The organism is Actinomadura sp. K4S16 (assembly GCF_008327685.1).
In the GTDB taxonomy this organism is placed as follows: Bacteria; Actinomycetota; Actinomycetes; order Streptosporangiales; family Streptosporangiaceae; genus Spirillospora.
Genome location: NZ_BDDE01000019.1, coordinates 225,485 through 282,384 on the forward strand (window position 1 = coordinate 225,485; position 56,900 = coordinate 282,384).

A 56,900-nucleotide genomic window follows, 5' to 3' on the forward strand; every position below is an offset into this window, starting at 1 on the left:
CGGCCGGGATCGAGCTGCGGCTGGACGACGTCACCGAGGTGCGTTTCGACTCCGGGGACCGCACGTCGGCCGCCATCAGCGTTGGGCCCGGCGGGGTAACGATCGGCATCGGCACTGACGGGGTCGTCACCGCGAAGAACGCCACCGTGTACTGCGACGACCGGTACTGGCACCTGTCCGCTGCCGGGCTGGCCGTCGACCGTACGACTCCGCCTCGGGACGAGCGACCTGCGGGCCCCGAGGGCGTACAGCGTCCTGAACGCCTGGAGGATGCCGTGCTGGTGGCGGCGACGGTGCTGCGTGCGGCGATGGGGGAGATCCGCTCGGTTCGCTATACCCACATGGTCGGCAAAGTGCCGATCGTGATGTTCTGCCAGGCGTTCGCTGGCGCGGGCAGCGACATCCTCGCTGCCGGAGGCCACTGGAGCGCCGGTCACCGTGAGGCGGCATTCCGTAGGTTGGTGGAGGAATGGGCCGACCGAGCCGATCCCGTCCTACGTGCCCGATTCAGACACTGGCTGAGCCGTGTCGGTGACCACCCGCAAATCTGCAAGAGCACCCGGTCCTGGCTCGCGACACTGACGCCCGAGACGATTTCGCCCTCACCAAGTAAGGAGCCCGCCAGCCACAGGTTGTCCTCGCAGGCTGAACTGCGGTTGGCCTCCTACACCGCCGCCCACACTCGGCACGGCCAGCAGCGAGAGGCATCCAGCGTTCTCAACCTGGCCCTACCGCCCCACGCTGAAGCCACCCCGGATGAACCCTGGAAGTTGCGCACGTTGAAGATCGCCAACACCACCCGGTTCCGCCTCCACACCACCGCCTTCGCCGGCCCCCACCGCACGCAATCGATCATCGACCAGGACGTGGTGCGCTCCTTCGCCCTGCCCGACGAGGCTCTCACCGTGCGGCGCGCGGACGGCTGACCGCAGCGCCGCCTCCATCGGCGGAGACCATGGCGCCCGCCACGCGCTGCCTATCGGGTGCCTGGCTCGTGTGGTCCGTGGTGACCGCGGTGCAGCATTCCGCGCAGGTGGTCCACGGCTTCTCTCAGCCGTGCGATCTCGTCAAGTGCCGTCGCCAGGTCGAACTCGCCGATGCCGGTTTCGAGCAGGGCACGCCGGCGGCGGAGAAGCGCCGTCTCCTCAACACGGATCGCGGCCGCGCTCGCGTATTCCTGGGCGTCGACGGCCTCTTCCTTGAGGCGGCGCTTCTGCGCGATCTGTCGGCCGATGTCGTCAAGCTCTGGTGGCAACCTCGGGCCCGGGCCGACCTGAGGCTCTGCTTCGTGGCCGAACTCGGCGCAGCCGTAGCACACGAAGGAGCGGGCTTCCTCGCGCGTGGCGATGACTTCCTGCAGTGTGGCGCCGTGTTGTTTCAGGATCGCTGCCGCAAGCCCGTCCTGATACAGCAGTCCAAGCAGCAGGTGATCGGTGCCGAGCCGATTCGAGCCGGTTCCTGAGGTCTCTCGCAGGGCGAGTTGCAAGGCGGTGTGGGTTTCCTCGGTGAACGCCAGGTGCCCAGGGACGGCTTGCTCCCCCAGGCCCAACCGTTCCTCCACCTGGCGCTCGACGGCTTCCAGGGAAACGTCGAGCATGTTGAGGATCACCGCGGCCATCCCTCGCCCGTGATCGGAAACCAGGCCGAGCAGGAGATGGGCGGGCGCAACCTCGGCGTGATCCAGTGCGCGGGCACGCACACTGGCGGCGTTGACCGCCGCACGAGCAACAGCCGTGTACGGCCCGAGATCGATCTCAGCTGGCTGCGATTCCATCAACCGACCCCTCTTATGCCGTATCCGGGCACGTGCTCCCGATCAAAATCTCATGATTTGGCGGCTTCTCGGGATCGATGCCAATGCCTTCCCAGGTCGGGATCTAGTGACCTCACCGACCAGCTTGGTGCCCGGCCGCGAAGTCGCGGTTGACCCGGTCCCTGACCGTCTACTCGAAGTAGGCGCCACCATCCGTCACCGTCAGGGGGCGCCGAAGACCTCGTCCCGCGCGGCGCGGCGGCTGCAACCCTGTTGTCTGCCCGGTGCGGGCCACCGTGCCGTGGCCGCCGTGTTCTGGTCCCCCTCCCAGGCCGCAGCAAGCCCCGTCCGGTCGGTAGCTTTCAGTCAGGAGTGGGAACGCTTGGCCATCGGCCACAGACGATCGGATGGTGCGGATGGGGGAGAGCCCGCGACCGACAAGGCAGAGGGGAAGCTCGGCCTCAGCACTGCCCGGAGCGCAGGGAGTCGGACGGGAGGACGGTCAGCGGGCCGGGTCCTGCTTGATCTGCTTGATCAGGCCGGCGAACTGGGCGGCGGAGAGGGTGAGGTGGCCTCCGTCCGGGTCCTTGGAGTCCCGCACGCCGATTCCGATCCCTGGGGCAAGTCGTCCCAGCTCAACGCACTGATTGTCGTTCGCGCCACCGGTGTACGAACTCTTGCGCCACTTCACGATCATTCGTAGCTCTCCAAGTACCGCTTGATGATCTCTCGGGAGGCTTCCTCTGAAGCAGCCTTCACGCCGATGCGATCGAACATAACGGACAGCTCCCGAACTTCGCGAGGCGATTCGATCAACCGTCCGCCGTTCTGAGCGGCAGAGTACGCGACGTCTCGATCCTCAAGGCCGATGATCTGCATGGACCCATCGACGCCCATGTACTCGCCCGAGGAGAAGGGGATGACACGCAAGCTCACGTGCGGCAACTCGGCCATCTCCAGCAGGTGTTCCAGCTGCCTCTTCATGACCTCTGCCCCGCCGACCGGCCGCGCCAGGACGCCCTCGTCGATCACTGTCCAGGTGAGTAGCGAGTCACCCTTCTCCCAGTACGCCCTCTTCTTCGCGGTGCGGACCGCCATGATCGCGTCCAGGTCCTTGAACTTGCTCGCCCTGACGTAAGCCCAGGTGTAGTCGTCTGTCTGTAGCGCGAGCGGGATGACCTGACCGTGGTAGGTCTTGATCGAGACGGCATCCTCCTCGTACTTGTCGATCTGATGGGCCCAGTCCGGATCATGCGCCATTCGGGCAAACCAAAGAAGAACCTGAAAAAGCGCCCCGGTTCCGTAGGCGTTGTCGAGCAGCCGCATCTGGTCATCTTGCGGGCGTCGTCGCCCCGCTTCCATATTGGAAACAGTCGAGCGAGCAACTCCGATGATCTCGCCGCACTGGGTCAGTGACAGCCCCATCTTCTCCCTGAAGAAGCGCATGCAGAAGGCCAGGAAGTGCCACATAGAGATCTTGGGGTCGAGAGGATCGCGGACGATCGGCATCGTTCCTCCTGTTTCCAGTTCTCCCGATAACAAGGAAACCGTAGAACGTGCGAGTGATCCTTGCCGCATGAATTCGGAATCTCGGGCAAGGGTGGGGCGATGGTGATGACGGCGAGTGGCGATCTGCTTATGCCCCTTATGGGCACACCGTCCGCAGTGGGCCTGGCCCGTACTCTTGTGGACGCGCGAATCCGCAACTGGCGCTATTTTCACATTCTCGACAGTGCGCTTCTGGTCGTCTCGGAGCTCGTCACGAATGCGGCCCGGCAGACGCCGCATGAGGAGATCCGCCTGCAGCTCAGCCGGGACGGGCACGGCATCGTCATCGCCGTCTGGGACAGCGACTACGCCCTGCCCCAGACCAAGCCGATGAAGGAGCTCACCCTCGACGACCTGGACCTGTCGGAGGAGGCGTTCGACGACAACGGCGGCTGGGGGCTGCACATCGTCCAAGCGCTGTCGACCAAGTGCGGCGTCACCGGCGACCCGGCCGGCGGCAAGTGGGTCTGGTCACGCATCCAACCGTGACCACCCCACCGAATACCTACTGTTCGCGGCGTGTCCGTCGTCATGGGGGGTCCTGGCGTGGACACGCCGCGACACCTGACAGGGGTTGGGGGCCCCGTCTAAAGCGGTCCATGCGGCGGCCCGATCCGAGCGCGTGACGACTGGCAAGCCTAGAAAGCTCTTCCGCGAGCTGGCGGGATCGTCCCGGACGCCTGTCGCCTGCATAGAACGCGCCACCCTGGGGGCGTCGTTCTGCGAGCGAGCATCAGCCTCTACGTGATTCGGCGCATCCTCGGCCACGTTCAACCTAGAACAACACACCGGCCGCTACGTTCCGCCGACCGCCCCTCGGGGGCCGACGCCATGAGCCGTATTGGGGAGGGGTCTGGGCTCTGCAGAGTGCCGACCGCATAGGCGATGGCTTAGAAACGAACAGGGCGTACGCCGATGGTCGGTGTACGCCCTTTGGGGTAGCGGGTGCGCCGTCAGGGACTTGAACCCCGAACCCGCGGATTAAGAGTCCGCTGCTCTGCCAATTGAGCTAACGGCGCCTGTCGTACGGGCCTCGGCGGTGGGCCGGGGTCCCTCGCGACAGGAAGAACAGTATCAGGCCCTGCGGACCAGTGCGAATCGGTTTACTCGCGGCCCGGGAGGACGCTCATCATGCCGCGCCACAGGGCGATCGCGGTGGCCCGGGAGCTGACGCCGAGCTTGGCGTAGATGCGGTTGACGTGGTTCTTGACCGTCTTCTCGCTGAGGAAGAGCTGGCGGGCGATCTCGCCGTTGGAGCGGCCGGTGGCGATCAGGTCCATGACCTCGGCCTCGCGGGCGGACAGGCCGAGGGTGGTGCGGGACGCGTGGCGGACGCCGCGGACGAGGTCGTGCGCCGTGAAGGAGCCGGGGACGAGGTGGCCGCTGGCGCCGGCGCGGAGGGCGGCCTCCACGGCGGGTTGATCATCTGAGGCCAGCACGAAGACCCGGGACGAGGTGCAGAGAGGCGTCGTGTGATCAACGGCGGCCGCGTCCAGGAGTATGACGTCGGGACGCAGGCGCTCAGCCAGGGGGACCGCCGCGGCCGGGTCGGGGGTGTCGGCGACGACCTGGAACTCGTCGCTGGCGTCCAGTACGGAGATCACATCAGCTCTGCCCCGGGCATCACCGTCCACCACAAGTACGCGCAGCGGGGCCGTCTCGTCCACACTCATCCGTCGCCCTTGGCGTGTGGTTGACATTTCTAGAGTCGGAGCATAACCGGATGATCTTCGAGAGTCGATGAATCGCGCGTTCAGCCTCTCGATTCACCCTCGCGTCTCTGGCTTGACACAGCCGCTGGCCGCCACTTTGCCTTGCTATGTCCAACTTTTACCCCTAAAATCAACCCAAAATTTAGGGGGTTAAGGATGGGGTGGACACTCCAGCTCGGGGACGTGGTCGTTCGTCGCGAGCTACATGAGCAGTACGGGGGACGGAAGTACGGTGGTATCGGCTCGTCGCGGGTGACGCCGAACGTGCTGCTCTTCACCAACCCCGAGAAGGGGCACAGGCACGGCTACTACGACGGCTGGGGAGATGACGGGTGCTTTCACTACTGCGGTGAGGGCCAGGTTGGTGATCAGAGGATGGTTCAGGGCAACCTGGCAATCTTGAACCATCGTGCCGATGGCCGGGCTTTGCGGCTGTTCCGTGCTGTGCCGGGGCAACGGATGCAGTACATGGGTGAGTTCGAGCTAGACGAGCAACAGCCGTACTACCTGACCGACGCCCCCGAGACCGGAAACGGGCCAATTCGCAGCGTCATCATGTTCCGGCTCCGGCCACGCGGCGAGGTGCGGTCTGAGGGGGCGCATATCCCCAAGACTCCCGGTGAGGAGTTCAGCGTCGCGGAGCTGCCGCCTGAGGAGCAGCGCACTGAGCGCACCCTTGTGGATCCCGCTCGCGAGCCCTACGAGGCCGAGCGTCGAGAGAGCATTCTTCTGCGGACCTATATCGACCACATCGTCTCGCTAGGGCACCGGGTCATACGTCATCAGATCAACCCGGTTGGTGAAGCGAAGCCGCTCTACACCGACCTGTACGACCAGACCACGGACGAACTCATTGAAGCCAAAGGCACGGTGACGCGAGAAGCCGTCCGCATGGCTATCGGCCAGATCTTGGACTACAGCCGCTACCTCAAGCCCAAACGCGTCGCCGTTCTGGTGCCGACTGAGCCCCGCCCTGACCTTGTCGATCTATGCCGAACCCTTGCTATCGACATCATCTGGCCCACCCAAGAAGTCTGGATGCGCATCTCTGAGCGGCACGCCAGCAACGCGACGACGAACCAGTCGTGGGCTGGCCCGCTCTCCCCGCACTAGATCGGTGATTGGGATAGCCCAGCCCTCCCGGTTGGATTCGTCTGAAAGGGGAGGGACAGCCGGGCCAGGGCGGTCGACGGTGGCCGGCCCGTCTCAGATCCGGAGATCATCCCGTCTGATCATGGCACTGTACGCAGCCGGGACCTCTCCACTTCGCCGGGCTGGGCGCGGGGTCGCCCCTCGACCAACCGACCCGATCGACCAGCGCACACCACTCCCCGCGTGAAGTATCCGAACCGAACCGTGGTGGTGTCGTACCGGCTAGGTCAGGACTCAAGGTGCGTTCTGTTGCCGGTTCGCAATGTCGTTGCGCAAGGATCGGCCTGTTCTCTGAGACGGGTGTAGGGAGGCAGAGGGGGTGCGACATGCCTGGCACTCAGGTGCGCGAGAGCCAGATCCGAGCAAGCCTGCTGTCAGCGCTTCGCGATCGTCATGGTGGCGACCCGAACACGCTGATCCGCGAGGAACTCGGGCTGTGCGCTGGGACTCGTCGCGTCGATTTGGCCGTGATCAACGGAGAGTTGGTCGGCTTCGAGATCAAGAGCGATCAAGATACGTTGTACCGGCTTGCCGGCCAGGCAGACGCTTACGGCCTGGTGCTGGACCGTGTCACGCTGGTAACGACCGCGCGCTACATAGATAAAGCCGCAGCCCTGGTGCCAACCTGGTGGGGGCTGATCCGTGCGGATCCTGCTGAGGAATCGGTGAAGACGCCGATCGGTGATGATGACGCCTCTGCACGCGAGGCTGTGCTCACACGGGTTCGTCCGGCCGCTCTGAACACCGAGCAAGACCCGTTCGCAGTAGTTCAATTGCTGTGGCGGGAAGAGGCCCTAGCGATTCTTCGCGAACGTGGATTGCACCGCGGTTTGGAGCGCAAACGCCGCTGGATCATCTGGCAGCATCTGGCTGAGGCTCTGCCGCTGCCCGAGCTAAGAGCGCTCACCCGCGATCAACTCAGGGCTCGCCGCACCTGGCCAGGCGGTCACTGACCAGGGCTAGGTGCCGGGACGTCCCGAAAGCTCGCCACTTGGTCGCGTTGCCGGGAGACGAACACTCCTCTGATCGAGTTGCGATCTGTCGATCTCCCCAGCACAGGCGGCTCCGGTCGGTGGGGAAGTGCTCGGATGCCACAACATCGCGACAGATGATGCAGAAGCGCTCGTTCCCGAGGTCCTGTGGTGTGCGCTGGCGCCAGATCTGCCACTCGGTGTCGGTGGTATACCGCAGGTTGGGCAGCGGTGCGCGGCTACCGATGCCAGGGGCTGGGTGGGCGATGGCGTAGTCGCCGAAGTCAGGCAACCGCGCGGGTTGCCGCTCCTGGAGTTGGCGCCACAGATGCGCGTCCCGCCGCGGCAACGGCGACACAGCGTCGCCGGGAAGGTGGCTTATCGAAGCGGGGAATGCGCCACCGGCTACCGTCACTGATTGCCAGGGGTGCTGGTCGGTCAACTTCAGCAACTCCTCGGCCGTGGCAAGGCCGCGCTGGAGGTCCCGATCGTCCTCGATGGTCCAGAGATCGATGACAACGCCGATCTGCTCTGGACCCAGTTCGAGTTGGGGCAGCACCCGCGACAGTAATTCCGCCGCCTGCCGCACATCTACATCGCGGTCAGGGGAACCCAGCCGCAGACACGCGCCTTCGCCGAACTCGGCGATGACGCCGCGCACCCAGGCAAGACGTTCCGGTGGGTCGGTCAGACGAAATACTGGTCGGATGGGTGCTGGCTCCAGTTGCTCGGTCAGCGTAGCGGTGAAGCATTCCCATGCGTCGGGGGCGAAGGGAAGAGTGTCGATATAGCTAGCGTCGATTGAGCAGATGCTGCCAGCTGGCAGATCGTCACGGATCGCCAGGGCGAGCTTTCTCAATTGTCTAGTCAGCTTGCGGGTTTCGCCGCTTCCGTTAGCCGGGTCAGCCGGCCCGTGGCCGGTTTCGTTGTTCTTGGCATCGTCGAGTTCCTCGGCCTCTCCTAAGTCGCCGGACTGCTGGCGACTGCTGGGCGGCATCAGTTCGAGCAGTGGCCTGAGCGGTGTGGGCGGAGCCTCCAGATGCTGGAGTGCCTCAAGTTCGCCAGCCTTGGCCTTCAGGATCGGGACATAGGCTGGCAAAATCCTCACCTCACCTACCGCGTGAGCCGGTTGCTTAGTGACGGCGATCTGGACAAACGCGTCAATCTGCTACCTGCCCTGTCGACTGCTTTGCGTAATCAGTCTGCGGCGGGCCGTACCTGGCCACCTGTTCGCCCTTGCCTATCGGGCTCGTATGTGTTTGGGGCAGCGCTGCTTCAGCGTCACTCATCAGAGCCAGTGAAGACTCTCCGTTGCAGTGTGCGAGCACTGGTGGGTGGCGACAACCACAAGATCACTCCCCGATTGGTCTCAGAATCGGTGAGAGCGGGGGGGGGGGCTGGCGCATGATGCGAGAAGCCCTGGTCGTCCTTGCGGGGACCAGGGCTTCTCGTTGGGGTGAGTGAGGGGACTTGAACCCCCGACATCTTGGACCACAACCAAGTGCTCTGCCAGCTGAGCTACACCCACCGTGGCCGGGATCGCTCCCGGCTTCCAGTAGTGTAGCGGCTTCTTCGGGGTGGGTCAGCCGGAGGCCACCTGAGCGGCGATGGAGCGCGCCGTGTCGGAGTCGGGGCCGGGCTGCTGGACGAAGACGGCGGCGCGGTAGTAGCGGAGTTCCTGGATGCTCTCGGTGATGTCGGCGAGGGCGCGGTGGCCGCCCTTCTTCTCGGGGCTGGCGAAGTAGACGCGGGGGTACCAGCGCCGGGCCAGCTCCTTGATCGAGGAGACGTCGACCATGCGGTAGTGCAGGTGGGCGTCGAGGGACGGCATGTCGCGGGCCAGGAACGAGCGGTCGGTCGCGATGGAGTTGCCGCACAGGGGCGCCTTCTTGGCGTCCTTCACGTGGCTCTTGATGTACTTGAGGACGACGTCCTCGGCCTCGGCGAGGGTGACGCCGGTGGGGAGCGCTTTCAGCAGGCCGGACGTGGTGTGCATGTCGCGGACGACCTTGGTCATCTGGGTGACCGACTCCGGCGGCGGTTTGATCACCACGTCGACGCCCTCGTCCAGGATGTTGAGCTCGCTGTCGGTGACCAGCGCGGCTATCTCGATGAGCGCGTCGTTGCGCAGGTCGAGTCCCGTCATCTCGCAGTCGATCCAGACCAGCCGCTCGTTCATGCACTTACCCTACGGCCATGAACGACTGCGCGGGGCATCGCGGGCGATCGATTTAGGAGGTCACGCGCCGGGCGATATGTCCGGGGATGGGGATGCCGGGACGTAGTAGGGGATCGGGGGCAGGCGAGCCGAGCGTCTGGCGGACGGGCACCACGCCGGCCCAGACGTCCAGGGCGTAGTCCTCCTCCTCGTCCTCGGGCGGGCCCTGCCGCACCTTCACGGAGGCCTCGTCCAGGGAGAGTGCCAGGACGGAGGTGGCGGCCAGCTCCTTGCGGTTGGGGTGGCGGGCCGCGTCCCACTGGCCGGGGGTCAGTTGTTCGGTGATGGCGCGCAGGCCGGTCAGCTTCTCCTCCGGGTCGTCGACGAGGCGGGGCGTCCCGTATACGACGGCGCTCCGGTAGTTGATCGAGTGGTTGAACAGGGAGCGGGCGAGGACCAGCCCGTCCACGTGGGTGACCGTCACGCAGATGTCCTGGGACGGCCCGGCCCTGAGGCTGCTCGCTCCGGTGGAGCCGTGGACGTAGAGGGTGTCGTCCAGGCGGCCGTAGCCGGTGGGGAGGACGCGGGGCGAGCCGTCCACGATGAGGCCGAGGTGGCAGATCATGCCGTCGTCGAGGATCTCGTACAGGACGGAGCGGTCGGTGCTGGAACGTTCCCCCAGGCGGCCTGGACGGGTGCGGGCGGTCGCGGAGAGCGGGTTCATGTCCGTTTACGCTAGAAGGCAAGTGGCCTGGCCGGTATGGCCACTTGGCGCGGATAGCAGGTGACCACTTTGTCGATCGATCTGCCGCTGGTCGTGGAGCGGGACGCACCGGAGCCGATGAGCGCGCAGCTCGTCGGGCAGTTGCGCGCCGCCATGGGGGAGGGACGGCTTGCCGCGGGCGAGCGGCTTCCGTCCAGTAGGGCTCTGGCGGGGCTGCTGGGGGTCAGCCGGACGGTCGTGACCGAGGCCTACGAGCAGCTCTACGCGGAAGGCTGGCTGGAAGGGCGGCATGGGTCCGGCACGTATGTGACTGAGGGTGTCGCCGCCGCGCCTATGCCGAAGCCCCAGGTGGTGGAGAGGGAGCCAGTACGGAGGGCTGCGGCCCCACATGAGATCGACCTGCGGCCCGGTCTCGCCTGGATCGGGGCTCTGGACACGCCGGCGTGGCGCAGGGCATGGCGGCTGGCTGCGGGGATGCCGCCGCAGCAGCGTCAGGATCCGCATGGGCTGCCTGGTCTAAGGGAGGCGCTCGCGGATTACATAAGGCGTAGCCGCGGTGTGGCGTGTCCTGTGGACGGGCTTCTGGTGACGCGGGGAGCGACGAACGGGCTCGATCTGCTTGCCGCGACCGTCCTCCGCCCCGGGGATCGGGTCGGTGTGGAGGAGCCCGGCTATGGCAGGGCACGCGCGGTGCTGAATGGACGTGGGGCCGAAATCGTTCCCTGTCCTGTGGACGAGCACGGCCTCATCACCGACGACTTGCCCGATGACCTGCGCATCGTCTATACGACGCCTTCGCACCAGTTCCCCATGGGCGGCGTGCTGCCCGTCCCGCGCAGGCAGGCTCTGCTGGCTTGGGCGCGGCGCAATGGGGCGCTCATCGCCGAAGACGACTACGACGGGGAGTTCCGCTACGACGTCGCGCCTCTGCCCGCCCTCTATGGCCTGGACCCGGAGGTCGTCGTCTACCTGGGCACGACCGCCAAGATCCTCACCGCGGACATGGGCGTCGGCTGGCTGGTGGGGCGTCCCGACCTGGTGGCGGAGGTGGCGCTCCGGAGGGAGGAGCTGAACGACCGCACCGCCGTGGTCCCGCAGGACGCGTTGAGGCTCCTCCTGGAACGGGGTGACCTGGATCGGTACGTCCGCCGCATGCGCGCGGAGTACGCCCGGCGCCGCGACGTGGTCGTGCAGGCGCTGGGCGGTCTGCCCCTGCGCGGCGACACGGCCGGCCTGCACCTGGTGGTGGACGTCCCGGAGCCGGCGGCCTCGCGCGCCGCGGACGAGGCGGCCCGGCGCGGCGTCCTGGTGGAGACGCTGACCCGCCACCACGCGGGCCCGGTGCGCGCCTCCGGCCTGGTGATCGGCTACGGCTCCGCCGCGACCCTCGCCGAGCTGCGCAAGGGCTGCGAGATCGTCCGGACGCTGGTCGGGTAGCGGGTCAGTTCGACAGGGCGCTCGGCCCGACGGGCACGGGCTCCGACGCGGGGTGCAGCGGTCCGGGACGCGAGGCCGGCGCGTCGTTCTGCGGAGTGCGGACGGGATCGGACGACCGGACGGGCTCAGGCGTGCGGGGCCGCGGCGCCACGAGCCGGGGGCCGGTGGGGGTTCCGGGGAGGCGGGGCTTCGGGATGGGGGCGACCGGGGTGTCGGGTCCGGTGATGCGCCGGACGTCGATGGCGCCGGGGTCGGGCCGGTCCAGGAGCGGCACCTGGGACGCGCCGTAGTGCCCGCCGCGCGCCCATTCCTTGCGGTTGCGCTGCGCGTGGTACGACTGCGGGGACGGGAGCGGGGGTCCGGCGGGCCAGCGCCGTGCGACTCCCCATGCCTCCAGCCACTGGACGATGGCGTCGATGCCGGCGAGCGGAGATCCGGTGAACGGCGACCGCGACTGGGCCACCACCATGATCTGCGCGCAGACGCGGCCCTCCCGCCCGAGCGCGCCGCCGAGCAGCCGGGCGGCGCGGGTGATGGGCAGGAGTTGGACGATCTCGCCGGTGCCGGGGTGCCACACCAGGTGGGCGGGCCGGTCCTCCTTCAGCAGGTCGGCGGCCACCGAGCGCGCGGAGACGGTGTGCGGGTCGTGCTCCTCGGCGCACCAGACGGCGCGCGGGGCACCTCCTCGCAACGCTCCGCCGTCGTTTCGCGCCGGCATGCGGCCGGCTCCTGGCAGCCATGCGTCTGCCACGGTGCGTCCCCCCAATCGGGCGGTCAGACCCCCGAGTGGTCAGTTACTTCTCTTGGTCAAGCGAGGACTCGTCCGTCCAGCCCGCCGCCTCAATGGGCGGGATGACGGCTGCCGACCCCTCGCGCCGGGTTTGATCCGGTCCGATTGGGTAGTGCAGACGGGCACCCCGCGTGTCCGAGCATTCCACCTTGTGTCACCTTTTTCCTCCCGGGTGTTCGGTCGAATCACTCACCTTGCGGGAAGAGGGGCGGAAGATGCCCGCGTCCGCGCAGGTCATCGCCGTCCCTGGAGATCGGATGACAAGCGGCTGGAAGTCGGCCGGAAGTGGCCGGGGCGTCACGGACCGCACGGCGGTACCCGGGTGGGGTTCACACCCCCGACCGAGCCGCGTTCTAATAATGGGTCATGACCGTTGACGCAGAACTGCCCGCCGGAGTGCCCGGTATCGACGTCCCCCGGCTGGCGGCCTGGCTGGCCCGCGAGCTGCCCGGATCGGGACGGATCACCGCGATCGACCTGATCGCGGGCGGGCGGTCGAACCTCACGTACGGCATCACCCTGGACGGGGGCCGCCGCATCGTGCTGCGCAGGCCGCCGCTCGGCCACGTGCTGCCGACGGCGCACGACATGGGCCGCGAGTACCGCGTCCTGTCGGCCCTCGGCCAGGGGACCGCGGTGCCGGTGCCGACGACGCTGGCGTTCTGCGACGACGAGGAGGTCATCGGCGCCCGCTTCTACCTCATGGACTTCGTCGAGGGCCGGGTCCTGCGCACGCGGGAGGACGCCGCCGACATCACGCCCGAGCAGGCGCGCGGCCTCAGCGACGCGCTTGCCGAGGCGCTCGCCGCGATCCACACGGTCGACGTGGAGAAGGTGGGGCTGGGCGACTTCGGACGTCCGAGCGGCTACATGGCCCGCCAGCTCAAGCGCTGGGGCAAGCAGTGGGACAGCTCGCAGGAGGCCGTCCGCGCCACCGGCGCCGCCCGCGAGCTGCCCGAGTACGACCGGCTGGTCGCCCGGCTGGCCGAGCGGCTGCCGGCGGACGCCCCGGCGCGTCTCGTCCACGGCGACTTCCGGCTCGACAACGCGCTCGCCCGGCTGGAGCCGCGCCCGGAGATCGCGGCCGTCGTCGACTGGGAGATGTCGACGCTCGGCGACCCGCTGTCCGACCTCGGGCTGACGCTCGTCTACTGGGCGGAGGCCGCCGACGCCGAGCAGCTCCCGGTCGGCGCGACGATCACGTCCGCCCCCGGCTTCCTCACCCGCCGCGAGTTCGCCGGACGATACGCCGAGCTGACCGGGTTCGACCTGGCCGACCTCGACTTCTACGTCGCGTTCGCGTGCTTCAAGCTGGCGGTGATCCTGGAGGGCATCCACGCCCGCTATCTGCAGAAGGCGACGGTCGGTGAGGGCTTCGATCAGATCGGCGGCGGCGTGCCCGTCCTACTGGATCGGGCACACCGCACGCTCGACGCCGGCTCGGTCTGGTAAGCCCCCCGCTCAGCAGCGGTAGGTGACGGTCGCCGAGGCGCCGGACGAGAAGTACACCGTGCCGGTCTGCTGGCCCAAGCAGAAGCCGGACGAGCGCGATACCCGCACGCCGCCGCTCTGGCCCGCGTCGAGGTGCCCGGAGCCGCCCGCCCGGACGGGCCCGGCCGTGCCGCTCACCTGCCAGTTCACCGGGCCTCCCACCGCCCTGACCGTGACGGTGCAGGAGCTGCCCCGGCCCATGTCGCACCCGCTCACCGACAGCGTGCCCGGCTTCGGCGGCTTCGGCGCGCTGGACGTGGGCGGCGCCGGCGGCTTGCTCGTCGGCGCCTCCGACGCGGTCTTGGACGCCGAAGGCGACGGCGACTTCGACGGCGACTTCGACTCGGTCGGGGAGGCGGTCGGCGACGTGGGGGACGTCGGGTCGGTCGGAATCGGCTCCGGCGCGGTCGAACCGCCGGGCGGGGTGCTGCCGCCGGGCGAGACGGGACCGGTCGCGGCCGCGTTCGTCCCGTCGTCCCCGCCGCCGAGCCACGCCATCGCGCCGCCGAACAGCACCAGGACGCCGACGCCCACCGCGGCGGCGGCGAGCAGCGGCGCGCGCCTCCGCGCGGGCGCGCGGTCCCGCGCGCGCGGCGCGGTCGGCTGGTAGGGGAGCGGCCAGCCGTACTCGTCGAACGGCTCGGTCCAGGCGGCGATGGCGCGGCGGTTCCCGGCCCGGTCCTCGGCGGTCGCGGCGGTCAGCACGTCCAGCCGCAGGTCGGCGGGGATCGCCGCGATCGGCAGCACCGACAGCAGCCGGTCCGGCGGCAGCGGCGGTGTCTCCCGCGCCCCGCACACCGGGCAGTTCTCCACATGCCGGACGAGCGCCGTGGACGTCTGCGGGGACAGCGGCCACGACTCGGTCAGCGCCGCGACGCTCGGGCAGTCCTTCCAGTGGTTCTGCGCGATGAGGGCCGCGTGCAGCGCGGCGGCGAGGTCCTCGCGGGCCTTCTCCGCCAGCGCGAGCGTCTCCTCCAGCGGCATGCCGAAGATGCCGGCCAGGTCCACCTCGTCCAGCTCGTGGCGGACCGACAGGTCGATCGCCTCGCGCTGGCGCCCGTTCAGCGCGGCGAGGGCGCTGTGCGCGAGCAGCCGGCGCTCCTCGCGGCGGGCGAGCTGCTCGGGGGTCAGCTCGTCCTCGGCCTCCGGCGCCTCCTGCCCGGTCTGCCGGTTCGGGCTGTCGCGGCGCCGCATGCACTCCTTGCGGGCGATCGCGTAGAGCCAGCCGCGCAGCCGGTCCGGCTCGGTGAGCCGGTCCACGTGCTCGCGGGCGGAGATGACGGTGTTGCGCAGGGCCCCGGCCGCCTCGGTGCGGTCGCGCAGCAGGCCGTGGCAGTAGTCGAAGAGGAACGGCGCGTAGGTGTCGTAGACCTCGGTCAGCGCGATGACGTCCCCGGCTCGCAGCGAGTCCGCCAGCCTGAGGTCGTCATTCTGCGCGGCCCCTGGCTCACCGGCCACGGGAACCCTCCCAGTCGAATTCGGTGTACTGATCTGCCCCGACGAGCCCCGACCCCCTGGTCGGCCGACTCGGTTGCCTGATCTTGCCACCAAGTTGCTGGAATTTCTCCCTTATGAGTGGATTTTAGTGACGGATCCGGTACGCGCCGTATCCGTATCGCCTTGTGAGACGGCCCCTGCGGAGGAAAACGTGATCTAGGTCACTTTTCCGATCAGCGCCCGCCCTGGCCGCCTCCGCCCCCGTTTCCGCCGTCCGGCGGGCACGACAGCGTGACGGTGCGCGCGTCGCCGTTGGAGAAGCTGACCGTTCCGGAACCCCCGGGCGGGTCGCAGACCCCGCTGACGCGCGCGTAGCCGACCTGCCCGCTGCGCAGCGTGCCGCCGCCGCTGGCGCTGAGACCGCCGGACGCGCCCGTGACCGACCAGGTGGCCGTTCCGCCGACGGCCCGCACGGGGATGTTGCAGCTCCCCGGACCAGCGCCCTGGATCGTGCAGGAGCCGATCGAGAGCCGTCCGGCCTTCGGCTGGGTGCGGGTCGCGGTCGGACGGGCCGAGCGCGACGGCTCGCGCGTCTTCGTCGGGGTCGGCGTCGGCGAGGTGGTCGTCGGCGTCGGGGTCGCGGTCCGCGTGGGCGTGGGCGTGTCGGACGGCTCCTCGGACTCGGTCGGCGAGGACGGCTCGACGACGGACGCCGACGCCCCGCCCGAGGGCCCCTCCGCCGCCGTCCGCTCGCCGGACGAGCCGGACATCAGGTAGTACGCCGCGGCGACGACCGCGATGACGGCGGCGGCAGCGGCCAGCCCGGCCCACACCCCGCGCGAGCCGGAGCCGTCTCGGGGCGCCACGCGCACGGGTTCCTGCTCGACCATGCCGGGCCAGCCCCAGGCGTCGAACGGCTCGGCCGCGTGCGCGATGGCGTCGAAGTCGGGCGCCAGCGACGGGTCGGTGGCGGTCGCCATCACGTGCCCGCGCAGGTCGGTCGGCATCATCGCGACCGGCAGCACCTGCAGGAGCCGCGCCGCGGAGACGGTGCGGTCGCGCAGGGGACCGCAGATCCCGCAGCCCTCGATGTGGTGGACGAGCCTGCGGACGACCGGCGGCGGCAGCGGCCATCCGGCGTCGTCGGCGATCGCGGCGACCTCGGGGCAGGCGTCGCGTCCCGCACGGGCGATGTAGGCGGCGGCGAGCGCGTCGTCCAGGCGGGCGCGGGCCTCGGCGGTCAGCTCCGCGGCCTGCGCCGCGTCCATGCCGAGGACGCCGCCGATCTCGCCGGCGTCCAGGCCGTGCCGCAGCATCAGGTCGAGCGACTCGCGTTCGCGTCCGCGCAGGCCGGACAGCGCGCCGTGGACGAGCCGCCGCGCCTCCTGCCGCCGGGCGTGCTCCGCGTCGTCGAGGAAGCCGTCCTCGACCTCGGGCGCCTCGTGCCGCTGCGCGGGACGGTTCGGGTCGCGCAGCCGCCGCATGCACTCGTTGCGGACGAGCGCGTACAGCCAGCCGCGGAAGCGGTCGGGCTCGCGCAGGCCGGACACGTGCGCGTAGGCGGCGACGAGCGCGTCGTGGAGCGCGCCGGCCGCCTGTTCCTGGTCGCGCAGCAGCGCGTGGCAGTAGTCGTACAGGCGGGCCGCGTAGCGGTCCATGACCTGGATGAGGGCGCTCGGGTCGCCCGCCGCGAGCGTCCGTGCCAGACGCTCGTCGTCGGCGCGGTCGAGACTGGGCCAACCGGACACGAAGTCCTCCCGCGGGCTGTGCTCGGAATCCTCGTCCGGGCGTCCGGGACGCCGGGGACGGGCTGGAATATCTCAGAGGGAGCGGTTCGCTCTCCCGGCCCCGGTCGGTCGTCCGACCGGCGGCCGCCTCCCCGTCACGGGCCAGGGAGGGAAGAAGGTCGGAGGCCCGACGGCCCCGCTCCCCGTCGGGCCTCCACATAGATTGACGATCGACCCCCGCGCCCGGTTGACACCGAACGCAGGGAAATATCCAGAACTACCTGGCGCATCCGGAAGATCACCGAACGGTGATCACTGGATCCGGCGGGAGAGCATCCTCAGGAAGATCCGGGAGATCTCGCTGGGCGTCATGGCGACCTGCACGTTGCCGTTCGTCGCCGCGGCGATCTGCTCCAGCTCGTTCTTGTCCACGCCCTTGCCGAACCCGATCATGTTCACCTGGATCGGCTTGTTCGGGTCCTGCATGCCCTTCAGCTGCTTCAGCGTGTCCTGCAGCGACGGGCCGTCCGGGTCGTCGTTCTTCCCGTCGGTGAGCAGCAGGATCGAGTTGCCGAACTCGGGCTTGTAGGAGTCGTTCATCATCTTGTACGCGGCCAGCATGGTCCGGTACAGGCCGGTGTCGCCGTCCGACTTGGGCCTCATCTGGTTGAGCGTCGACAGGACGAGGCCGCGCCGCGTGGTGGACCCGATCCGGTCGCCGAGCGCGCCGATCGGCACCGTCTCCTTGTACGGCGTCTTGCCGTTCATGTTCGTCGAGAACAGCCACTGGCCGAGTTCGGTGTCGTTGGACATCATGCTCAGCCCGCCCTGCGAGACCTGCGCGATGGCCTGGAGCCGGTTGACGTTCGGCCCGACCTTCTCGGCCATCGACCCGGACACGTCGATCAGCGTCAGGAGGCGCAGGCCGAGCGACAGCTTCGCCCACGCCTGCATGACCTTCGCGACGTCCTCGCTCTTCGGCGAGGGCAGCTGCCGCGGCCGGGCCGGGCTGACGCCGGCGGCCTGCCCGAACCCGGACGGCGCCTTGCCGTCGGCCGTCCGGAACCCGGCGTCGAGGACGTCCTTGCGGGTCGCCTCGGTCCGCATCGCCTGCTCGAGCAGGCGGGCGCCCTTGCCGCGCGCGTCGTCCTTGGTGGTGACGGCGAACGGGTAGTCCATCGAGAGCGTGCCCTCGATCGGGTACAGCGCCACCGCGGGCTCGGCCGGCTTGGTCCGGTTGTAGGCGTAGAGGGCCTGCTCCGACGACAGCGAGATCGGCTGCTTGCCGGTGCGGTCCTTGCGGAAGTGGTCGAACTCCGCCTTCGTGTCGGGGACGGTGCTCTCCCGGACGGTCCGGACGATGCCGGTGAAGATCGAGTCCCGGTTCGGGTCGTTGGCCAGCAGCGTGCTGGTGACCATCAGGGAGCCCATGCCCGCGGCGTTCCGCATCGGGTCGGGCACGACGAGCCGCACCGTTCCGGCCGGGATCATCTGGTTCTTGGTCACCGCGCCGCCCGCGACGCCGCCGGCGGCCTTCAGCAGGTTGTCCCACGACGGGCTGGCGGTGATGCCCTGCTTCTTCAGCTGCGCCGCGAGCGTCTGCGGCAGCCCCACCACGATCGGGCTCGAGGCCAGCGAGGTCTTGGTGGACACGACGCCGCTCTTGTCGCCGTTCTCGCCGCCGGACTGCGCCAGTGAGATCCACAGGGAGGAGTCGGGGATCCACACGTCCGGCCGGTCGTCCGCCACGGCCTGCCCGGACAGCAGCGTCGTCACCGACGACGGCTCGGTCCGCTTCACGGTGGCCTTGACGCACTTGCCGTCGACCTTGTGCTTGCCGTCGTTGAACCGTCCGGCGGCCTTCTCCACGACCGGCGCGATGTCGGGCGCGGCCGCCACGGCCAGGTTCAGCGCGCCGTCCCCGGAGCAGCCGCCGCCGCTCTCGGCGAACGCGTAGACGCCCACGCCGAGCAGCAGCGCCAGGCCCACGGCGCCGGCCATCGGGCCGATCAGCGCGGTCGCGCTGCGCTTGCGCTTGCGGCGCCCGTACTCGTAGCCCCCGGACCCGCCGCCATAGCCGCCGGAACCCCCGGAACCGCCGCCGTAACCGCCGGAGCCACCAGAACCGCTGCCGTAACCGCCGGAGTCGCCGCGCCCGCCGGACCCGCCGAAGTACCCGGACTCGCCGCCGTCCGACCTGCTGATGGCGTCGTACTCGCTGTAGCCCGTCCCGGCCAGCGGCGACGCGGCGGGCCGGCCCTGCGGGGACCCGGTCCTCGGCTCCTCGCCGTACCGGCCGCCCCCGTAACCGCCCGACCCGGACGCGGCGCCGTAGGGACCGGAGCCGTAGACCGGCTGCTCGGACGACTGCCGGGGCGTGAACCACTCGGGCGTCTCGCCGGACGCGCCCGGCGCCATGCCGGGCGGCGCGCCCTGCGGGCCGGCCTGGGGCTGGGCGAGCGGCTGGCCCTGGCTGTCCCGTGCGCCGAACCAGTCGGACGACCCGTCGTTGGCCGGGCCGAAAACGGGCCTGGACGGGTCGTACCCGCCCTCACCCGGCCCCTCCGGGAAGTCATTGCGATGACGTCCGCTCACGGCTGCCCTCGATTCACCTGAAACCCGCCGATGTTCCCCGGCACTGTAGTAGTACGCCCCAGAGGTTACAAAGGACTCAAAACTGATAATGACGCAGGTCATGAGCGTATGGCCTGACGAGCCTGGCAGTGTACGCCACCGTCACGCCCAGCGATCGAGGCGGTACAAGGGGAGGTGGATTATCCCGCACAGTGGGACATATGGACCCGCCGGCGGCCGGATCCGGCCGCGACGCGACCGGGCCACTCCGCGACACGGCCGGGCCGTTATGCAACCCGGCCACACTCCCGGCACGCCCCGGCACTCCGCGCCCGGCGGCAGACTTGAGGGATGGCCAGCCTCATCCCCGTCTCCGACCCCGCCGACCCGCGCCTCGCGGACTACGTCCGGCTCCGCGACGTCAATCTCCGCAAGAGCCTTGAGGCCGAGCACGGCCTGTTCGTCGCCGAAGGGGAGAAGGTGATCCGCCGCGCGGTCGCCGCCGGCCACCCCGTCCGCTCCCTGCTGATGGCCCGCCGCTGGACCGAGCCGCTGGCCGACCTCCTGGACGGCCTCGACGCCCCCGCCTACCTGGTCGACGACGCCACCATGGAGGCCATCACCGGCTTCCAGGTGCACCGCGGCGCGCTGGCGTCCATGGAACGCCTACCTCTGCCGTCCATCGAGACCGTCCTCTCGGGAGCGCGCCGCATCCTCGTCCTCGAAGACCTGGTCGACCACGCGAACGTGGGCTCCATATACAGGTGCGCCGCGGCGCTGGGCATCGACGCGATCATCTTGTCGCCGAGGTGCGCCGACCCTCTGTACCGCCGCGCGGTCAAGGTCTCCATGGGCGCCGTCTTCGCGATCCCCTACGCCCGCATGGCCAACTGGCACGACGGCCTCGGCGAACTGCGCGCCGCCGGATTCACTCTCCTGGCCCTGACCCCCGCCCAGTCGGCCACGCCGCTGGACAAGGCTCCTCTCGGCGATCGCGTCGCCCTGATGCTCGGCTCGGAAGGCGACGGCCTCTCGTCCCATTGGCTGGACGAGGCCGACGAACCGGTCTGCATCCCCATGAGCCCGGACGCCATGTCCGCCGGAGTCGACTCCCTCAACGTCACCGCGGCCGCCGCCATCGCCTGCCACACCCTCATGCGTTGACGGCCCCGGCGGGAGGCCAATCCGTTCGGCACCTCATCTTCAGGATCAAGCGACTCGCGTCTTCGATTCCGCATGCCGCGGGTCGAGGAAAGGGAATGGCCGGCCGGACGAGACCGAGAAGCCGCCGCCAAGACCTCCGAAGCCTTTATGCGCCGTCCGTTCGCCGGGGCCGCGACTACGCGAGCGCGGTCTCGTCGCCGCGCTCGGTCAGGAGGGTTGTCAGTTGCTCGCGCTCCATGGACGCCCAGTCCTCCGGGTCGTCCTCCCAGTCGATGAGCTCGTCGGTGTCCAGCGCGGCGAGGAAGTCCTCGTGGAGGCCGGCCGGGTTCTGCCGGACCGGGTCCGAGAACTGCCACACTTCGACGGCCGCCCTCAGGTCGCCGCGGTCGGCCAGCAGTTCGGCCAGTCGCCTGGTCGTCGGGGAGGCGTCGCCGTAGGCGCGGGCCCACACCCGCAGCGCGTCCTCCAGGTCGCCGTGCTTCGCGAGGAGTTCGCCCAGCCGTCCGGCCGCGTCGCGGTCTCCGGCCTCGGCCTGGGCGCGCAGGTTCGCGATCTCGTCCGACTCCGGCACGCCGCCGTCTGTCCGAATTTCCATTACCGGTCACCTCTTCCGGGGGCAGTAAGGGCGCTGGCAAGGAACAGCCGCTTCGGGAAAATAACCATCTCTGAGAGCCTCAAACCGCTTCCTCTCGGCGAGTCGGCCGGGACGGGCGGCGGAATCCGCGGGTACGCGCGCCGCGTACCCGCCGTTTCGCCGGGCCTTCCGGACGCCCGCCGATAATCGTCAAGACGCTCCGTGCGGCCCCGGGTTTTCGCTCGCCTTGGAACGGGCCCGCCGATCCCGCGCCGTTCGGCGGCGGGCAGGAGGAACGGCGTCCTCCATCAGCGGATTGGGGCGGGCGAAGAGGGCTGCATTGCTGGAACGCCGCCGGAGGGTCCAAATATTTCCGGACCGGTTCTGCGGCCTCTTGTGAGATTCTCTTCCCGGGCTCCGCCGTTTTCGGGGACATGCCCGACGCCGCGCCGAGCTGGGGGGCGACCGCGACAGGCATACCTCCAAGGAACGCGGGCCACCCGTCGCGCGCGTGACCGGCGCATGGCCCGCGGCGATCAGCCGGATGAAGGACTGAGACGTGCCCGGCTCAGCGGCCGAACATGCCGCCCCGCGGCCGCCGGTGCGTTCCCCTGGGCCGCCTCGGCGCCCCGGCCGGGACCCGGCGGCGGCCCAGGCGCAGCTGCGTCAGCAGGAGCGAGAACGCCACCAGCAGCGCCGCCAGCCACGCGATCTGGGTGCTGGCCATCCGCTCGAACGTCAGGTCCTGCGCGACGGGCGTCTTGTTCCCCTGGAGCCGGCTCTGCGGCGTCTCCGCCCCGGCGCTCGGGCTCGGCGCGACGGACGGGTTCGGCGCCTGGATGGACGGCAGCGCCACCTGCGGGTTCCGCGCGTCGAACGACGAGTTGGGCGACGTCTGCACCGACCCGCTCGTGTTGACGCCCCCGGTGCCGTTCCCGGAGCCGGACGACCCGCTTCCGCCGGACCCGCCGTGCGACGTCCCCGACGAGGAGGAGTGCGAGGGCGTGGTCGACGGCTTCGTGGGCTTGCGCGACGGCGACTTCGTGGGCGTCTTCGAGGGCGTGGGGGTCGGCGTGGGCGTCTTCGTGGGCGGCTTGGACGGGACGACGTACTTGAAGGTCGTGGTCCCGGAGACGGGAGAGAGGTCGGTCGCGTCGACGGTCACGGTGATCGTGTACGTCGTCGTGGCCTTCGGGCCCTCCTCGGGCACCGTCACGTGCGACTTGACGGGGCCACCGGTCTTCCCGTCGGCGAGGTCGCCGATGGCGCACGCCGCCGACTCGAACGGCGCGCCGCAGTCGCCGGTCACCGTCGCGCCCTTGAGGGTCACCGCGACGTTCGTGACCTTGATGTTCGCGACGTCGCCGCCATCGGCCTTGACCGTGGTCGTGATGTCGAGGGAGTCACCCGGGTCGAGCTTGGCCGCCGATGAGGCGACGTCCACCAGGAGCTTGCCCGGGGCGGGGGACGCGGGATCCGATCCGGAGGGGGAGGGCGTGACCTCGGCGACGGCCGATGCGCCTCCGGCGGCGAGGATGGCCGCCGTGCCGAGCCCAACAAAGATCGGTTTTACCGCCGATCGGCAGATCACTGCCGCCGCACCTCCGTCGCGTCGCCGTTGAACGCTTCCGTTCCGAGGGATCGCCTCGGGAGACATGCGAACACGGATCCCAGGGCCAAATCAAGCCCATCCAGGGTCAGACGAACTCCTCGCGGACGTCCTCGATCTCCGAGCCGGGCGCCCACGCCTGCCAGATGCCCTGGTCGACGCGCTCCAGCCCCAGCCTTTCGGCGACCGGGGCCAGCCCGCCCACGTATTCGACACGAATCCATGTTTCATGCTCGCCGACGATGACGAACCGCTCCCCGCGCCAGCGGCACGTCGTCCGGACGTAGCGGAGGTCCTCCACTTCGGACGCCGGGACGATGCGGCGGAAGCGTCCCGGCCGCAACTCCTCGAACCCGTCCGTCGGCCCGGGCGCGTACAGCCGGACCTCGCCGTCGGCGCCGGGCGCCGCCTCGAAGTCGCGGCCGAGCCAGCGCGCGACGTACCCGTCCCGGATCACTGCGCGGCCTCCGTCCGTCCGTCCCATGCGTCGGCGTTCGCGTCCGGCCGCAGCCAGGCGAGCCGGTCGGGATCGTACATCGCGATGAACCGCTCGGACCGGTCCCTGCCGAGGTAGTACATCTCCGCCCCGTACGGCAGCCGGACACTGGCCACCTTGTACTCGCGGATCGATCCGGCGCTTCCCGGCGCGAAGCCGCTGCCGACGAACGGCGGCCGCTCGACGACCCAGCCGGCCTCGCCCCAGGACGCCATCTCCTCCTCGTCCCGCCCCCCGAACGGGACGCGGTACAGGTCGGGGCAGTACGCGGGCCACCGGACGACGTACACGCCCTCGTCGTCGAGTGAGAACGGGGAGTCGGCGTACAGCAGCCCCAGCGCCTCGTAGAGCTGCCCGGGCGTCTGGAGCTCGGCCACGTCGGCCGTCGAGTGGACGAAGCCGCCGACCCGGTCGTACCCCTGCTCCAGGTACCAGGAGACATGGCCGTGCGGGACGACCTTCTGCATGATCGTCGGCGAGGAGACGCGGTCCTCCGGGTCGGCCGCCGGCATCTGCGGGACCGGCTCGCGCCGCGGCGGCGGCAGCGGAACCTCCGGCCGCCCCGGGACGAGCCCGACCCGCACCGCCCACTCGCTGAGCGACCGCACCTGGTCGCCGTGCAGGGACGCCCCGATGTGCGTCCCCGGGTTGAGGACCATGGCCCAGTCCTCCCGGGGCCACGCGCCGATCAGCTCCCGGAAGTCGGCGTACACGAACCGGGACTCCGGCAGCACCTCGCGCAACCGGACCAGCGACGTGAACACCTGCACGGACACCGCGTCCCGCAGCGCCGCGTCCCACCGGAACTCCCGCTGGACCGGGGTCACCTCGAGCGGCGCGTCGTCGGGGATCGGCACGAGCACGTTCGCGTTCAGCAGCACCCGCAGGAACGCGTCGGAGTCGCCGCTCGCGGCCGCCTCGTAGAGCTCCTGGTCGATCCGGTTCCCCGGCTCGAACGCGGGCTCGGGCTCCCCGACGGCGTGCAGCGCGCGCCCCGAAGCGGCCTCGCCGGCCGGTGCGGCGCTCCCGCCGTCCTCGACGCGGCCGGGACCCGTGACGTCCCGGCCGTCCGCCTGGCCGGGGAGCGCGGCATCCTGGGGCGCCGGACCTGCGGTCGGCTGAACGGCTGCGGGGCCGCCCGGCTCAGCGGCACCCACGGCAGGGGACGCGTTCGCGCCCTCGCCTGGAGCCGCGTGGTCGGCGAAGTCGTGACGACCGCTCTGGGCGGTGTCGGCCGCGTCCTGCGGCGGCGTCCCCGGCATGCCTGCCTGGTGGCGCTCCACGTCCTCCGGGGTTGGAGGTTCGTTGACCTGGGGGCCGGTCTCCATGAGGCCGCCCGTGGCGGAAGGCGCGCCTTGGTCGGTTGCGTCCCGTCCGCTCGCCTGCCCGGGAAGCGCCGCATCGCGGGGCTCGCCAGGACCGGCGACACGACGGTCGGCCTCTTCCGGCACGCGCGGTCCGACGCCGGCGGTCGCGGGGCCGCCCACCTCACCGGCACCGCCCGGCGCGGTTTCGCGGGGCGCACCGGGGTCGTCCCGTCCGGCCATGTGGCCAGGGTCTGCGCCCGGCCCGGGTGGGGCCGCATAGGCACGGCCCGCGCCATCCGGGACGGGGCCCGAGGGGTCGACCTCCTGAGGCGCAGGACCGGGAGTGGCAGCGCTGAGCGGGCTGCCCGACGCGCCCGCGAGGTGGTGACCCGCGTCTGCTGGTGCGCTCGGTCCTAGCGGCTCGTTGCTCTGAGGCGCGGGTCCGGGAAGGCCGGGCTCCGGGGCGCCGCTTGCAGGCGTCTCAGGAGTGATTGCGTCGGCCGGGGTCCCGGGTGCGCCTGCCAGGTGACGGCCCGCGTCCCCGGGCGCGCCGGGTCCTAGCGGCTCGTTGGCCTGAGGTGTGGCTCCGGGAAGCCCGGGCTCCAGGGCGCCGCTTGCAGGGGCGGGCACTTCGGGTGCTGTTGCGTCGGCCGGGGTGCGGGGTGCGCCTGCGAGGTGGCGACCCGCGTCTGCGGGTGCGCCCGGCCCAAGGGGCTCGTTGGCCTGCGGTGCGGGGCCGGGAAGTCCGGGCTCTGGGACGCCGCTTGCAGGTGTCTCAGGAGTGATTGCGTCGGCGGGGGTGCCGGGCGTGCCTGCGAGGTGGCGACCCGCGTCTCCGGGCGCGCCGGGTCCTAGCGGCTCGTCGGCCTGCGGTGCGGGTTCGGGGAGGCCGGGCTCTGCTCCGATGCCCGGCCGGTCGGTCGAGCCGGGCGCGCCCGCGTGGTGGCGGCCCGGGAGTTCGACGTCCCGAGGCGCGGAGCCGGGAGGACCGGGCTCGATGACGCCGCCTGCCTGGCCGGTCGGGCCGGGAGCGGCCGCTGGGTCCAGTCCGGCCAGGAGGGCCGGGTCGATGGCCGTGCTGGACGGGTCCGAGTGGCGGCCCGCGCCTCCCGGCAGGCCCGGTGCGGGGCTCGGCGGCTCGTTGGCCGGGACGCCGCCCGCGGCGTCCGGCGGGACGGGAGTGTCCGCACCGGAGGATGCGGGCTGGGGAGGTACGCCGGGTGCGCCGGTCTCGGGCGCACCGGGACCGGTGGTGTCGTTTCCGCCCGCTGAGGCGGCGTGAGGCATGGCAGGGCCTGCCGAGTGGTGGCGGCCCGCCTCCCCAGGGGCCGCGCCCAACTCGCCGAAGTGGGCCGGGGCCTGAGGCGCGATCTCAGGACGGCCCGGCTCGGCGGGACCGCTCGGCCCGGGACCGGCCGCAGGGTCGGGATGCGCGACAGGGCCGGGACCCGCGTGGTGGCGTCCCGCCTCCGCGGGCGCTCCGGGTGCGGGAACAGCGGGTTCGTCGGTGGGCGCGGCGCTCGCGTGGCGGCCCGGCCCGGCGGCGCCGGCGGCCGGAGCGGGAGGCGCGGCAGGGGCGTCGGCGTGGTGGCGTCCCGGCTCACCGGCCTGCGGCGGGTCGGCCGGCACGGCGGGGGCCACCGGCACCGCGGGCGCGGCCGGAGCCGGCGGCGCCGCGGCGGACGGGGGAGCGGGCGGCCCGCTGAGGGTGCGGACCTGCTCGCCCGGCATGGACGCGTCGATGGGCGTGCCCGGGTTGAGGACGAGCGTCCAGGAGGCGTCGGGCCACGCGGTGACCATTTCCAGAAGGCTCGGCATGATGAAGCGGGACGACCCGATCGCCTCGTTCATCCACTTCAGCGACGTGAAGATCTGGATCGACGTCCGGCCGTGCACGGGGACGGGGCGCCACGGGAACTCGCCGTCCCCGGGGACGATGCCCCACGGCGTCTCGGCGTCCACCGGCACGAGCACCTGGGCGCCGAGCAGGATCTTGAAGAAGGATTCGGTGTCGCCCCGGCGCCCGGCGTCGAAGAGCCGCTGCTCGATGTCGTTCTGCGGCTCGAAACGCTCCGTCATGCGCTGGGCGGCGCGCCGGTCGGCCCAGGTGGCGAGGCCGGGGAGCTGCTGTGCGAGGACGGTCCCGCCCGCGGGCGAGCCGGAGTTGATGGCGAGCGCCCAGTCGTGGTTCGGCCAGTACCGCAGCACGACGGTGAACGGCAGCGTGATGTGCTCGGTGCCGGGCCCGGACGCCTCGGCCAGGCGTTCCGGCGAAGTGAAGACGGGGACGACGGTGGAGCCGTCGACCTCGCGGGTCTGCCAGGGGAAGCCGGGACGGCCCGGACGCAGCGAGTAGTCCGTCTCGTCCGGGACGGGCAGCAGCACGTCGGTGGCGGCCAGCGTCTGCAGGAACAGGTCGTGGTCGTTGTTCGCGGCGGCCCGCAGCAGCTCGCGCTCCACGTCGTTGGCCGGCTGGAACTCCGGGCGCGGCGCCTCGCGGGGCAGGTCGCGGTGCTGGTCGCGCAGCTCCTCCCACGGCGGCGTCGCGCGGCCGACCAGCGGGGGGCGGCCGTCGCCCTCGGCGACCTGCCGGACGAACCAGGCGGGCAGCCGCGCCTCGATCGGCAGGGCGGCGGCGACGCCGCGCGCGGGCGCGTCGACGGCCAGCCACCAGCGGTTGTCGGGCCAGCCCTCGGCGATGTCGCCGAACCGGACGGTCATGAAGTGCTGGTAGGCCGGGCCGAGGCACGCCCGCATCGCCGCCGCCGACGTGTAAACCAGGACGTGGACCCGGCCGTCCTCCTCCTGGGTGGGCCACGACGGCTGCGCCTCCCCGGCGAGCACGCCGTCCACCAGGTCGGGCGGAACGGGAATGACGAGCTCGCTGTCGGCGAGGAGGCGGAAGTAGCTCTCCTGGTCGCCGGCCCGTACGGTCTCCTGCAGTCGGTGCTCGAGTTCCGACGTGGGTCGCCACGCGTCGGCCACGGTCGCCACCCCCTGTTTCTAGCGTGCTCGTCCCCGCGCGACTGCCTACGCTACATGGGCGAACAGGATTAAAGAGCACAATCGTCTGACCGAGCGTGGGAGTTCGCAGGTCAGTGCGCTGTCAGCTCCGCGAGGGCGGTGAGGAGCCGGTCGATGTGCTCCTCGACCGTCCCGATGCCGATGCTCGCGCGGACGGCGCTCCCGTCCTCGCCCAGCAGGTGCCGGACGAAGGGGTGGGCGCAGAACTTCCCGTCGCGCACGCCGATGCCGTGCTCGTCAGACAGCGTAAGCGCCACGTCGCGCGCGTTCCAGCCGTCCACGGTGAACGACACGATCCCGACGCGCGGCGCCCGCTCGCCCCACAGCGTCAGCTCCCGGACGTGGGGGAGCGCGGCCAGTCCCGACCGCAGCCGCTTCACCAGGGCCTCCTCGCGGGCGGCGAGGTCGTCCCAGAACGGCGGCAGCGCCTCGCACGCGGCGGCCAGCGCGACGGCGCCGAGGACGTTCGGGGAGCCCGCCTCGTGCCGCTGCTCGGCGAAGGACGCCCACCGGGTCGTCGCCCCGACCGAGGCGCTGGCGCCGCCGCCCTTGAGGTAGGGCTCGGCGGCGCGCAGCCAGTCGGCGCGTCCGGCGAGCACGCCCGCGCCGAACGGCGCGTACAGCTTGTGCCCGGAGAACGCGACGTAGTCGAGGTCGAGCGCGGTCATGTCGAGGGGGCGGTGCGGGACGAGCTGCGCCGCGTCGACCGCGATGCGGGCGCCGTTGCGGTGCGCGACCTCGGCCAGCTCCTCGATCGGCCACAGCTCGCCGGTGACGTTGGACGCGGCGGTGACGACGAGCAGCCGCGGCCCGACCGGGCACGAGCGCAGCGCGCGGTCCGCGGCGGAGAGGGCCTCGGCCGGGGTGGCGGGCGCGGGCAGCCGCACGGCGCGCCTCCACGGCAGCAGCGACGCGTGGTGCTCGCTCTCGAAGACGACGACGCTCGTCCCGGCGGGGACGGCGTGCGCGAGCAGGTTCATCGAGTCGGTGGTGTTGCGCGTGAACACCACGGCCGAGCGGCGCCACGCGCCGAGGAACGACCGGACGGTCTCCCGCGCCTCCTCGTAGGCGGACGTGGTGACCTGGGACGCGTACCCCGCGCCCCGGTGGACGCTGCTGTAGTACGGCAGTGCGCGGGTGACGGCCTCCTGGACCGCCTCCAGGCACGGCGCGCTGGCGGCGTAGTCGAAGTTGGCGTAGGGGACGCGGTGGCCGCCGCGCACCGGAACCGGGGCGTCCGCCCCGACGACGCGGGGGAGACGGCGAACCCGGACCCCCTCCGGGTGCGTCACAGCAGTCGTGATGGGGGAGCGGGCGAGCAGCGTGGGCATGCCTGGACCTTCCGGGTCAGGGACCCCGGGGCGTCCGTCGGGATCCGCGCTTGCCGGAACGCGGTCTCGCGTCCGGCCAGGTCTTCACCCGGGGCACCCCATCGCGGACGAAGGGTTGCCGGCCAGCAAGCCGGGGCTTGGCGCTGGCGCTCATGACCTCATGCGGAAGTATAAGCGGAGCCGATCGAAGATCAAGGGGAGGGTGCGATGCGGTACGGGGTGGTCGCGACGCTGGCCGGCGGAGCGCTGGTGCTCGGCGCCCTCAGCGGGTGCGGGGCGCTGGGCGGGAACTCCGGCCAGGTGTGCACCGACACGAAGAAGGCGTTCCAGCAGTACGTCGCCCAGGTGCGGAGCGTCCCGGCGGCGGAGCCCGCGCAGTGGCGCCCGGCGACCGAGCAGCTCGCCGGGCGCCTCGACGGGCTGGCGAAGCAGGCCGACGACGCCGACCTGAGCAAGGCGCTGAAGGCGGAGGCCGGCAAGCTCCGCGCCGCCGCCCCCGGCGTCGGCTCCGGCGACGTCTCCCAGCTCGACACCGTGATCAGGGAGACGCCCACGGCCATCGGCAACGCCTGCGACTGAGCATCCCCGCGCGTCGGCTAGCCGCCGGTTCCGAAGCGGCCTAGTGGGCCGCCTCCGGTTCCGCCGCCGTCGCCGGTTCCGCCTCCGGTTCCGCCTCCGTCACCGGTGCCGCCACCGCCGTCGCCGGTTCCGCCGCCGTCGCCGGGCGGCTGCGGCGGGAGGATGGTCGGCAGGTCGGTGGGGGGCGTCGGGGTGTCGGGCCGGTCCGTGGACGGCGGCGGCTCGACCGGCCCGCCCGTGTCCGGCGGCTGCGTCCCGCCCGGGGGGACGTCCTGCGTCGGCCCGCCGAAGCCGCTGCCCGGCGTCTCCGACGGCGACCCGAACGACTCGGGCTCGTAGCCCTTGATGTTCACCGCGTCCGACATGTACGAGCGCCAGATCTGCGCGGGCAGCTGCCCGCCGTACGCGCCGTAGCCGGGGATGTTCAGCGGCTTGCCGTCGCTGCGGAACATCGCGACCGTCGTCGCCATCTGCGGGATGAACCCGTTGAACCAGATCGCGCGGCCCTTGTCGGTGGTGCCGGTCTTGCCGGCGACGTCGCGGCCGTCGGGGAGCTGCGCGCCGGTGCCGGTGCCGCCCTGCACGACCTTCTGCATGGCGTAGGTGGCGTCCCTGGCGACCTGCTGGCTGAACGCCCGCTCGCCCTTCTCGGTGAACTTGCGCTTGTGGTTCTCGTTGTCGGTGACGGACTTCACCACGAACGGCGTCCGGTGCACGCCCTCGGAGGCGAACGTCGAGTACACGCCCGCCTGCTGGACGGGGTGCAGCGAAACGATGCCGAGCGGGAACGTGGCGGCGTCCCGCTGGTCCGGCTTCATCTGCGACGCGGGGATGCCCATCTTCTCGGCCATCGCGGCGATCTTCTTGTTGCCGATGTCCTGGCCGAGGTTGACGTAGGCCGTGTTGATCGAGTGCTCGGTGGCGGTGACGAGGTTCACCGTCCCGAAGTTCTCGTTGCTGTCGTTGTGGATGGGCGCGCCGCGGAAGTACTGCGGGGAGCTGCCGTCGTAGCTGGTGGACAGCGTCTTGCCGTCGTCCAGCGCGGCCGCCAGCGCGATCGGCTTGAACCCCGACCCGGCCTGCGCCCAGTCGCCGAAGGCGCTGCTCAGCGCCTCCTCCAGGTAGCCGCGGCCGCCGTAGAAGGCGAGCACCTGCCCGGTGGACGGGTCGACCGACACCGCGCCGGTGCGGATCTTCTTGCTCATCCCGTTCGGGGCGTTGTTCGAGACGGCCTGCTTCATCGCGTCCATCAGCCGCTTGTCGAACGTCGTGGTGATCTTCAGCCCGCTGCGGTTGATCTCGTCCTCGCTGTAGCCGCGGCGCTCGGTGAGCTCCTTCTTGGCCACGTTCACCATGTAGCCGCGCTGGCCCTTGAGGACGTCGATGATCTTCTCCTTGCCGGGGGCGGGGAAGGTCAGCGAGGCCGCCTGGGACGAGGTGAGCGCCCCGTCCCGGACCATGTTGCCGACGATCGCGCGCCAGCGCTGCTCGGCGTAGGCGCGGCGGGGGCCGGTCGGGTCGGCGAAGTTGCTCGGCTGCTGGATCGCGGCGGCGAGGTAGGCGCCCTCCGCGGGCGTCAGCTTCGAGACGTCCTTGTCGAAGTAGGCGTGCGCGGCGGCCTGCACGCCGTAGGCGTCGCGGCCGAAGTAGATGGTGTTGAGGTACTGCTCGAGGATCCAGTTCTTGTCCTTCTCCCGGCCCACCTTCAGGGAGACCATGATCTCCTTGAGCTTGCGGGTGACCGAGCGGTCCTTGCCGATGCCGCCGTAGTAGTTGCGGACCATCTGCTGCGTGATCGTCGAGCCGCCCTGGAGCTGCTTGCCGGTCGCGGTGGACCACAGCGCCCGCGTGGTCCCCTGGACCGACACCCCGGGGTCGCTGTAGAAGCTGCGGTTCTCCGCGGCGATCACGGCGTCCCGGGTGCTCTTGGGGATCTTGTCGAGCTTGACCGCGTCCCGGTTCACGCCGGTCTTCGCGATCTGCGTCTTGCCGTCGGAGTAGTAGAACGTCGGGCCCTGCGCGATCGCCTCCTCCTGCGGCGACGGCACCGGCGTGAACAGGTAGGCCACGCCGAACGCGGCGATGCAGAACCCGAGGAAGGCGAGGATCAGGAACAGCGAGCGGCGGAAGAACCGCGACCGGCGGCTGCGCGGCTTGCCGGGCCCCTTGCCTCCACCGCCGCCGGGCCCGGGAGCTGTGCCGGACGGCGGTTCTCCGGCATGGGAGTCGCGCTGGGTCGAGTCGCGCTTGGAGGCGGCGGGCATGGTCTTGGTATCTCCGGTGGTCGCCCCGTAAACACCATCCGGCGCGGCCGCACCTCCGGACGCCGCGACACCCTCGGACACGGCGGCCTCTCCGGACGCCGCAACCCCCTCGGCGGCGGCACCTTCGGACGCGGCGACACCATCGGACACCGCGGGATCATCGAGTGCGGCGGCACTTTCCGAGGCGGTGGGGCCCTGGGAGGTGGTGGCCTCATCGGCTGCTGCGACGTCTTCGGGGCCGGCGAGGCCGTCGGAGGCGGGGGCGGCCTCGGAGGCGGTCAGATCATTGGACGCGGCGGCGCTCTCCGAGGCGGTGGCGCCTTCGGGGGCTGCGGCGTCTTCGGCGGGGGAGACATCCTCAGAGAGGGCGGCGTCTTCGGACGCGGGGGCTTCATCGGCGGGGGCGTCCGTGGTGTTATCCACGGTGGTCGATTCGGCTGAGTCGCCCAGGTCGGTGGCCTCTCCGCGACCCTTGTCGTCGTTCCGAGATATGTCGTCCTCGTCGGCGAATTCGGCGTCCGGGGCGGATTCTCCGATGGCAAGTTCGGAGCCGTTCACATCCGCGGTCAGCGTGGCGGTCGCGCGTCCGTCCGTGCCGGCCGACGCCCCGGCCTCGGTGTCGTGCCGGTCCGCCTGGCCCGTCCCGGAGCGTTCCCGGCTCTCCGGGATCTTCTCGCTGTCGCTCACAACCCCCCCGTGATTAATGCGTTACAGACGATACCTGAGGGAATCCGTGCGGCGGCCGCCCAATGCTCATCCGCGGTCTCCCATAGGAGGACGGGCAATCCGTCTCCCTGGTTGTCGTGACGGATGCCGCAACCGGCGGCCTTTCGGAAAAAAGGCGAGCGGCGGGGACCCATGGGGTGCCCCGCCGCTCCCGCGCACGGCCGCGCCTCGGTCAGCTCACTTGTAGACCTTCGCGAGGACGTCCACCACGAACACCAGGGTGTCGTCGCCCTTGATCTTGGGCGGGCTGCCCTTCTTGCCGTAGCCCTCGTCCGGCGGCAGGACGAGCAGCACGCGGCTGCCGACCTTCGCGCCGGTGAGCCCCTTGTCGAAGCCGGGGATGGTCTGCCCCAGGCCGATCGGGAACGTCGCGGGCTGCTTGTTGTCCCAGCTGGAGTCGAACTTGTCGCCGGACTTCCAGATCTTGCCGGTGTAGTTGACGACCGCCTCGTCGCCCTTGGCCAGCGCGGGCCCGTTGCCCGCGACGAGGGTCTTCGCCACGAGCTTCTTCGGTGCGTCCTCGCCCGGGATCGTCACCTTGGGCTCCTTGCCGGCGCCCTTGTCCTCGACCTTGGGCAGCGACTTGTCGTCCAGCTTCTGCACGGTGCCCTGCGGCTGCTGGCTCTTCGGGACGACCGCCTGGACGTCCATGACGAACAGGATCGCGTCCTTGGCGGAGATCTGCTGCGGGCTCAGCTGGGTGAGCTCCTTGGACGGCGGGAGCTGCATCACGACCCGGCTGCCGGCGGACTTGCCGACGAGGCTCTTGTCGATGTCCTTGAGCCCGCTCTTGCCGACGACGAGCTTCATGGGGCCGCCGCCGCCCTGCTGCTGGTTCTCCTCGTAGGAGGAGCGGACCTTCTCGCTGGAGCTCTTGACCCGCGAGTTCTCCTCGTCCTTGGCCTTCGACCACTTGTAGGTGGCGAACTGGACGAAGACGGTGTCGCCGTCGGCGGCGACGGGGCCGCCGCCCTTGATCGGCGTGCTCACCTTGAGCGTCCTGGTCGGCTCCAGCTTCTTCGGGATCTCGACCTTGGGCTCCTCGGCGAACTTGCCGGTCACCTCGACCTTCGGCCCGGGGCGGCTGACCCACCAGAACACCCCGCCGGAGATCGCGAGCGCGGCGACCACGATCCCGGCGACCATCATCAGCCGGCGCTTCTTGGCCTCCTTGGCGGTCAGCGCGGACGGCCGGTTCAGCCCGCTGCCGCGGCCGGCGCTGATCCCGTGCGGAGTGAACTCGGGGCTGCGGATGCTCTGGGCGTTCGGGATCTTCGCCTTCGCCTTGACCGCCGGCTTGCCCCGGGGCTTGTCATCCTCGGACATGTTTCCTCACTTGCTCCGGGTTCGACGACACCACGAACGTGACCACCCTTCCAGGGCCGGGCTAAGCACAGCGTGAAATCCGGGAGAAGGAGGCCGACCCGCAATCTACCGGCCACACGCAAGGAGCGGTGTCATCTGGCAGGGGACAGGGGAAGCCGCCAGGATATCCCCGCCGACGGCATGACACACGCTTCCACGCGCCCGGGGATGGCAGGCTGGGGGGATGCGCCTCGCGACGTGGAATGTCAACTCCGTCAAGGCACGCCTTCCGCGCCTTCTCGGCTGGCTGGACGAGACGAAGCCGGACGTGGTCTGCCTCCAGGAGACCAAGTGCCGCGCCGATCTCTTCCCCGCCGCGGAGGTAAAGGAGCTGGGGTACGCCACCGCCGCGCACGGCGACGGGCGGTGGAACGGCGTGGCCGTCCTTTCACGGGTCGGCATCGAGGACGTCTCCCTCGGCTTTCCGGGCGAGCCGTCCTACGCGGGCGAGGCCGGAGCCGAAGACGAGGCCGGCCAGATGGAGCTGAGCGAGCCCGTCCTGCTGGCACCCGAGGCCCGCGCGATCGGCGCCACGTGCGGCGGCGTCCGGGTCTGGTCCCTGTACGCGCCGAACGGCCGCACTCCCGAATCCGCCCATTACGCCTACAAGCTGGCGTGGTTCGAGGGCCTCCGCGACGCGCTCGGGGCCGAGCTGGCCGAGGGGGCGCCGCTGGTCGCCTGCGGCGACTACAACGTCGCCCCCACCGACGAGGACGTCTGGGACCCCGCCGTTTTCGTCGGTTCCACGCACGTCACGCCCGCCGAGCGGCAGGCGCTCGCCGACCTGCGGGCCCTCGGCCTCCGCGATGTCGTCCCGACGCCCATGAAGGGCCCCCATCCCTACACGTACTGGGATTACCGGGCCGGAGCGTTCCACAAGAACATGGGCATGCGGATCGACCTGTTCTACGCGAGCGAGGACGTCGCGGCGCGGGTGGGTTCCGCGTATGTCGACCGGGAGGCCCGCAAGGGCAAGGGCCCCTCCGATCACGCCCCGGTCGTCGTCGACCTCGACTGATCTTCGCGGCGGGCGAGGAAGCGGCGCTTGCCGGCGTCGTCGGACTGGTCGAGGACGGTGAAGCCGTCCGGCAGCAGCGAGGCGGGCTCGCCCGGCTTGAGGCACCATTCGGCGGGCAGGCGCGGGCGGTCGCGCCGGGCCGCCTCGGTGAACGCCTCCCAGGCCAGCAGGCCGCCGGGCAGGACGGCCCCGGCCGCGCGCTCGAACACGGCGCGGTCCCAGAAGCCGGTGCAAAGGACGAGCGCGTACCGGTCCGTGCCAGGCCGCCACTCGCCCAGGTCGGCCTGGACGAGGGTGATCAGCGGCCCGAGCCCGCGCCGCCGCGCTTCGGCGCCGAGGCGCCCGAGGGCGATCTCGGAGATGTCGACGGCGGTCACGGCGCGTCCCGTCCAGGCGGCCAGCAGGGCGCTGCCGGACGGTCCGGACGCGAGGTCGAGCACCCCGCCGTCGGGCATCCCCAGCGACAGCGCGCGTTCCGCGAGCGGGTGGGCACGCGACGGCCCGGAAGCCTCCGCGTACTTCTCGTTCCACCGGAGCCTGTCCGGATGCTCCGCTAACCCCGCCGGCACGTCCTCCATGAGGACGACTCTAACGGCGCTCCGCGATCAGGAGCATGAACATGGCCGTGGGGAAGCCCTTGCGCCACCAGGGGTCGTCCCGCATCTGCTCTTCCGTCGGATGCGGCTCGCGCAGGTCCGCGATGACGAAACCGGCGTCTCGGAGCGTTCCAGCGTAGTACTCCAGCGGCCGGAGCCAGCTTGTGATCATCGAAGGGGATTCCAGGCCGTCCACCATGAACCGCTGGTCGATCCCGCGCGAGGCGAAGTACTGCGAGGCCGGGACGCTGCTCGCCGCGCCCTGCTCGGCGTTCTCCACGTAGAAGCAGGGGTGCAGGGTCAGCAGGACCAGCCGCCCGCCGCTCTTCAGGACGCGCGAGAACTCGCCGATGGCGCGGGTCGGGTCCTGGAGGTGGCTGAACAGGTGGTTGCACAGGACGAGGTCGAACTGGTCGTCCTCCAGCGGCAGGTCCTCGACGCTGGCGCGGGTGAAGGTGGTCTTGCCCACCGGCGACGGGTGCGAGGAGGCCGCGTCGATCAGGCCCTGCGCCGCGTCCACCCCCGTGACGTCGGCGCCCATGGAGGCGAGCTTGCGGGACAGGTAGCCCTCGCCGCATCCCGCGTCCAGGACGCGCCGGCCCGCGCAGTCGCCGACGGCGTCCAGGACGGCGGCGTCGGTCAGCTCGGTCCGGTACCGGTCGCGGCGCTCCCTGATGACCTTGACCCAGTACTCCGCGTTCGCCTCCCAACGCGCGCGCGTCAGATTCGCGATGGCTTGCGCCGTGTCCTCCACCGGCTCCCCATTCTCCAAGGCCTGGTTCAGGCGAGGCCCTTGAGCCGCCGCACCAGCTTTTCGCAGGTCTGTCTGATCCTTCTGTCCCGGCAGTCGGCCCCGCGCAGCTCCAGTGCCTGGATCAGCTCGGGGAGCTTCCCGCCGAACGCCGGGTCGCGCTTCACCGCCAGCGGGATGTACGTCGACGCCAGGTAGTAGACGTAGGCGTCGTTGTAGACGGCGATCTCGCGGAGCACCTCGACGGCCGTGTTGCGCAGCGACAGGGAGCTCGGAAGGGTGAAGTCGCTGCTGATCCGGCCGTCCCTGGTGTAGGTCGGGAACGACCATTCCTCCAGCGCCGCATAGACCGGCGCCGCGTCGAGCTCCTTGCGGTAGCGCTCGGCAAGCTCGAAGTCGTTCGAGCTGATCAGGGAGCCCATCACGACGCCGCGCATCATGAACGCGGCCTGCCGTCCGGGCACCTCGAACCCGAGGTCGGCCTCCAGCTCCCCGGTCACCTTGCTGACCTGGTGTGTGAGGATGTTGAGCGCGAGGATCGAGTGGAACGAGTAGGTCTTGCGGTTCAGCCGGGGGGCCAGGTCGATGGACGAGTCGTACAGCTTCCGCGGGTCGTCCAGAAGGCCCTCGCCGGCCGTGGTGGAGTAGAGCGCCTCCAGCGCGGTGTCCTGCTCGCGCCCCCAGAAGCGGGCGATGAACGACGACGTCTTCTGCGTCGCCTGGCCGCGCATGATGTGCAGCCCGGCCTCCAGCGCGTTCAGCAGGTGCGGCTGCGCGACGGGCGATCTCTCCAGGGCGTCGAGGTTGACGTTGAGGCCCTCGCCGTGCAGGTCGGCGACGAGCCCGTCGCGCCTTTTGCGGAGGGCGTGCGCCATGGAGTACTCGGCGATTCCCGGAACGGACGACATGAGGCTCTGCAGCGACCGGCCGCTGATCCGGTCGAGCCATTCGACGTTGTCCCACAACCGGAAGATCGTGCTTTCGTCGAGTCCGGAGAAGGCCGCAACGTCGGACATGTTCAGCCCCATGTCCTTGGTGATGTCGGAGAGAGACTTCGGCTCGCCGTCCGCTGTCATCACTCGCCCTAGATGTGGCAGTTGCTGGCGCTTCGATCGTAGCGAAGCGCCGCGCGGCCGGGGCGGGCGATCGGCAGATATGTCCGTCCTGTAACCGGTCCAGGCGAGGGCCTCGTCCCGCGCCCGGACAGCGTTTCCCGTGAGAACCGCGGAGGGCATCCGGACCGTCACCCCGGGACGCGCCCGACGCAGCCGACGAGCGGCAGCGGGCGCGGATCGCGCAGCGAGGTGGGCGCCGTGAGCCGGGCCGGATAGGGGGCGAGCATCCGCAGGCTCCCGCAGATGCGGGCGATCTCGTCCTCGCTCCTCGGCCGGAACGGCGTGTCGACGCCCTCACGCGGCCCGGAGACCGCGTCCAGCTCGGGCGACCGCACGGCGTGGCTGATCACCACGTGGCTGCCCGGGGGGAGGCCCGCCGCCAGCGCGGCGACGATGCCGGCCGGGTCGTCCTCGTCGGCGACGAAGTCCAGGACGCCGAGCAGGAACACCGCGACGGGCTCGGAGAGGTCGATCAGACGCCGCAGCCCGGGGTCGGCGAGCAGCGCGGCCGGGGCGCGGACGTCCCCGGCGAAGGCGCCGGTGCCGTCGTCCACGGCGAGCAGGGCCCGCGCGTGCGCGAGGACCATCGCGTCGTTGTCGACGTAGGCGACCCGGCAGGCCGGGTCGGCCCGCCGGACGAGGTCGCCGAGGTTCTCGGCGGCGGGCAGCCCGCAGCCGACGTCGACGAACTGCCGGAGCCCGGCCTCCCCGGCGAGCAGTGCGGCGGCTTGGTCCAGGAAGCCCCTGTTCGCCTGGACGAGCCGCAGCACCACCGGGCAGCTGCGCAGGGCACGCTCGGCGGACGCGCGGTCCGCGGCGTAGTTGTCCTTGCCGCCGAGGAGGTAGTTGCACATCCGGGCGACGCTGGCGGACGACGTGCTGAGCCGGATCCCGCCCCCCGGAGGGGACGGTTCGGTCCAGCCGGCCGGTCGCAGCGCCGCCCCCGGGGTCACGGCAGCCGCCATCCGTCCCGGACGCCGATGCCGAACCAGAACACGGAGGTCCCGTTCCGGCCGCGGCAGGTGCCGTAGTCGGTCGCGAGCGCCTTCATCAGGGTCATCCCGCGCCCGCCCGCGGGCAGCGCCTCGTCCACCGGGCGCGGCTGCCCCGGGGAGGCGGCGCCGCCGTCGGTGACCTCGACCCGGACGTACCGGTCGACGTGCAGGACCGACACGGTGATCGTCCCGTCCCGGCGGGGCCGCGCGTGCAGCACCGAGTTGGTCATGGCCTCACTGGTCAGCAGTTCCAGGTCGCCGAGCTCGGACCGGTCGGCGCCGAAGTGCTGGCCGACGAGCTCGCGGACGTAGGAACGGCCGAGCCGCACGGCGGGCGGCGTGGCGGCGAGGTCGATCTCGCCGATGAGGCGCCCTGACGATTTGCCGTTGTTGTTCCAGGCGGACGGGATCCCGACCTCCAGCGAGGGAGCGGGAGCGGGCACCAGAAGGGGCCCTGACCATGTGTCTGATGCGTTCATGGCGGCGTTGGTTTCACGTCTCCGTGTCGGGCTGTAAGCGAACATGTGCTCTTCGGCCAAGTCGATGTCGGACGTGGAAGTGAAACAACACACACTCTTACGCAGCCCCGAGGGGCAGTCACCAACGCTTGCGCGCGTGCAAGGGCCTTGCCGCACCCTGGGACGCGTCACGCCGCGTCCATGATCCGCCACAGGCGGCTTCTTACCTGCCCAGTCAGGGAGCCCGGGGCGGTCTGAAAACCCGCCCGGCGTCAGCCGCCGGGCCTGCGGCCCCAGACGGAGATCAGCGGCGCCAGGGTGAGGTCGAGGCGGCCCGCGCCTTCAGGCGATCAGTTCTGGCAGCAGGGTGTCGCGGAGGTTCGCGAGGGTCGCGCTCTCCGAAGCGGCGGCCTCCGCCCGCTTGGCCAGCGCACCGGCGAGGCGGCCGAACGCGCGCGCGGGGCCGTCGCCGGGCCAGGGGACCGGGAAGGCCGCGATGTCCTGCCACCTGGCGCGGGGCATGCGCGTGCCGTCGCCGACGGCGCAGGCGTGCGCCACGACCTCGTCGCTGGCCAGGGCGGCGAGGAGCCAGCCCCGGCGGGCGTCGTCCTTCGGGCGGACCACGAGGATGTCGGTCGACGCGACGCCGTCCACGAAGGCGAGCCCCACCTTGTGGAAGACGGGCCTGAGCTTGCCGAACAGGACGTCGCCGGCCTCGAAGCACCGCTTCGCGCTGGTGACGCCGGACGCGTCGGTCCAGGTCGAGAGCCACATGTGCCGTTTCGGCATGTGCTCCAGCGCGATGTAGTTCTCGTCCCGCCCGATCCGGTGCGGCGGCGCGTGGCGGCGCACCAGTTCCCCGAGTTCGCCGATCGGCACGGCGGATTCGGCCGCGGCCGCCGCCACGTCGTAGCGGGCGCGGACCAGCGCGTCCCCGCAGGCCGCGATGCGCCCGTTCACCGCGATCTTGTCGTCGAGGGCGCCGAGGACGGACGCCGCCGCGTCCTGCTCCGCCCGGCTCGGCCGCCGGACGGTGAGGCCGTTCAGGATCGCGTGGGTGAGCAGCGGCTGCCCCGAGCCGATGCGGTACCGGTTCAGGCCGAGCCGCTTGAGCAGGTAGTAGACGTAGCGGGGGTTCACCCCGTCCTTCGCCGTGGCGATGATGGCGTTGTCGGTGACCCAGCACCGCTCAGGGCTGTAGTGGACGGCCCCGCAGTAGGTCCCGACGCGCCCGACGACGGTGGAGCCGGGCCCGGCGTTGAACCGGCCGGACGTCCCGATGACGCCGTTGGCGCCGAACGTCCGGTAGCGGGTGCCCGCGGCGGGGTGCGACCGGCCGTTGGAGAACGTGACGAGCTCCCCCAGCGCCACGTCAGCCATCGGCCCGCCGGTCGCGGAGGCGCCCCAGCTCGTCCCGGACGACCAGGTCGAGGCGCGCCGACTCCTCGAAGTGCGTGAAGAGCTCCTTGGTGAGCCGCTCCACCCGGTCGGCCGCGGGCTCGTCGCCGCGGTCCGCCTCGGCGGCGCCGACGTAGCGCCCCGGCGTGAGGACGTGGTCGTGCGCCCTGATCTCGTCCAGCCCCGCCGCGTGGCAGAAGCCGGGGACGTCCGCGTGGTCGTGGCCGCGCCAGGCCCGGTACGCGCCGGCGATCCGGGCGATGTCGGCGTCGGTGAGGATCCGCTCCGTGCGGTCGACCAGCGTCCCCATGTCCCGGGCGTCGACGAACAGCACCTCGCCAGGCGCGCCTTTGCTCTTGTCGAGGAACCAGAGGCAGGCGGGGATCTGGGTGCTGCGGAACAGCCGGTCCGGCAGCGCGACGACGCACGAGACGAGATCGGCCTCCACCAGCGCCGCGCGGATCTCGCCCTCGCCCGAGTGCCGGGACGACATCGAGCCGTTCGCCATCACGACGCCCGCACGGCCCCGCGGCCCGAGCTTGGCCACGATGTGCTGGATCCAGGCGAAGTTGGCGTTCCCCGCCGGCGGGACGCCGTACCGCCAGCGCGCGTCGCTGGGGTCGCGGTACCAGTCCGACATGTTGAACGGCGGGTTGGCGAGGACGTGGTCGGCGGCAAGGCCCGGGTGGGCGTCCTCGTAGAACGTGTCGGCGCACCGGACGTCGCCCGCGATCTCGTGGATCGCCAGGTTCATCCTGGCCAGCCGCCACGTCCGCTCGTTCGCCTCCTGCCCGTGGACCGCGATGTCGCCCAGCCGGCCCCGGTGGCTCAGGACGAACCGCTCCGCCTGCACGAACATGCCGCCGGAACCGCAGCACGGGTCGTACACCCGTCCCCGGAACGGCTCCAGGACCTCCACCAGCAGCCTGACCACACCCGCCGGCGTGTAGAACTCGCCGCCGCGCTTGCCCTCGGCCCGCGCGAACCGCTCGAGGAAGTACTCGTAGACCTCGCCGAGCACGTCCCGGGCGGGCCGCCCCCCGAACCGCACCTGGCCGATGAGGTCGACCAGCTCGCCGAGGCGCCGCTGGTCGACCCGGGCGAAGATCTGCGGGAGCACGCCGTCCAGCGACGGGTTGGCCCGCATGACGGCGCTCATCGCCGCGTCGATCCGCTCCCCGAGCCTCTCGGACGCGGGGGAGAGGTCCGCCCAGCGCGCCCCGGCCGGTACCCGGAAGGCCCCGTCGCCGGACGAGTCGGACACGTACTTGAGGAGGACGAGCCCGAGGACGAAGTCCTTGTACTGCGCCGCGTCGACGGATCCGCGCAGCTTGCCGGCGGCCTTCCACAGGACGTCGTCCATCCGCGTGACTTTAGCGCCAGGTCCGGCGCGCCGTCGGGACGCCGTTGGTGGACGGGGCGCCGGCGCGGTGCGAGGCTGCGGAACGTGATGGTCGTGGGCGCCCTGGCGTTGGCGGCGCTGGCCGGATGGCTGTACCTGGCGTTCGCGCACGGCGGCTTCTGGCGGACGGGACCGGGCCTGCCCGAGGCGCCGGAGCCGGACCCGTGGCCCGAGGTCGTGGCCGTGGTCCCGGCGCGCGACGAGGCCGCCGTCCTCCCGGAGACCCTGCCGACGCTGCTCGCCCAGCGTTACCCGGGCGCGTTCCGCGTGGTCCTGGTCGACGACGGGAGCGGCGACGGCACCGCCGAGACGGCCGCCTCTCTGGCGGGCGGCGACCCGGCCCTGACGATCGTGCCCGCGAGGGAGCGCCCGCAGGGATGGGCGGGCAAGGTCTGGGCGATGGCGGAGGGCGTCCGGGCGGCGGGCGAACCCGACTTCCTCCTCTTCACGGACGCCGACATCGCCCACGCCCCCGGCACCGTGGAGAGGCTCGTCCGCGCCGCCGAGGCAGGACGCCGTGACCTGCTCTCGCAGATGGCCACGCTCAGCACCCGCACGGGCTGGGAACGGGTGGTCGTCCCCGCCTTCGTGTACTTCTTCGCCCAGCTCTACCCGTTCCGCCGCGTCGGCCGCGACGGGGCGCGCACGGCCGCCGCCGCGGGCGGCTGCATGCTCGTGCGCCGCGCCGTCCTGGAGCGGGCGGGCGGCCTCGCCCGGATCCACGACGCGCTGATCGACGACGTGGCGCTGGGACGGCTGGTCAAGCGCGCGGGCGGGCGCTGCCGCCTCGACCTCGGCCGCGACGTCGCCAGCCGCCGCCCCTACCCCCGCCTCGCCGACCTCTGGGCGATGATCGCCCGCAGCGCCTACCACCAGCTGCGCTACTCGCCCGTCCTGCTCGCCGGGACCGTCGCCGGCCTGCTGCTCCTCTACGCCGTCCCGCCCGCCGCGACGGTCGCGGGACTGGCCGCCGGACCGTCCGGCCCCGGCGGGCTCGCCCTCGCGGCGGGAGCCATTGCCTGGGCCCTCATGGCGGCCACCTACGTGCCGATGCTGCGCTTCTACGGCCTGTCGCCCGCGCGCGCTCCGGCTCTGCCGCTCGTGGCACTGCTGTACGCGGCGATGACGCTCGACTCCGCGCGCCGGCACCGCGCCGGGCAGGGCGGCGCCTGGAAGGGCCGCACTTTGTCAGCCACGCACAAAACCGGCGCCGAGGATGCTCCCCCGGCGACATTGGAGTAAGTGTCTAATTACGTTACGGTCAGGTGGCCGTCACGCCGACGGCAGGGGCGAAGTCTCGCCGCCATGTCGAAGGGGTACCCGCCATGTCCATCACCGTCCGCCGGGTCGTGCGCGCCGCCGTGGCGTCGTGCGTCGGCCTCGTCATGACGGCGGCCGCCCTGCAGGGCACCGCCGCCGCGGCGCCGCAGGCTCCCACGCCTCCGGCCGAGGACCCGTTCTACCAGCCGCCTTCCCCGCTCCCGGCGGGCGCGCCCGGTGACGTCATCCGGTCGCGTCCCGCGGTGTTCACCGTCGACCCGATCAGCCACTCGCCGTACGGGGACGTCAAGTCCTGGCAGGTGCTGTACAGGTCGCAGACGGGGGAGGGGCAGGCGAACGCCGTCTCGGGCATGGTCCTCGTCCCCACCAAGGAGTGGACGGGCGAGGGCGAGCGGCCGCTCGTCGCGTACGGCGTCGGGACGCGCGGGCTCGGCGACGCCTGCGCCCCGTCCTACACCCTCACCCAGGGCATGGACTACGAGGAGCTGTTCATCGCCGACGCGCTCAGCCGCGGGTGGGCCGTCGCCGTCACCGACATGGAGGGCCTCGGCACCCCCGGCCAGCACACCTACGAGGTCGGCACCTCCCAGGGGCGGGCCCTGCTGGACGTCGCCCGCGCCGCGCGGCGCCTCCCGGACGCGGGCCTCGGCGTCTCGCCGGTCGGCATCTGGGGCTACTCGCAGGGCGGCACCACCGCGGGCTGGGCGGCGGAGCTGGCGAAGACCTACGCCCCCGACCTGACGATCAAGGGCGTGTTCGCGGGCGGCGTCCCGGCGGACCTGCAGGCCGTCGCCAAGGGCCTGGACGGCTCCCCGTTCATCGCGCTCATGTTCATGGCCGCCGTCGGCTACGACGCCGCCTACCCCGAGCTCGACCTGGAGAAGTACCTCAACGACGAGGGCCGCGCGCTGCTGGCCAAGGCCAAGGACATCTGCCTGGTCAGCTTCGACGGGCCCCTCACGGTCGTCCAGACCGCGTTCAAGCACATCAGCGACTTCACGACCAGCGACCCGCTGGCCACGCCCGAGTGGCGGCGGCGCCTGGACGCCAACAGGCTCGGCTCCACCGCCCCGAGCGCCCCGGTGCTCCAGACGCAGGCCGTCTACGACGAGATCATCCCGGCCGGGCAGGCCGACACCCTCCACAAGGCGTGGTGCGCGAAGGGTGCCAACGTCACCTGGAAGACCTACACCTTCGCCGAGCACGCCACCGGCATGCTCTGGAGCGAGCCCGACGCGATGACGTTCCTCGCCGACCGGTTCGCCGGCAAGCCGGTCACCGGCAACTGCGCCGCCTGACCGCGCACCGGAGGGCCTTCCCGTAAGGCGATCCCGTAGGGCCATCCCGCTCCGCAGGGGGCAGGATGGCCCTATGGATTTGGTGGAGTTCCTCCGCGCCCGGCTGGACCGGGACGAGCAGATCGCCCGCGCCTGCTCCGGTTCCCCCTGGAAGGCGTCCCCCTCCGGGACGGTCAGCACCGACACGGACGATCCCGCCTACGTCGCGACGGCGGAGAACGACGCGTACGCCGAGCACATCGCCCGCCACGCCCCGTCCCGCGCGCTCGCCGAGGCGGCCGCCAAGCGCCAGATCGTCGACGAGTACGAGAAGCAGGCCTGGATCCTCGGCCAGGGCCACCGCACCCCCGAGCTGGACGCGGCCCAGTCCGTCCGGGAGAACGTCCTGCGCCTCCTCGCGCTGGCCTATGCCCACCACCCCGCCTACCAGGAGGAATGGCGGCCCTGAGTGTCGGTGGTCAGGCGGCCGTGATCAGCGCCGGATGTCCCGGGTCGTCCATCTTCAGGGCGACGTCGGCGGCGCGCACGGGCTGGACCTCGGTGTCGTAGCGCGCGTAGGCGGGCAGCGTCCACGCCTCGTCGCCGGGGGTGCGGCGGGCCAGCGCGCCGGGCGACAGCGTCAGGTGGACGGTCAGCTCGAACGGCAGCCCCCGGCCGAGCAGCAGCGAACCGTCCAGGAGGAGGACTCCGCCGGGCCGGACGCGCACATAGTCCGCCCTCGTCGCCCGGTCGAGCGCCGCGTCCCACAGGCTCGGCAGGACCCTTCCCGTGCCGGACGGCTCCAGGGGCCCCAGCACCTCCCGGACGAGCCCGCCCACGTCGAGCCACTCGTCGTAGAAGACGTCCGGATCGTCCCGTCCGTGCTCGTAGCGCAGCGACGCCGGGCGCAGGAAGTCGCGCGCCGACACCCGCACGACGTCGCGCCCCAGAGCGCGCAGCGGCGAGACGAGCGCGTCGGCCAGGTCCGAGGGCGCGGCGGGCGGCGCACCGTCGACCGCCACCCGCGACCAGGAACCGGCCTTCGAAGCGGCGATCCGGTCGGCCAGCTCCTCGACCACCAGAGACGGCGAGATCGGTCGTGCGCGCATCACCTCATCCTGCCCGCAACCCGGGCCGCGCCTGACACACCGGCCCCTCGGAATGTAACCTCGGTACCGGGCCGAGAGGCGCTGCAACGGGCGAGAGCCCGCCACGCTCGGCCCGAGACACACCTGATTCCGCAAGGGCGCCTCCCAGATTCCATGGGAGGTGCTCGAAAAGACATGACTCGAACTCCATTGCGCGAACTCCTTGAGCAGCGGATCGCGGTGCTGGACGGCGCCTGGGGCACGATGCTCCAGGGTGCGGGACTGACCCCCGGCGACTACCGCGGCGACCGCATCGGCGACGACCACCCGAAGGACGTCACCGGCGACCCCGACCTGCTGAACCTGACCCGGCCCGACGTGATCCAGGACGTCCACCGGCAGTACCTGCGGGCGGGCGCCGACATCACGACCACCAACACCTTCACCGCGACCAGCATCGGGCAGGCCGACTACGGCCTCGAAGGCCTGGTCCGGGAGATGAACGTGCAGGGCGCACGGCTGGCCCGGCAGGCCGCCGACGAGTTCGGCGGGCGGTACGTCGCCGGCTCGATCGGCCCGCTGAACGTCACGCTCTCGCTGTCCCCGCGGGTCGAGGACCCGGCCTACCGCGCCGTCACGTTCGACCAGGTCAAGGCCGCCTACGCCGAGCAGATCGCCGGGCTCGCCGAGGGCGGGGTCGACCTGCTGCTGATCGAGACGATCTTCGACACGCTGAACGCGAAGGCCGCGATCGCCGCCGCCCGCGAGGTCGCCCCGCACCTGCCGCTGTGGATCTCGGTGACCATCGTCGACCTGTCGGGCCGGACGCTGTCCGGGCAGACGGTCGAGGCGTTCTGGCGCTCGATCGAGCACGCCGAGCCGCTGGTCGTGGGCGTGAACTGCTCCCTCGGCGCCGACGAGATGCGCCCGCACGTGGAGGAGCTGGCGCGCCTCGCCGGCACCTACACCGCCAGCCACCCGAACGCGGGCCTGCCGAACGCCTTCGGCGGCTACGACGAGACGCCGGAGGAGACGGCCGCCAAGGTCGGCGAGTTCGCCGCGTCCGGCATGGTCAACGTCGTCGGCGGCTGCTGCGGGACGGGCCCCGACCACATCGCCAAGATCGCCGAGGCGGTGCGGGGGATGGGGCCGCGCGAGGTCGCCAGGCCCGGCGCGGCGAGCCGGTTCAGCGGCCTGGAGCCGTTCGCGATCGGCGCCGACACCGGCTTCGTCATGATCGGTGAGCGCACCAACGTCACCGGCTCCAAGAAGTTCCGCAAGCTCATCGAGGCGGGCGACCACCAGGCCGCCGTGGACGTGGCGCTCGAGCAGGTGCGCGGCGGCGCGAACCTGCTCGACGTCAACATGGACGCCGACCTGCTCGACAGCGAGCGGGAGATGACGACGTTCCTCAACCTCATCGCCACCGAGCCCGAGGTCGCCCGCATCCCGATCATGGTCGACAGCTCGCGCTGGAGCGTGCTGGAGGCGGGGCTGAAGACCGTCCAGGGCAAGGGCGTCGTCAACTCCATCAGCCTCAAGGAGGGCGAGGGCCCGTTCCTGGAGCAGGCCCGCCGCATCCGCGACTTCGGCGCCGGCGTCGTGGTCATGGCCTTCGACGAGCGGGGCCAGGCCGACACCACCGAGCGCAAGGTGGAGATCTGCGGCCGCGCCTACGACCTGCTCACGCAGGAGGTCGGGTTCCCGGCCGAGGACATCATCTTCGACCCGAACGTCCTCGCCGTCGCGACCGGCATCGAGGAGCACAACGGCTACGCCAAGGCGTTCATCGACGCGCTGCCCCTCATCAAGGAGCGCTGCCCGGGCGCCCGCACCAGCGGCGGCATCTCCAACCTGTCGTTCTCCTTCCGGGGCAACGACGTCGTCCGCGAGGCGATGCACTCGGCGTTCCTGTTCCACGCCGTCCGGGCGGGCCTCGACATGGGCATCGTCAACGCCGGGCAGCTCGCCGTCTACGAGGACATCCCCGCCGACCTGCTCGAAATGGTGGAGGACGTGCTGTTCGACCGGCGCCCCGACGCCACCGACCGGCTCGTGTCGTTCGCCGAGAACGTCAAGGGCGAGAGCACCAAGCGCGAGGTCGACCTGTCCTGGCGGAACGCGCCGGTCGCCGATCGCCTCTCCCACGCCCTAGTGCACGGCATCATCGACTACATCGAGGACGACACCGAGGAGGCCCGGCAGCAGGCCGAACGCCCCCTCGACGTCATCGAGGGCCCGCTGATGGACGGCATGAAGGTCGTCGGCGACCTGTTCGGGTCCGGCAAGATGTTCCTCCCCCAGGTGGTCAAGAGCGCCCGTGTGATGAAGCGGTCGGTCGCCTACCTGGAGCCCTTCATGGAGAAGGAGAAGCAGGAGGCGCTCGCCGCCGGCCGCGTGCACAGCGACCGCGGCCAGGGCAAGATCGTCCTCGCGACGGTCAAGGGCGACGTGCACGACATCGGCAAGAACATCGTCGGCGTCGTCCTCGGCTGCAACAACTACGACGTCATCGACCTCGGCGTCATGGTCCCCGCGGCCAAGATCCTGGAGACCGCGATCCAGGAGAACGCCGACGCGATCGGGCTGTCCGGGCTCATCACCCCGTCGCTGGACGAGATGGTCTCGGTCGCCGCGGAGATGCAGCGCCGCGACATGAAGCTGCCGCTGCTGATCGGCGGCGCGACCACGTCCCGGCAGCACACCGCAGTGAAGATCGCCCCCGCCTACGACGCGACGACCGTCCACGTCCTGGACGCCTCCCGCGTCGTCGGCGTCGTCTCCGACCTGCTCGACGACGGGCGCGCCGCGACGCTCGACACCGCCAACCGCGAGGAGCAGGCCCGGCTCCGCGAGCAGCACGAGAACAAGCAGCGCCGCCCGCTGCTCACCGTCGAGCAGGCCCGCGAGAACCGCGAGCGGGTCGACTTCGGCGACCTGCCGACCCCCGACTTCACCGGGGTGCGGATCGTCCGGCCGGAGATCGCCGCGATCCGCGAGATGATCGACTGGCAGTTCTTCTTCCTGGCCTGGGAGCTGAAGGGCAAGTACCCGGCGATTCTCGACCAGCCCGTCGCGCGCGAGCTGTTCGACGAGGGCAACGAGCTGCTCGACCAGATCATCGCCGACGGCGCGTTCGAGGCGCACGGCGCCTACGGCTTCTGGCCCGCGCACTCCGAGGGCGACGACATCATCCTGCCCGGCGTGGCGCGCTTCCCGATGCTGCGCCAGCAGACGTCGAAGCCGGAGGGCCGCCCCAACCGCTGCCTGGCCGACTACGTCGCCCCGTCCGGCGACCACCTCGGCGGCTTCGCGGTGACGATCCTCGGCGCCGAGGACCTCGCCGCGAAGTTCGAGCAGGAGAACGACGACTACAAGTCGATCATGGTGAAGGCGCTCGCGGACCGGCTCGCCGAGGCGTTCGCCGAGTACGTCCACCTGGAGGCCCGCCGCGCCTGGTTCGAGCCGGACGCGGACCCCGCCCTGGAGGACCTGCACGCCGAGCGGTTCCGCGGCATCCGCCCCGCCCTCGGGTACCCGGCGAGCCCCGACCACAGCCTCAAGCAGACCCTGTTCGACCTGCTGGACGCGAGCCGCCTGGGGATGAAGCTCACCGAGTCCTACGCGATGGCCCCGGCCGCCAGCGTCAGCGGGCTCATCTTCGCCCACCCGGCGTCGCGCTACTTCACCGTCGGGCGCGTCGGCAAGGACCAGATCGAGGACTACGCCGGCCGCTGCGGCCTTCCGGTCGCGGAGGTCGAGCGCTGGCTGGCCCCCAACCTGGCCTACGACCCCTCCTGATGGTTTTTTACCACTCCGCTTGTATAAAATGGCGGAATGGGTGAACGTGAACTGGTGGACGGCGCGCCGGGCGCTCCGCTCGGCGCCAGCCGGTCCGCCGTCCTGGAGGTCCTGCGCGCGTTCGGCCCTCTCGGTGTCCGGGAGGCCGCCGAACGCACCGGGCTGCACTCGAACACCGTCCGCCTCCACCTGGACGGCCTGGTCGGCGCCGGCCTCGCCGAGCGCGCCGCCGAGCGGCCCGCGGAGGGCGGGCGGCCGGGCCGTCCCCGCGCGCTCTACCGGGCGGTGCGCGGCGACGACGGCGAGGGCGTGCGCAGCTACCGGCTGCTCGCGCAGATCCTCACCAGCCTCGTCGCCGGGACCATGGACGACCCGTCCGGCGCGGCGGCCGAGGCCGGGCGCGCCTGGGGGCGCTACCTCGCCGAGCCGCCCGAGCCGTTCCAGAAGGTCGGGCCGGACGAGGCGCTCGACCGGCTGACCGACTTCCTGAACGGCATCGGCTTCGACTCGCAGGCCGGGGACGACCTCGTGCTCCGGCTCGTCCACTGCCCCTTCCTTGAGATCGCCGAAAGCGACCGGAAGGTCGTCTGCCCGCTGCACCTCGGCCTCATCCAGGGCGCGCTCGCCGAGATGCGGGCGCCGCTGGCCGCCGACCGGCTCGAACCGTTCGTCGAGCCGCACCTGTGCCTGGCCCACCTCAGCCGCACCGAGACCGACTCCGAAGCCCCCGACGCCTGACGGCCGGAACGCCTGAACAGCCGGAACGCCTGGCGGCCACCGCGCCGCGGCCGCCAGGCGGGTTCCGCCGGGTCAGGGGCGGCCGATGCGGACGCGCCACACCTCGGGCCCGGCCTCCTCGTACTCCCAGGTGAACTCGCCGGGGTGCTCGGCGGCGAACTGGTAGTACAGCGGCTTCGGGTCGTGGTCGTTGACGAGGACGAACGCCGTCCCCGCCGCGAGCGCGCCGAACGCCTCGAAGATCTGCGCGTGCCGCTGGGCGGGGACGAGGGTCCGCACGTCCAGCTCCCCGCCGGTCACCTCGGCGGTCGCGCCGGGCGTGCCGGGGTCGTCGTGGCCGCCGCAGGTGCAGCCCGCGCCCTTCGCGGGGCCGCCGAGGACCTCCCGCATGCCGGCGAGCAGCCCGGCGAGGTCGACGCCCGCGTCCACGAGCGCGGGCAGGATCAGGTCGTTCTCCTTCGCCAGGTGCGACTGGAACAGCGCGTTGAGCGCCGCCGCCGCGCCGACCGCCTCGCCGGGCGTCCGCGCCGCCCGCAGTTCGGCTACCCGCTCACGCAGGACGGCGTGCTCGGCCAGCATCGCGCGCAGCAGCAGCCGCGCCTCGGGGAGGTCCTCCGCGGCCCGGTAGAGGGTCTTCTCCTCGGCGTCGGCGTGCGGGAGGACCTCCTCCTCGCAGAACGCGGCGAGCGCGTCGCGCCGGTCATGGGGGGCGGCCAGCTGGTCGGCCGCGCGGGTGATCGTGAGGGCGTGGTCGGCCATGGTCCGGCCGAGCCGCTCGTGGTGGTCGCGGATCGCCTGGACGGTGTCCTGCTGCGGGTGGGCGGTCGATGTGGTCATGAGCACTCCTCCTGCATCTGTTTTTCACAACACTATATGTATTTATACTTCTGTCATGGAGAAACAGGCGGGCGGGGTGGCCGGGACGCGGGCGGGAGCCGCCGTGCGAGCCGGGGCGGGGCGCGGACTCGCGGTGCGCCGCCTCCCGATGCTCGCCGGGGCGCTGCTCTCCCTCGTCGCCGCCCTCTGGGGCGCCCTCGTTCTACTGGGGCTTGACGTCCCGCTCCCGCGAGCCGGGTTCGCCGCCGGGCACGGCCCGCTGATGGCGCTCGGCTTCCTCGGCACGCTGATCTCCCTGGAACGCGCCGTCGCCCTCGCAAGCCCCTGGGCCTACGCCGCCCCCGCGCTCGCCGGAGCCGGCGCCCTCGCCACCGCCGCCGGGCTCGACCGGCCCGGGCGGCTCCTGCTCACCGCCGCGGGCGGCTGGCTCGTCGCCGTCTACATCGCGGTCCTGACCGGCCGCCGCACCGGGCCCGACCTGCTCGTCCAGACGGCGGGCGCCGTCGCCTGGTACGCGGGCGGCCTGCTGTGGGTCGGCGGCCGGACGGTCATCGAGATCGTCCCGTGGCTCGCCGCGTTCCTGGTCCTCACGATCGCGGGGGAGCGGCTCGAACTCGCCCGGATCGCGTTCGCCGGCCGCCGCGCCACCGCCGGACCGGTCCTCGCGGCGGCCCTCGTCCTGGCGGGCGCCGCCGCCTCCGTCCCCTGGCCGGACGCGGGATGGCGCCTCACCGGCCTCGGCATGGCCGCGCTCGCCGGCCTGCTCGCCGTCCGCGACGTCGCCCGCCGGACCATCCGCATGCCGGGCCTGCCGCGCTACGCCGCCGCCTGCCTCCTCGCCGGATATGTCTGGCTCGCCGTGGCCGGTTCGATCTGGCTCGCCGCCGGACGGCCGGACGGCGGCGGGCCGTACGACGCCGCCCTGCACGCCGTGTTCCTCGGCTTCGTGATGTCGATGGTCTTCGGGCACGCCCCGGTGATCCTGCCCGCCGTGCTCCGGGTGCGCCTGCCGTTCCACCCCGTCCTCTACGCGCCCCTCGCCCTGCTCCACGCGTCCCTCCTCCTGCGGCTCGCGGGCGACCTCTCGGGCGTCCCGGGCCTGCGGACGGCGGGAGGCGTCCTCGGCGAGGTGGCGCTCCTGCTCTTCGGCGGCTGCGCCGTGGCCGCGGCCCGCCTGCTGCGAAGGGAAGCGCCATGACGTCCATCGGTGTGCGGCCGAAGCCGGCGCCGTCCCGTCCGGCCCGCGCCGCCGGACACGCCGTCGCGAACGGCGCCGTCCTCGCGTGGCTCGCGCTGACCGTCGTGGCGGCCCTGCTCCACGGCGAGCTGCCCGCACCGCACTGGCTGCTGATCCACGTGTTCCTGCTCGGCGCCGTCACCAACGCCATCGTCACGTGGACGGAGCATTTCGCCGCCGCGCTCCTGCGCGTTCCGCCGCCTGCGCGCTGGTGGCCGTTCACGCGGCTGGCGGTCCTGAACGCGGGAATCGTCGCCGTCCTCTGCGGGGTGTCCGGAGGAGTCCCGGCGGTCGCCGTCGGCGGCGCGGCGGTCGTGGTGGGCGTCGTCGCCGCGCACGTCGCGGTGCTTGCGCTGCGCGGGCGGCGCGCCCTGACCGGGAGGTTCGCGCACGTCGTCACCTGGTACGTGTGGGCCGGCGCCGCGCTGGTCGCCGGGGGCACGCTGGGCGGGCTGATGGCGTCCGGGCACGCCGCGTCCGCGCGGGACGCCCACGCTCACGTGAACCTGCTCGGCTGGGTCGGCCTGTCGGTCCTCGGCACGCTGTTCACGCTGTGGCCGACCGTCCTGCGCACGCGGATCCAGGACGGCACCGAACGGATCGCCCGCTGGTCGCTGCGCGCCGCCGTCCCCGGCCTGGCCGCCGCCGTGACCGGACTCCTCGTCGAACTGCGGTGGCTCGCCGCTGCCGGTCTCGTCCTCTACGCGCTCGCCGCCGCGCTCTCCCTCGTCCCCTTCGTGCAGACCCTGCGGCGGCGGCATCCGCACAACGCCGCGTCCTGGATGCTCGCCGCCGGGACGGCCTGGTTCGTCGTGACCCTGGTCGCGGACGCGGCCCGGCAGAGCCTGGACGGGCTGCTGCCCCTCGTCCTGGTGGGCTTCGTCGGCCAGACGCTCCTGGGCGCCCTCACGTTCCTGCTCCCCGTGGTGCTGGGCGGCGGCCCCGCCGCCCTCAAGGCCAATGCCGCCCTGATCGAGCGCGCCTGGCCGGTCCGCGTGGCGGTGGTCAACGCGGCCGTGCCGCTGCTCGTTCTCCCGGTCCCCGCCTGGACGGTCCGTGCCGCTTGGGCCGCCGTCGTCGCCGCGCTGGCCGCCTTCGTCGTGCCGGCCGCCGCGTCCGTCCTGCGCTCGCACCGCCCGTCCCCGGCGGTCGCGGGCATCAGCGCGGGCGTCCTGCTCACCGCGCTCGCCGTCGGCGTCACCGCGCACGGCGGCCCTGCCGGGCACAGCACCGACACACGGGCGGTCACCGCGTCCGGCGCCCGCGTCGTGGACGTGACGCTCGCCGACATGCGCATCCGCCCCGGGACGATCGACGCCGCCCCCGGCACCCGGCTCGTCCTGCGCGTCACGAACAAGGACGCCCAGCCCCACGACCTGCGCCTTGCGTCCGGGCAGGCCACGCCCATGCTCGCGGCGGGCCGGACCGCGACCCTGACCCTGCCCCCGCTGAAGAGCGCCGTCGACGGCTGGTGCACCGTCGCCGGCCACCGCGCCGCCGGCATGACGATGCGGATCAACGTGACGGACGGCGCTCACGCGACGGGCGACCATCACGGGACGAGCGGTTCCCACGCGATGTCATCCGGACCGCTCGACCTGTCGGCCCCCATGTCGCCGAACTGGCGCCCCTATAACGCCGCCCTCGCCCCCGCCCCGGGAGGCAAGGAGCACCGTCTCGAACTGCACGCCACCGAACAGGAACTGGAGGTCGCCCCAGGCGTGCGCCAGCGCATGTGGACGTTCGGCGGCACCGTCCCAGGCCCGGTCCTACGCGGCAAGGTCGGCGACGTCTTCACCATCACTCTCGTCAACGACGCCGCCATGGGACACGGCATCGACTTCCACGCAGGATCGCTCGCGCCGGACGTCCCCATGCGCACCATCCAGCCCGGCGAACGCCTCACTTACCGCTTCCGCGCCGAGCACGCCGGCGCCTGGCTCTACCACTGCTCGACGATGCCGATGCTCCAGCACATAGGGAACGGCATGTACGGCGCCGTCATCATCGACCCGCCGGGCCTGCCTCGTGTGGACCGCGAATACGCCCTCGTCCAGGGCGAGCTGTACCGCGGCGCCCCCGGCTCCCCCGAACAGGTCGCCAAGATGCAGGACGGCCGCCCTGACGCCTGGATGTTCAACGGCACCGCCGCCGGCTACGACCACGCCCCGTTGACGGCCCGAACCGGCGACCGCGTCCGCGTCTGGGTGGTGGACGCGGGCCCCTCGTCCAGCACCGCCTTCCACATCGTCGGAGCCCAGTTCGACACCGTCTACAAGGAGGGCGCCTATCTCCTGCGCAAGGGGGACGCGGGCGGCGCGCAGATACTCGACCTGGCGCCCGGCCAAGGCGGCTTCGTGGAGACCGTCGTCCCCGAGGCCGGCCACTACCCCTTCGTGGACCACGACATGCGCCACGGGGAATCCGGAGCCCACGGGATCGTGAATGTCACCGGGTAGTGCCATCATCCACGCGTGGAGACTGAGGCACTGATCGACCAGTTGGCCGGGCCCGACCAGAAGGCCGCGGCCGATGCCCTCGTGGCCATCGGCGCGCCCGCCGTCCGGCCCGTCCTTGCCGTCCTTTGCGATGAGGAGTCGCCGGTCGACTGGGCCACCAGCGCCACCGTCCTGCGGCGCATCGGCCGTCCCGCGCTCGACCCCCTGGTCGAGGCCATGGCGGCCGCGCCCACCGGCGAGGTCGCCCGCCGCTGCGGCTGGGCCCACAGCGGGTTGGAGATCGCCGATCTGGCGGCCTTCGTCCCCGGCCTGAGCCACCCGAGCCCGAAGGTCCGTGCGAACACCGCCTACGTCCTACAGCTCAAGGGAGAGGCGGCCCTTCCGCACGCTCCCGCCTTGCTCACCCTCTTGGACGACCCTGACCCCGACGTCCGGCAGCGCGTCGTCTGGGCGCTTGAGGGAATCGGGCCGGGCGTGGTCCCGCTCCTCCGCCGGATCCGGCGCTCCCGCACCCCTGCCCGGCGCCGGGCCCTGGAGGCCCTCGCCGCGGTCGGCGGCCCGTCCGCGCTGGACGACCGCGACCAGGCCCTCGTCCGGCGGCTGATCCGCGTCAAGGCGGCGACGGAGAGGCCCGAGCCCATGCACCTGTGCGGCAGCTGGTACGCCGTCCCCAGCGGCGACCGGGACGCCGTCCTCGACGCCTTCGGCCTTTCCGAACCCGAGCCCGTCACGATGCGGCTCGGCGCGTCCGCCTGGAACCACGACCACCACGTCTGGGGCGGAGACCACCGCTCCTGCCGCCGCGTCTATGTCACCCCGCTCCTGGACGGCTGGACGCTCCTGTTCGGTGACCCCTTCCCCACCCACGAGGACCTTGACCCCGCCGACGTCCAGGAGCACTGCCGCGACCTGAGCCGCCGCTTCGGCGCGGCCCACTGGTACGGCGCGAGCTGCGGCGACGAGTGGACGTCCTGGTGCGTCGCCGAGGACGGCGACATCGTCCGCTACTACGACGTCTTCGACCCGGACGATCAGATCGGCTCCCACCCGGCCGAGGACGGCTACGTCCTCCCGCACACCGACCCCTTCCCCGACGACGCCTTCGACGACATCGACCTCCACGACAGCGCCGCCTTCCAGGCCCGGTACTCCCAGGTCAAGGAGGAGCTCGGCATCCCCGACGAGTGCCACGCCACCAGCTTCGCGGCGCGGGCGTCTGTCGACCCGTCCGCTCTGGGCCCGCAGACGTCCGTCCAGGGCCAAGCCGTCCTGGCGCTGACCTCCTGCGGACGCGGTCACGGCCACCCTCCCGGTGCCCTGGAGATCTGACCCGCGGGTCGTCGGTAGGATCGCCAGCTCATGGACGAGAGCGCCGGAATCGAGATGGCCGCCGTCCCGGCCGGGACGGTGACGCTGTCGGACCGTCGGACGCGGCGCAGTTGGGCCGTCGACCTCGCGCCGTACCGGCTGGGGCTGTCCCCCGTCACCCAGTCGCAGTACGCGCAGGTCACCGCCGAGCGGCCGAGCACCGCACGAGGGGACCGGCTGCCCGTCGAGGGCGTCTCGTGGGCGGACGCGGTCCGGTTCTGCAACGCCCTGTCCCGACGCGAGGGCTTGACACCGGCGTATCGCCTCGATGCCGACGGCGAGAGCGCTGACTGGGACGTCAGCGCCGACGGATACCGGCTCCCGACCGAGGCCGAATGGGAGCACGCCTGCCGTGCCGGCACGACCGGCCCGCGGTACGGGCCGCTCGACGAGATCGCCTGGTACCGCGGCAACGCCCAGGACCGCGTCCACGACGTGGGCGGCAAGCGGCCCAACGCTTGGGGCCTGCACGACATGCTGGGCGACGTCTGGGAGTGGTGCTGGGACCTCTACGACCCGGACGTCTACGGCGCCTACCGGGTGCTCCGAGGCGGCGGATGGTCCGACGAGCACTGGAGCTGCCGGGCCTCCGTCCGCCGCCGGAGCCACCCGACGTTCCGGATCGACGACGTGGGCTTCCGCGTGGCGCGTTCCGCCGTCAGCGGTTGATGAACACGGGGTTGGAGTAGCCGCCGCAGGCGCGGTGGCGGAGCGGGCGGGATGGTTGGCGAACAGGACCGGCTTGTGCGGCAGCTGCCGCATGACCCGCAGCGCCTCCAGCATCTTGGCCTCGGTGTCGAAGGACGGGTCGGCCGGGAACGGGTCGCACCGCGACGGCGGGCGTGGCGGCCACAGTCCATCGGGAGACCGTTGCGCATCGCTGGCCAATCGTTGACCGTTGGGAGAACACCGAGGCCGCCCGCTTCCCGTCGATCCGGCGGCGTCCGGCTGCGGACCGAACCTGTCGCGGCCCTCCTCGCAAGGCGTGTTCGCCGGCAGGACCTGGACGCGGACGGCCGCGCGCCGAAGCCAGGGGCCGGTAGATCTTTCGTTTTCGCTGCTCAGGGGCAACATCAACCGTTTCATGGAGATTTCCGCCGGTTATGTAGGCCGCAAGCGACATCGTCGATGAAGCGAAGTGGTAACGATGACGGAAGCCGGCACGGGA

At 71.6% G+C, this 56,900-nt stretch carries 46 protein-coding genes, 2 tRNA genes and 2 riboswitches (2 of these 50 running past the window's edge); of the genes, 19 read left to right on the forward strand and 29 right to left on the reverse strand.

Annotated elements, in window-relative coordinates; genetic code table 11:
* Positions 1-926, forward strand: the 3' portion of a protein-coding gene (locus K4S16_RS31115; protein ID WP_149262632.1) for a hypothetical protein. It extends 514 nt beyond the left edge of the window; only the last 926 of its 1,440 coding nucleotides appear in the window; the start codon falls outside the window, past its left edge; it ends in the stop codon at positions 924-926.
* Between the two features lie 50 nt (positions 927-976).
* On the opposite strand, the gene K4S16_RS31120 is transcribed toward K4S16_RS31115, so the two are convergent.
* From K4S16_RS31120 to K4S16_RS31130, 3 genes are all read right to left on the reverse strand, one after another.
* Positions 977-1,774: a Clp protease N-terminal domain-containing protein gene (locus K4S16_RS31120; RefSeq protein ID WP_149262633.1), complete on the reverse strand. Its 798-nt coding sequence runs from the start codon at positions 1,772-1,774 to the stop codon at positions 977-979.
* A gap of 481 nt (positions 1,775-2,255) precedes the next feature.
* Entirely contained in the window at positions 2,256-2,450 is a 195-nt protein-coding gene (locus K4S16_RS31125) for a DUF397 domain-containing protein (RefSeq protein ID WP_149262634.1), read from the reverse strand.
* Positions 2,447-3,262 carry a helix-turn-helix transcriptional regulator gene (locus K4S16_RS31130; RefSeq protein ID WP_160161085.1) on the reverse strand — a complete coding sequence of 272 codons (816 nt, stop codon included), beginning with the start codon at positions 3,260-3,262 and terminating at the stop codon, positions 2,447-2,449. Before K4S16_RS31130 ends, K4S16_RS31125 begins: the two co-directional genes overlap by 4 nt.
* A gap of 99 nt (positions 3,263-3,361) precedes the next feature.
* Between K4S16_RS31130 and K4S16_RS31135 the strand changes: the two genes are divergently transcribed.
* Positions 3,362-3,790 (forward strand): ATP-binding protein, encoded by a 429-nt coding sequence (locus tag K4S16_RS31135; protein WP_149262636.1) that lies wholly within the window; start codon positions 3,362-3,364, stop codon positions 3,788-3,790.
* 457 nt (positions 3,791-4,247) lie between these two features.
* Here K4S16_RS31135 and K4S16_RS31140 read toward each other — a convergent pair.
* Both K4S16_RS31140 and K4S16_RS31145 read right to left on the reverse strand, forming a co-directional pair.
* Positions 4,248-4,320: transfer RNA gene (locus K4S16_RS31140), tRNA-Lys, on the reverse strand.
* Between the two features lie 84 nt (positions 4,321-4,404).
* The gene (locus tag K4S16_RS31145; RefSeq protein ID WP_149262637.1) at positions 4,405-4,974 is read right to left on the reverse strand and encodes a response regulator transcription factor; all 570 of its coding nucleotides are present in this window, start codon (positions 4,972-4,974) and stop codon (positions 4,405-4,407) included.
* A gap of 195 nt (positions 4,975-5,169) precedes the next feature.
* Between K4S16_RS31145 and K4S16_RS31150 the strand changes: the two genes are divergently transcribed.
* Complete coding sequence (locus tag K4S16_RS31150) at positions 5,170-6,126, forward strand: restriction endonuclease (protein WP_200842219.1); 957 nt, start codon at positions 5,170-5,172, stop codon at positions 6,124-6,126.
* Positions 6,127-6,491: 365 nt separating this feature from the next.
* The gene (locus K4S16_RS31155; RefSeq protein WP_149262638.1) at positions 6,492-7,118 is read left to right on the forward strand and encodes a sce7726 family protein; all 627 of its coding nucleotides are present in this window, start codon (positions 6,492-6,494) and stop codon (positions 7,116-7,118) included.
* Here the strand turns inward: K4S16_RS31155 and K4S16_RS31160 are convergent.
* From K4S16_RS31160 to K4S16_RS31175, 4 genes are all read right to left on the reverse strand, one after another.
* Entirely contained in the window at positions 7,084-8,235 is a 1,152-nt protein-coding gene (locus K4S16_RS31160; protein ID WP_160161086.1) for a hypothetical protein, read from the reverse strand. The genes K4S16_RS31155 and K4S16_RS31160 overlap by 35 nt on opposite strands.
* Before the next feature lie 353 nt (positions 8,236-8,588).
* Positions 8,589-8,664 (reverse strand) — tRNA-His (locus tag K4S16_RS31165).
* A 54-nt stretch (positions 8,665-8,718) separates the two neighbouring features.
* On the reverse strand, positions 8,719-9,315 hold the full coding sequence (orn, locus tag K4S16_RS31170) for an oligoribonuclease (RefSeq protein WP_149262640.1): 597 nt from the start codon (positions 9,313-9,315) through the stop codon (positions 8,719-8,721).
* A gap of 52 nt (positions 9,316-9,367) precedes the next feature.
* Positions 9,368-10,018, reverse strand: a complete 651-nt coding sequence (locus tag K4S16_RS31175; RefSeq protein ID WP_149262641.1) for a pyridoxamine 5'-phosphate oxidase family protein — start codon at positions 10,016-10,018, stop codon at positions 9,368-9,370.
* A gap of 117 nt (positions 10,019-10,135) precedes the next feature.
* Here K4S16_RS31175 and K4S16_RS31180 point away from each other — a divergent pair, with 117 nt between their 5' ends.
* On the forward strand, positions 10,136-11,455 hold the full coding sequence (locus K4S16_RS31180; protein ID WP_149262693.1) for a PLP-dependent aminotransferase family protein: 1,320 nt from the start codon (positions 10,136-10,138) through the stop codon (positions 11,453-11,455).
* A gap of 4 nt (positions 11,456-11,459) precedes the next feature.
* On the opposite strand, the gene K4S16_RS31185 is transcribed toward K4S16_RS31180, so the two are convergent.
* Positions 11,460-12,173, reverse strand: a complete 714-nt coding sequence (locus K4S16_RS31185) for a hypothetical protein (RefSeq protein WP_200842220.1) — start codon at positions 12,171-12,173, stop codon at positions 11,460-11,462.
* A 438-nt stretch (positions 12,174-12,611) separates the two neighbouring features.
* On the opposite strand from K4S16_RS31185, the gene K4S16_RS31190 reads away from it, so the two are divergent.
* Positions 12,612-13,697, forward strand: a complete 1,086-nt coding sequence (locus tag K4S16_RS31190; RefSeq protein ID WP_149262642.1) for a phosphotransferase family protein — start codon at positions 12,612-12,614, stop codon at positions 13,695-13,697.
* A gap of 9 nt (positions 13,698-13,706) precedes the next feature.
* Here K4S16_RS31190 and K4S16_RS31195 read toward each other — a convergent pair whose 3' ends face one another.
* The 3 genes from K4S16_RS31195 to K4S16_RS31205 form a co-directional block, all read right to left on the reverse strand.
* The gene (locus K4S16_RS31195) at positions 13,707-15,194 is read right to left on the reverse strand and encodes an RNA polymerase sigma factor (RefSeq protein ID WP_160161087.1); all 1,488 of its coding nucleotides are present in this window, start codon (positions 15,192-15,194) and stop codon (positions 13,707-13,709) included.
* Between the two features lie 212 nt (positions 15,195-15,406).
* Complete coding sequence (locus K4S16_RS31200) at positions 15,407-16,921, reverse strand: RNA polymerase sigma factor (RefSeq protein ID WP_149262644.1); 1,515 nt, start codon at positions 16,919-16,921, stop codon at positions 15,407-15,409.
* Positions 16,922-17,212: 291 nt separating this feature from the next.
* On the reverse strand, positions 17,213-19,495 hold the full coding sequence (locus tag K4S16_RS31205; protein ID WP_149262645.1) for a substrate-binding domain-containing protein: 2,283 nt from the start codon (positions 19,493-19,495) through the stop codon (positions 17,213-17,215).
* 330 nt (positions 19,496-19,825) lie between these two features.
* On the opposite strand from K4S16_RS31205, the gene K4S16_RS31210 reads away from it, so the two are divergent.
* Positions 19,826-20,638 (forward strand): RNA methyltransferase, encoded by an 813-nt coding sequence (locus tag K4S16_RS31210; protein WP_149262646.1) that lies wholly within the window; start codon positions 19,826-19,828, stop codon positions 20,636-20,638.
* Positions 20,639-20,813: 175 nt separating this feature from the next.
* Here the strand turns inward: K4S16_RS31210 and K4S16_RS31215 are convergent, their stop codons facing one another.
* From K4S16_RS31215 to K4S16_RS31250, 5 genes are all read right to left on the reverse strand, one after another.
* The gene (locus tag K4S16_RS31215) at positions 20,814-21,233 is read right to left on the reverse strand and encodes a hypothetical protein (RefSeq protein ID WP_149262647.1); all 420 of its coding nucleotides are present in this window, start codon (positions 21,231-21,233) and stop codon (positions 20,814-20,816) included.
* 547 nt (positions 21,234-21,780) lie between these two features.
* On the reverse strand, positions 21,781-22,803 hold the full coding sequence (locus K4S16_RS31220; protein WP_149262648.1) for a hypothetical protein: 1,023 nt from the start codon (positions 22,801-22,803) through the stop codon (positions 21,781-21,783).
* 106 nt (positions 22,804-22,909) lie between these two features.
* Positions 22,910-23,278, reverse strand: a complete 369-nt coding sequence (locus tag K4S16_RS31225; RefSeq protein WP_149262649.1) for a hypothetical protein — start codon at positions 23,276-23,278, stop codon at positions 22,910-22,912.
* On the reverse strand, positions 23,275-27,618 hold the full coding sequence (locus K4S16_RS44565; protein ID WP_160161088.1) for an SseB family protein: 4,344 nt from the start codon (positions 27,616-27,618) through the stop codon (positions 23,275-23,277). The genes K4S16_RS31225 and K4S16_RS44565 overlap by 4 nt, the downstream gene beginning before the upstream one ends.
* A 101-nt stretch (positions 27,619-27,719) precedes the next feature.
* A complete protein-coding gene (locus K4S16_RS31250) occupies positions 27,720-28,979 on the reverse strand; it encodes an aminotransferase class V-fold PLP-dependent enzyme (RefSeq protein ID WP_149262650.1) in 1,260 nt (419 codons plus the stop codon).
* Between the two features lie 41 nt (positions 28,980-29,020).
* Positions 29,021-29,137, reverse strand: a riboswitch (SAM riboswitch).
* 49 nt (positions 29,138-29,186) lie between these two features.
* Here K4S16_RS31250 and K4S16_RS31255 point away from each other — a divergent pair.
* Complete coding sequence (locus K4S16_RS31255; protein WP_149262651.1) at positions 29,187-29,558, forward strand: hypothetical protein; 372 nt, start codon at positions 29,187-29,189, stop codon at positions 29,556-29,558.
* Between the two features lie 17 nt (positions 29,559-29,575).
* On the opposite strand, the gene K4S16_RS31260 is transcribed toward K4S16_RS31255, so the two are convergent.
* Both K4S16_RS31260 and K4S16_RS31265 read right to left on the reverse strand, forming a co-directional pair.
* Positions 29,576-32,509 carry a transglycosylase domain-containing protein gene (locus K4S16_RS31260; RefSeq protein WP_200842222.1) on the reverse strand — a complete coding sequence of 978 codons (2,934 nt, stop codon included), beginning with the start codon at positions 32,507-32,509 and terminating at the stop codon, positions 29,576-29,578.
* 216 nt (positions 32,510-32,725) lie between these two features.
* Positions 32,726-33,874, reverse strand: a complete 1,149-nt coding sequence (locus tag K4S16_RS31265; protein WP_149262652.1) for an FKBP-type peptidyl-prolyl cis-trans isomerase — start codon at positions 33,872-33,874, stop codon at positions 32,726-32,728.
* A 223-nt stretch (positions 33,875-34,097) separates the two neighbouring features.
* On the opposite strand from K4S16_RS31265, the gene K4S16_RS31270 reads away from it, so the two are divergent.
* Positions 34,098-34,931 carry an exodeoxyribonuclease III gene (locus K4S16_RS31270; RefSeq protein WP_149262653.1) on the forward strand — a complete coding sequence of 278 codons (834 nt, stop codon included), beginning with the start codon at positions 34,098-34,100 and terminating at the stop codon, positions 34,929-34,931.
* On the opposite strand, the gene K4S16_RS31275 is transcribed toward K4S16_RS31270, so the two are convergent.
* The 7 genes from K4S16_RS31275 to K4S16_RS31300 form a co-directional block, all read right to left on the reverse strand.
* Positions 34,901-35,509 (reverse strand): class I SAM-dependent methyltransferase, encoded by a 609-nt coding sequence (locus K4S16_RS31275; RefSeq protein WP_149262654.1) that lies wholly within the window; start codon positions 35,507-35,509, stop codon positions 34,901-34,903. The two genes, K4S16_RS31270 and K4S16_RS31275, sit on opposite strands and share 31 nt — an antisense overlap.
* A gap of 10 nt (positions 35,510-35,519) precedes the next feature.
* Positions 35,520-36,281 (reverse strand): class I SAM-dependent methyltransferase, encoded by a 762-nt coding sequence (locus K4S16_RS44570; RefSeq protein WP_160161089.1) that lies wholly within the window; start codon positions 36,279-36,281, stop codon positions 35,520-35,522.
* A gap of 26 nt (positions 36,282-36,307) precedes the next feature.
* Positions 36,308-37,354, reverse strand: a complete 1,047-nt coding sequence (locus K4S16_RS44575) for a hypothetical protein (RefSeq protein ID WP_160161090.1) — start codon at positions 37,352-37,354, stop codon at positions 36,308-36,310.
* Positions 37,355-37,521: 167 nt separating this feature from the next.
* Positions 37,522-38,358, reverse strand: coding sequence for an SAM-dependent methyltransferase (locus tag K4S16_RS31285; protein ID WP_149262655.1), 837 nt, complete (start codon positions 38,356-38,358; stop codon positions 37,522-37,524).
* Entirely contained in the window at positions 38,343-38,867 is a 525-nt protein-coding gene (locus K4S16_RS31290; protein WP_160161092.1) for an ATP-binding protein, read from the reverse strand. Before K4S16_RS31290 ends, K4S16_RS31285 begins: the two co-directional genes overlap by 16 nt.
* A 321-nt stretch (positions 38,868-39,188) precedes the next feature.
* The gene (locus tag K4S16_RS31295) at positions 39,189-40,226 is read right to left on the reverse strand and encodes a restriction endonuclease subunit S (RefSeq protein WP_149262657.1); all 1,038 of its coding nucleotides are present in this window, start codon (positions 40,224-40,226) and stop codon (positions 39,189-39,191) included.
* Positions 40,219-41,607: a type I restriction-modification system subunit M gene (locus tag K4S16_RS31300; RefSeq protein WP_149262658.1), complete on the reverse strand. Its 1,389-nt coding sequence runs from the start codon at positions 41,605-41,607 to the stop codon at positions 40,219-40,221. The genes K4S16_RS31295 and K4S16_RS31300 overlap by 8 nt, the downstream gene beginning before the upstream one ends.
* A gap of 87 nt (positions 41,608-41,694) precedes the next feature.
* On the opposite strand from K4S16_RS31300, the gene K4S16_RS31305 reads away from it, so the two are divergent.
* From K4S16_RS31305 to K4S16_RS31315, 3 genes are all read left to right on the forward strand, one after another.
* Positions 41,695-42,888, forward strand: coding sequence for a glycosyltransferase (locus K4S16_RS31305; protein WP_149262696.1), 1,194 nt, complete (start codon positions 41,695-41,697; stop codon positions 42,886-42,888).
* 83 nt (positions 42,889-42,971) lie between these two features.
* Entirely contained in the window at positions 42,972-44,225 is a 1,254-nt protein-coding gene (locus K4S16_RS31310; protein WP_149262659.1) for a lipase family protein, read from the forward strand.
* 73 nt (positions 44,226-44,298) lie between these two features.
* Positions 44,299-44,673 carry a DUF6221 family protein gene (locus K4S16_RS31315; RefSeq protein ID WP_149262660.1) on the forward strand — a complete coding sequence of 125 codons (375 nt, stop codon included), beginning with the start codon at positions 44,299-44,301 and terminating at the stop codon, positions 44,671-44,673.
* A 10-nt stretch (positions 44,674-44,683) separates the two neighbouring features.
* Here K4S16_RS31315 and K4S16_RS31320 read toward each other — a convergent pair whose 3' ends face one another.
* Positions 44,684-45,313: a uridine kinase gene (locus tag K4S16_RS31320; RefSeq protein ID WP_149262661.1), complete on the reverse strand. Its 630-nt coding sequence runs from the start codon at positions 45,311-45,313 to the stop codon at positions 44,684-44,686.
* A 67-nt stretch (positions 45,314-45,380) separates the two neighbouring features.
* A riboswitch (S-adenosyl-L-homocysteine riboswitch) is annotated at positions 45,381-45,463 on the forward strand.
* 24 nt (positions 45,464-45,487) lie between these two features.
* Here K4S16_RS31320 and metH point away from each other — a divergent pair.
* Positions 45,488-49,093 (forward strand): methionine synthase, encoded by a 3,606-nt coding sequence (gene metH, locus K4S16_RS31325; protein WP_149262662.1) that lies wholly within the window; start codon positions 45,488-45,490, stop codon positions 49,091-49,093.
* 36 nt (positions 49,094-49,129) lie between these two features.
* Positions 49,130-49,831 (forward strand): metalloregulator ArsR/SmtB family transcription factor, encoded by a 702-nt coding sequence (locus K4S16_RS31330; RefSeq protein ID WP_149262663.1) that lies wholly within the window; start codon positions 49,130-49,132, stop codon positions 49,829-49,831.
* 72 nt (positions 49,832-49,903) lie between these two features.
* Here the strand turns inward: K4S16_RS31330 and K4S16_RS31335 are convergent, their stop codons facing one another.
* Positions 49,904-50,668, reverse strand: coding sequence for a DUF2249 domain-containing protein (locus K4S16_RS31335; protein WP_149262664.1), 765 nt, complete (start codon positions 50,666-50,668; stop codon positions 49,904-49,906).
* A gap of 55 nt (positions 50,669-50,723) precedes the next feature.
* Between K4S16_RS31335 and K4S16_RS31340 the strand changes: the two genes are divergently transcribed.
* The 5 genes from K4S16_RS31340 to K4S16_RS31360 form a co-directional block, all read left to right on the forward strand.
* The gene (locus K4S16_RS31340) at positions 50,724-51,866 is read left to right on the forward strand and encodes a hypothetical protein (protein WP_200842223.1); all 1,143 of its coding nucleotides are present in this window, start codon (positions 50,724-50,726) and stop codon (positions 51,864-51,866) included.
* The gene (locus K4S16_RS31345; RefSeq protein ID WP_149262665.1) at positions 51,863-54,364 is read left to right on the forward strand and encodes a multicopper oxidase domain-containing protein; all 2,502 of its coding nucleotides are present in this window, start codon (positions 51,863-51,865) and stop codon (positions 54,362-54,364) included. Before K4S16_RS31340 ends, K4S16_RS31345 begins: the two co-directional genes overlap by 4 nt.
* Positions 54,365-54,379: 15 nt before the next feature.
* A complete protein-coding gene (locus K4S16_RS31350) occupies positions 54,380-55,693 on the forward strand; it encodes a HEAT repeat domain-containing protein (protein ID WP_149262666.1) in 1,314 nt (437 codons plus the stop codon).
* A 30-nt stretch (positions 55,694-55,723) separates the two neighbouring features.
* Complete coding sequence (locus tag K4S16_RS31355; RefSeq protein WP_149262667.1) at positions 55,724-56,401, forward strand: SUMF1/EgtB/PvdO family nonheme iron enzyme; 678 nt, start codon at positions 55,724-55,726, stop codon at positions 56,399-56,401.
* Positions 56,402-56,879: 478 nt separating this feature from the next.
* Positions 56,880-56,900: the beginning of an SRPBCC family protein gene (locus tag K4S16_RS31360; RefSeq protein WP_149262668.1), read on the forward strand. It continues 1,047 nt past the right edge of the window; only the first 21 of its 1,068 coding nucleotides appear in the window; its start codon is at positions 56,880-56,882; the stop codon falls past the right edge of the window.

What these genes read in the sequence shown, in the direction of transcription:
- K4S16_RS31120 (WP_149262633.1), bottom strand. Translation starts at nt 1,774, where the DNA reads ATGGAATCGCAGCCAGCTGAGATCGATCTCGGGCCGTACACGGCTGTT.
- K4S16_RS31125 (WP_149262634.1), bottom strand. Translation starts at nt 2,450, where the DNA reads ATGATCGTGAAGTGGCGCAAGAGTTCGTACACCGGTGGCGCGAACGAC.
- K4S16_RS31130 (WP_160161085.1), bottom strand. Translation starts at nt 3,262, where the DNA reads ATGCCGATCGTCCGCGATCCTCTCGACCCCAAGATCTCTATGTGGCAC.
- K4S16_RS31135 (WP_149262636.1), top strand. Translation starts at nt 3,362, where the DNA reads ATGGTGATGACGGCGAGTGGCGATCTGCTTATGCCCCTTATGGGCACA.
- K4S16_RS31145 (WP_149262637.1), bottom strand. Translation starts at nt 4,974, where the DNA reads ATGAGTGTGGACGAGACGGCCCCGCTGCGCGTACTTGTGGTGGACGGT.
- K4S16_RS31150 (WP_200842219.1), top strand. Translation starts at nt 5,170, where the DNA reads ATGGGGTGGACACTCCAGCTCGGGGACGTGGTCGTTCGTCGCGAGCTA.
- K4S16_RS31155 (WP_149262638.1), top strand. Translation starts at nt 6,492, where the DNA reads ATGCCTGGCACTCAGGTGCGCGAGAGCCAGATCCGAGCAAGCCTGCTG.
- orn (WP_149262640.1), bottom strand. Translation starts at nt 9,315, where the DNA reads ATGAACGAGCGGCTGGTCTGGATCGACTGCGAGATGACGGGACTCGAC.
- K4S16_RS31175 (WP_149262641.1), bottom strand. Translation starts at nt 10,018, where the DNA reads ATGAACCCGCTCTCCGCGACCGCCCGCACCCGTCCAGGCCGCCTGGGG.
- K4S16_RS31180 (WP_149262693.1), top strand. Translation starts at nt 10,136, where the DNA reads ATGAGCGCGCAGCTCGTCGGGCAGTTGCGCGCCGCCATGGGGGAGGGA.
- K4S16_RS31185 (WP_200842220.1), bottom strand. Translation starts at nt 12,173, where the DNA reads ATGCCGGCGCGAAACGACGGCGGAGCGTTGCGAGGAGGTGCCCCGCGC.
- K4S16_RS31190 (WP_149262642.1), top strand. Translation starts at nt 12,612, where the DNA reads ATGACCGTTGACGCAGAACTGCCCGCCGGAGTGCCCGGTATCGACGTC.
- K4S16_RS31210 (WP_149262646.1), top strand. Translation starts at nt 19,826, where the DNA reads ATGGCCAGCCTCATCCCCGTCTCCGACCCCGCCGACCCGCGCCTCGCG.
- K4S16_RS31215 (WP_149262647.1), bottom strand. Translation starts at nt 21,233, where the DNA reads ATGGAAATTCGGACAGACGGCGGCGTGCCGGAGTCGGACGAGATCGCG.
- K4S16_RS31250 (WP_149262650.1), bottom strand. Translation starts at nt 28,979, where the DNA reads ATGCCCACGCTGCTCGCCCGCTCCCCCATCACGACTGCTGTGACGCAC.
- K4S16_RS31255 (WP_149262651.1), top strand. Translation starts at nt 29,187, where the DNA reads ATGCGGTACGGGGTGGTCGCGACGCTGGCCGGCGGAGCGCTGGTGCTC.
- K4S16_RS31265 (WP_149262652.1), bottom strand. Translation starts at nt 33,874, where the DNA reads ATGTCCGAGGATGACAAGCCCCGGGGCAAGCCGGCGGTCAAGGCGAAG.
- K4S16_RS31270 (WP_149262653.1), top strand. Translation starts at nt 34,098, where the DNA reads ATGCGCCTCGCGACGTGGAATGTCAACTCCGTCAAGGCACGCCTTCCG.
- K4S16_RS31275 (WP_149262654.1), bottom strand. Translation starts at nt 35,509, where the DNA reads ATGGAGGACGTGCCGGCGGGGTTAGCGGAGCATCCGGACAGGCTCCGG.
- K4S16_RS44575 (WP_160161090.1), bottom strand. Translation starts at nt 37,354, where the DNA reads ATGACAGCGGACGGCGAGCCGAAGTCTCTCTCCGACATCACCAAGGAC.
- K4S16_RS31285 (WP_149262655.1), bottom strand. Translation starts at nt 38,358, where the DNA reads ATGGCGGCTGCCGTGACCCCGGGGGCGGCGCTGCGACCGGCCGGCTGG.
- K4S16_RS31290 (WP_160161092.1), bottom strand. Translation starts at nt 38,867, where the DNA reads ATGAACGCATCAGACACATGGTCAGGGCCCCTTCTGGTGCCCGCTCCC.
- K4S16_RS31295 (WP_149262657.1), bottom strand. Translation starts at nt 40,226, where the DNA reads ATGGCTGACGTGGCGCTGGGGGAGCTCGTCACGTTCTCCAACGGCCGG.
- K4S16_RS31300 (WP_149262658.1), bottom strand. Translation starts at nt 41,607, where the DNA reads ATGGACGACGTCCTGTGGAAGGCCGCCGGCAAGCTGCGCGGATCCGTC.
- K4S16_RS31305 (WP_149262696.1), top strand. Translation starts at nt 41,695, where the DNA reads ATGGTCGTGGGCGCCCTGGCGTTGGCGGCGCTGGCCGGATGGCTGTAC.
- K4S16_RS31310 (WP_149262659.1), top strand. Translation starts at nt 42,972, where the DNA reads ATGTCCATCACCGTCCGCCGGGTCGTGCGCGCCGCCGTGGCGTCGTGC.
- K4S16_RS31315 (WP_149262660.1), top strand. Translation starts at nt 44,299, where the DNA reads ATGGATTTGGTGGAGTTCCTCCGCGCCCGGCTGGACCGGGACGAGCAG.
- K4S16_RS31320 (WP_149262661.1), bottom strand. Translation starts at nt 45,313, where the DNA reads ATGCGCGCACGACCGATCTCGCCGTCTCTGGTGGTCGAGGAGCTGGCC.
- metH (WP_149262662.1), top strand. Translation starts at nt 45,488, where the DNA reads ATGACTCGAACTCCATTGCGCGAACTCCTTGAGCAGCGGATCGCGGTG.
- K4S16_RS31330 (WP_149262663.1), top strand. Translation starts at nt 49,130, where the DNA reads ATGGGTGAACGTGAACTGGTGGACGGCGCGCCGGGCGCTCCGCTCGGC.
- K4S16_RS31335 (WP_149262664.1), bottom strand. Translation starts at nt 50,668, where the DNA reads ATGACCACATCGACCGCCCACCCGCAGCAGGACACCGTCCAGGCGATC.
- K4S16_RS31340 (WP_200842223.1), top strand. Translation starts at nt 50,724, where the DNA reads ATGGAGAAACAGGCGGGCGGGGTGGCCGGGACGCGGGCGGGAGCCGCC.
- K4S16_RS31345 (WP_149262665.1), top strand. Translation starts at nt 51,863, where the DNA reads ATGACGTCCATCGGTGTGCGGCCGAAGCCGGCGCCGTCCCGTCCGGCC.
- K4S16_RS31355 (WP_149262667.1), top strand. Translation starts at nt 55,724, where the DNA reads ATGGACGAGAGCGCCGGAATCGAGATGGCCGCCGTCCCGGCCGGGACG.